At 50.0% G+C, this 52,745-nt stretch carries 63 protein-coding genes and 5 tRNA genes (1 of these 68 running past the window's edge); 47 read left to right on the top strand and 21 right to left on the bottom strand.

What is annotated here, in order from left to right; all coding sequences use genetic code 11:
* Positions 1-175 precede the first annotated feature (175 nt).
* On the bottom strand, positions 176-1,375 hold the full coding sequence (gene fabV, locus IEV89_RS08345; RefSeq protein ID WP_188472380.1) for an enoyl-ACP reductase FabV: 1,200 nt from the start codon (positions 1,373-1,375) through the stop codon (positions 176-178).
* A 56-nt stretch (positions 1,376-1,431) separates the two neighbouring features.
* A complete protein-coding gene (locus IEV89_RS08340) occupies positions 1,432-1,635 on the bottom strand; it encodes a hypothetical protein (RefSeq protein WP_188472378.1) in 204 nt (67 codons plus the stop codon).
* 213 nt (positions 1,636-1,848) lie between these two features.
* On the opposite strand from IEV89_RS08340, the gene iraP reads away from it, so the two are divergent.
* Positions 1,849-2,136, top strand: a complete 288-nt coding sequence (iraP, locus tag IEV89_RS08335; protein ID WP_188472376.1) for an anti-adapter protein IraP — start codon at positions 1,849-1,851, stop codon at positions 2,134-2,136.
* 178 nt (positions 2,137-2,314) lie between these two features.
* Positions 2,315-3,979: a 2-isopropylmalate synthase gene (leuA, locus tag IEV89_RS08330; RefSeq protein WP_188472374.1), complete on the top strand. Its 1,665-nt coding sequence runs from the start codon at positions 2,315-2,317 to the stop codon at positions 3,977-3,979.
* On the opposite strand, the gene IEV89_RS08325 is transcribed toward leuA, so the two are convergent.
* From IEV89_RS08325 to IEV89_RS08315, 3 genes are all read right to left on the bottom strand, one after another.
* Entirely contained in the window at positions 3,964-4,752 is a 789-nt protein-coding gene (locus IEV89_RS08325) for an AraC family transcriptional regulator (protein WP_188472372.1), read from the bottom strand. The two genes, leuA and IEV89_RS08325, sit on opposite strands and share 16 nt — an antisense overlap.
* Positions 4,753-4,872: 120 nt before the next feature.
* Positions 4,873-5,043 carry a hypothetical protein gene (locus IEV89_RS08320; protein ID WP_188472370.1) on the bottom strand — a complete coding sequence of 57 codons (171 nt, stop codon included), beginning with the start codon at positions 5,041-5,043 and terminating at the stop codon, positions 4,873-4,875.
* 179 nt (positions 5,044-5,222) lie between these two features.
* A complete protein-coding gene (locus tag IEV89_RS08315) occupies positions 5,223-5,447 on the bottom strand; it encodes a DUF2594 family protein (RefSeq protein WP_188472367.1) in 225 nt (74 codons plus the stop codon).
* A gap of 742 nt (positions 5,448-6,189) precedes the next feature.
* Between IEV89_RS08315 and uvrY the strand changes: the two genes are divergently transcribed.
* The 6 genes from uvrY to IEV89_RS08285 all read left to right on the top strand — a co-directional run bounded on the left by uvrY (position 6,190) and on the right by IEV89_RS08285 (position 9,729).
* The gene (uvrY, locus tag IEV89_RS08310) at positions 6,190-6,846 is read left to right on the top strand and encodes a UvrY/SirA/GacA family response regulator transcription factor (RefSeq protein ID WP_188472365.1); all 657 of its coding nucleotides are present in this window, start codon (positions 6,190-6,192) and stop codon (positions 6,844-6,846) included.
* Positions 6,818-8,674, top strand: a complete 1,857-nt coding sequence (uvrC, locus tag IEV89_RS08305; RefSeq protein WP_188472363.1) for an excinuclease ABC subunit UvrC — start codon at positions 6,818-6,820, stop codon at positions 8,672-8,674. Before uvrY ends, uvrC begins: the two co-directional genes overlap by 29 nt.
* A gap of 56 nt (positions 8,675-8,730) precedes the next feature.
* A complete protein-coding gene (gene pgsA, locus IEV89_RS08300) occupies positions 8,731-9,279 on the top strand; it encodes a CDP-diacylglycerol--glycerol-3-phosphate 3-phosphatidyltransferase (protein ID WP_188472361.1) in 549 nt (182 codons plus the stop codon).
* A 145-nt stretch (positions 9,280-9,424) separates the two neighbouring features.
* A tRNA-Gly gene (locus IEV89_RS08295) sits at positions 9,425-9,500 on the top strand.
* 58 nt (positions 9,501-9,558) lie between these two features.
* Positions 9,559-9,632, top strand: a tRNA-Cys gene (locus IEV89_RS08290).
* An 11-nt stretch (positions 9,633-9,643) separates the two neighbouring features.
* Positions 9,644-9,729, top strand: a tRNA-Leu gene (locus tag IEV89_RS08285).
* A 125-nt stretch (positions 9,730-9,854) separates the two neighbouring features.
* Here IEV89_RS08285 and IEV89_RS08280 read toward each other — a convergent pair.
* The 4 genes from IEV89_RS08280 to IEV89_RS08265 all read right to left on the bottom strand — a co-directional run bounded on the left by IEV89_RS08280 (position 9,855) and on the right by IEV89_RS08265 (position 12,732).
* Complete coding sequence (locus IEV89_RS08280) at positions 9,855-10,880, bottom strand: phage integrase (protein WP_188472359.1); 1,026 nt, start codon at positions 10,878-10,880, stop codon at positions 9,855-9,857.
* Positions 10,881-10,889: 9 nt separating this feature from the next.
* Positions 10,890-11,618 (bottom strand): hypothetical protein, encoded by a 729-nt coding sequence (locus tag IEV89_RS08275; RefSeq protein ID WP_188472352.1) that lies wholly within the window; start codon positions 11,616-11,618, stop codon positions 10,890-10,892.
* 94 nt (positions 11,619-11,712) lie between these two features.
* Positions 11,713-12,330 (bottom strand): hypothetical protein, encoded by a 618-nt coding sequence (locus IEV89_RS08270; RefSeq protein ID WP_188472350.1) that lies wholly within the window; start codon positions 12,328-12,330, stop codon positions 11,713-11,715.
* A gap of 18 nt (positions 12,331-12,348) precedes the next feature.
* Positions 12,349-12,732: a helix-turn-helix domain-containing protein gene (locus IEV89_RS08265; protein ID WP_188472348.1), complete on the bottom strand. Its 384-nt coding sequence runs from the start codon at positions 12,730-12,732 to the stop codon at positions 12,349-12,351.
* Between the two features lie 146 nt (positions 12,733-12,878).
* Here IEV89_RS08265 and IEV89_RS21900 point away from each other — a divergent pair, with 146 nt between their 5' ends.
* The 10 genes from IEV89_RS21900 to IEV89_RS08215 all read left to right on the top strand — a co-directional run bounded on the left by IEV89_RS21900 (position 12,879) and on the right by IEV89_RS08215 (position 19,392).
* Complete coding sequence (locus IEV89_RS21900) at positions 12,879-13,001, top strand: hypothetical protein (RefSeq protein WP_268235656.1); 123 nt, start codon at positions 12,879-12,881, stop codon at positions 12,999-13,001.
* A 13-nt stretch (positions 13,002-13,014) separates the two neighbouring features.
* The gene (locus IEV89_RS08255; protein WP_188472344.1) at positions 13,015-13,218 is read left to right on the top strand and encodes a DNA-binding protein; all 204 of its coding nucleotides are present in this window, start codon (positions 13,015-13,017) and stop codon (positions 13,216-13,218) included.
* A gap of 10 nt (positions 13,219-13,228) precedes the next feature.
* A complete protein-coding gene (locus tag IEV89_RS08250) occupies positions 13,229-13,420 on the top strand; it encodes a DUF4761 family protein (RefSeq protein ID WP_188472342.1) in 192 nt (63 codons plus the stop codon).
* A 188-nt stretch (positions 13,421-13,608) separates the two neighbouring features.
* Positions 13,609-13,836 carry a phage filamentation protein Fil family protein gene (locus tag IEV89_RS08245; RefSeq protein WP_188472340.1) on the top strand — a complete coding sequence of 76 codons (228 nt, stop codon included), beginning with the start codon at positions 13,609-13,611 and terminating at the stop codon, positions 13,834-13,836.
* Between the two features lie 101 nt (positions 13,837-13,937).
* Complete coding sequence (locus IEV89_RS08240; protein WP_188472338.1) at positions 13,938-14,507, top strand: 3'-5' exonuclease; 570 nt, start codon at positions 13,938-13,940, stop codon at positions 14,505-14,507.
* Entirely contained in the window at positions 14,504-15,424 is a 921-nt protein-coding gene (locus IEV89_RS08235; protein WP_188472336.1) for a DNA adenine methylase, read from the top strand. Before IEV89_RS08240 ends, IEV89_RS08235 begins: the two co-directional genes overlap by 4 nt.
* A complete protein-coding gene (locus IEV89_RS08230) occupies positions 15,421-17,943 on the top strand; it encodes a replication endonuclease (RefSeq protein WP_188472334.1) in 2,523 nt (840 codons plus the stop codon). Before IEV89_RS08235 ends, IEV89_RS08230 begins: the two co-directional genes overlap by 4 nt.
* 91 nt (positions 17,944-18,034) lie before the next feature.
* Positions 18,035-18,724, top strand: coding sequence for a DNA adenine methylase (locus IEV89_RS08225; protein WP_188472332.1), 690 nt, complete (start codon positions 18,035-18,037; stop codon positions 18,722-18,724).
* Between the two features lie 66 nt (positions 18,725-18,790).
* Positions 18,791-19,012, top strand: coding sequence for a type II toxin-antitoxin system Phd/YefM family antitoxin (locus IEV89_RS08220; protein ID WP_188472330.1), 222 nt, complete (start codon positions 18,791-18,793; stop codon positions 19,010-19,012).
* Complete coding sequence (locus IEV89_RS08215) at positions 19,009-19,392, top strand: type II toxin-antitoxin system death-on-curing family toxin (protein ID WP_188472328.1); 384 nt, start codon at positions 19,009-19,011, stop codon at positions 19,390-19,392. The genes IEV89_RS08220 and IEV89_RS08215 overlap by 4 nt, the downstream gene beginning before the upstream one ends.
* Positions 19,393-19,789: 397 nt before the next feature.
* Here IEV89_RS08215 and IEV89_RS08210 read toward each other — a convergent pair whose 3' ends face one another.
* Positions 19,790-20,842, bottom strand: coding sequence for a phage portal protein (locus tag IEV89_RS08210; RefSeq protein WP_188472326.1), 1,053 nt, complete (start codon positions 20,840-20,842; stop codon positions 19,790-19,792).
* Positions 20,843-20,844: 2 nt separating this feature from the next.
* Positions 20,845-22,560, bottom strand: coding sequence for a terminase large subunit domain-containing protein (locus IEV89_RS08205; protein ID WP_188472324.1), 1,716 nt, complete (start codon positions 22,558-22,560; stop codon positions 20,845-20,847).
* Between the two features lie 146 nt (positions 22,561-22,706).
* Between IEV89_RS08205 and IEV89_RS08200 the strand changes: the two genes are divergently transcribed.
* The 16 genes from IEV89_RS08200 (at position 22,707) to IEV89_RS08125 (ending at position 33,053) form a co-directional block, all read left to right on the top strand.
* Positions 22,707-23,546 carry a GPO family capsid scaffolding protein gene (locus tag IEV89_RS08200; RefSeq protein WP_188472322.1) on the top strand — a complete coding sequence of 280 codons (840 nt, stop codon included), beginning with the start codon at positions 22,707-22,709 and terminating at the stop codon, positions 23,544-23,546.
* A 38-nt stretch (positions 23,547-23,584) separates the two neighbouring features.
* Positions 23,585-24,631, top strand: coding sequence for a phage major capsid protein, P2 family (locus IEV89_RS08195; RefSeq protein WP_188472320.1), 1,047 nt, complete (start codon positions 23,585-23,587; stop codon positions 24,629-24,631).
* A gap of 44 nt (positions 24,632-24,675) precedes the next feature.
* Positions 24,676-25,521 (top strand): phage terminase small subunit, encoded by an 846-nt coding sequence (gene gpM / locus IEV89_RS08190; protein ID WP_188472318.1) that lies wholly within the window; start codon positions 24,676-24,678, stop codon positions 25,519-25,521.
* A 99-nt stretch (positions 25,522-25,620) separates the two neighbouring features.
* Positions 25,621-26,109 carry a head completion/stabilization protein gene (locus IEV89_RS08185; protein ID WP_188472316.1) on the top strand — a complete coding sequence of 163 codons (489 nt, stop codon included), beginning with the start codon at positions 25,621-25,623 and terminating at the stop codon, positions 26,107-26,109.
* Positions 26,109-26,312 (top strand): tail protein X, encoded by a 204-nt coding sequence (locus tag IEV89_RS08180; protein ID WP_188472314.1) that lies wholly within the window; start codon positions 26,109-26,111, stop codon positions 26,310-26,312. Before IEV89_RS08185 ends, IEV89_RS08180 begins: the two co-directional genes overlap by 1 nt.
* 9 nt (positions 26,313-26,321) lie before the next feature.
* On the top strand, positions 26,322-26,657 hold the full coding sequence (locus tag IEV89_RS08175; protein WP_188472312.1) for a phage holin, lambda family: 336 nt from the start codon (positions 26,322-26,324) through the stop codon (positions 26,655-26,657).
* Positions 26,641-27,081, top strand: coding sequence for a lysozyme (locus IEV89_RS08170; protein WP_188472309.1), 441 nt, complete (start codon positions 26,641-26,643; stop codon positions 27,079-27,081). The genes IEV89_RS08175 and IEV89_RS08170 overlap by 17 nt, the downstream gene beginning before the upstream one ends.
* A complete protein-coding gene (locus IEV89_RS08165; protein WP_188472307.1) occupies positions 27,078-27,620 on the top strand; it encodes a DUF2514 family protein in 543 nt (180 codons plus the stop codon). The genes IEV89_RS08170 and IEV89_RS08165 overlap by 4 nt, the downstream gene beginning before the upstream one ends.
* A gap of 2 nt (positions 27,621-27,622) precedes the next feature.
* Complete coding sequence (locus IEV89_RS08160; RefSeq protein WP_188472305.1) at positions 27,623-28,090, top strand: phage tail protein; 468 nt, start codon at positions 27,623-27,625, stop codon at positions 28,088-28,090.
* Entirely contained in the window at positions 28,091-28,723 is a 633-nt protein-coding gene (locus IEV89_RS08155) for a phage virion morphogenesis protein (RefSeq protein ID WP_188472303.1), read from the top strand. It begins immediately after the preceding gene.
* A gap of 179 nt (positions 28,724-28,902) precedes the next feature.
* On the top strand, positions 28,903-29,532 hold the full coding sequence (locus IEV89_RS08150) for a phage baseplate assembly protein V (RefSeq protein ID WP_188472301.1): 630 nt from the start codon (positions 28,903-28,905) through the stop codon (positions 29,530-29,532).
* Positions 29,529-29,894: a GPW/gp25 family protein gene (locus IEV89_RS08145; protein WP_188472299.1), complete on the top strand. Its 366-nt coding sequence runs from the start codon at positions 29,529-29,531 to the stop codon at positions 29,892-29,894. Before IEV89_RS08150 ends, IEV89_RS08145 begins: the two co-directional genes overlap by 4 nt.
* A complete protein-coding gene (locus IEV89_RS08140; RefSeq protein WP_188472297.1) occupies positions 29,891-30,802 on the top strand; it encodes a baseplate assembly protein in 912 nt (303 codons plus the stop codon). The genes IEV89_RS08145 and IEV89_RS08140 overlap by 4 nt, the downstream gene beginning before the upstream one ends.
* Entirely contained in the window at positions 30,795-31,412 is a 618-nt protein-coding gene (locus IEV89_RS08135) for a phage tail protein I (RefSeq protein WP_188472295.1), read from the top strand. The genes IEV89_RS08140 and IEV89_RS08135 overlap by 8 nt, the downstream gene beginning before the upstream one ends.
* On the top strand, positions 31,402-32,454 hold the full coding sequence (locus tag IEV89_RS08130) for a phage tail-collar fiber domain-containing protein (protein WP_188472293.1): 1,053 nt from the start codon (positions 31,402-31,404) through the stop codon (positions 32,452-32,454). The genes IEV89_RS08135 and IEV89_RS08130 overlap by 11 nt, the downstream gene beginning before the upstream one ends.
* A complete protein-coding gene (locus IEV89_RS08125; RefSeq protein WP_188472290.1) occupies positions 32,454-33,053 on the top strand; it encodes a tail fiber assembly protein in 600 nt (199 codons plus the stop codon). The genes IEV89_RS08130 and IEV89_RS08125 overlap by 1 nt, the downstream gene beginning before the upstream one ends.
* Before the next feature lie 117 nt (positions 33,054-33,170).
* Here the strand turns inward: IEV89_RS08125 and IEV89_RS08120 are convergent, their stop codons facing one another.
* The 6 genes from IEV89_RS08120 to IEV89_RS08095 are packed head-to-tail and all read right to left on the bottom strand — an operon-like array spanning position 33,171 to position 38,765.
* Positions 33,171-33,620 (bottom strand): phage tail protein, encoded by a 450-nt coding sequence (locus tag IEV89_RS08120; RefSeq protein WP_188472288.1) that lies wholly within the window; start codon positions 33,618-33,620, stop codon positions 33,171-33,173.
* An 11-nt stretch (positions 33,621-33,631) separates the two neighbouring features.
* Entirely contained in the window at positions 33,632-36,562 is a 2,931-nt protein-coding gene (locus IEV89_RS08115) for a phage tail tape measure protein (RefSeq protein ID WP_188472286.1), read from the bottom strand.
* Positions 36,563-36,637 carry a GpE family phage tail protein gene (locus IEV89_RS21695; protein WP_338419292.1) on the bottom strand — a complete coding sequence of 25 codons (75 nt, stop codon included), beginning with the start codon at positions 36,635-36,637 and terminating at the stop codon, positions 36,563-36,565.
* Positions 36,638-36,687: 50 nt separating this feature from the next.
* The gene (locus tag IEV89_RS08105) at positions 36,688-37,026 is read right to left on the bottom strand and encodes a phage tail assembly protein (protein WP_188472284.1); all 339 of its coding nucleotides are present in this window, start codon (positions 37,024-37,026) and stop codon (positions 36,688-36,690) included.
* 14 nt (positions 37,027-37,040) lie between these two features.
* Entirely contained in the window at positions 37,041-37,556 is a 516-nt protein-coding gene (locus IEV89_RS08100) for a phage major tail tube protein (RefSeq protein WP_188472281.1), read from the bottom strand.
* Positions 37,557-37,568: 12 nt separating this feature from the next.
* Entirely contained in the window at positions 37,569-38,765 is a 1,197-nt protein-coding gene (locus IEV89_RS08095) for a phage tail sheath subtilisin-like domain-containing protein (protein ID WP_188472278.1), read from the bottom strand.
* A gap of 160 nt (positions 38,766-38,925) precedes the next feature.
* Here IEV89_RS08095 and IEV89_RS08090 point away from each other — a divergent pair, with 160 nt between their 5' ends.
* The 4 genes from IEV89_RS08090 (at position 38,926) to IEV89_RS08075 (ending at position 41,065) form a co-directional block, all read left to right on the top strand.
* Complete coding sequence (locus IEV89_RS08090) at positions 38,926-40,059, top strand: phage late control D family protein (RefSeq protein ID WP_188472276.1); 1,134 nt, start codon at positions 38,926-38,928, stop codon at positions 40,057-40,059.
* Between the two features lie 47 nt (positions 40,060-40,106).
* Positions 40,107-40,349, top strand: coding sequence for an Ogr/Delta-like zinc finger protein (locus IEV89_RS08085; protein WP_188472273.1), 243 nt, complete (start codon positions 40,107-40,109; stop codon positions 40,347-40,349).
* Between the two features lie 555 nt (positions 40,350-40,904).
* Positions 40,905-40,988 (top strand) — tRNA-OTHER (locus tag IEV89_RS08080).
* A gap of 2 nt (positions 40,989-40,990) precedes the next feature.
* Positions 40,991-41,065 (top strand) — tRNA-Gly (locus IEV89_RS08075).
* Positions 41,066-41,236: 171 nt separating this feature from the next.
* On the opposite strand, the gene proP is transcribed toward IEV89_RS08075, so the two are convergent.
* Both proP and IEV89_RS08065 read right to left on the bottom strand, forming a co-directional pair.
* Positions 41,237-42,739 carry a glycine betaine/L-proline transporter ProP gene (proP, locus tag IEV89_RS08070; RefSeq protein ID WP_188472271.1) on the bottom strand — a complete coding sequence of 501 codons (1,503 nt, stop codon included), beginning with the start codon at positions 42,737-42,739 and terminating at the stop codon, positions 41,237-41,239.
* A 272-nt stretch (positions 42,740-43,011) separates the two neighbouring features.
* Positions 43,012-43,278 (bottom strand): hypothetical protein, encoded by a 267-nt coding sequence (locus tag IEV89_RS08065; RefSeq protein ID WP_188472269.1) that lies wholly within the window; start codon positions 43,276-43,278, stop codon positions 43,012-43,014.
* Between the two features lie 261 nt (positions 43,279-43,539).
* On the opposite strand from IEV89_RS08065, the gene IEV89_RS08060 reads away from it, so the two are divergent.
* From IEV89_RS08060 to IEV89_RS08040, 5 genes are all read left to right on the top strand, one after another.
* Entirely contained in the window at positions 43,540-44,214 is a 675-nt protein-coding gene (locus IEV89_RS08060) for a metallophosphoesterase (RefSeq protein ID WP_229746410.1), read from the top strand.
* A 119-nt stretch (positions 44,215-44,333) separates the two neighbouring features.
* Complete coding sequence (deoR, locus tag IEV89_RS08055) at positions 44,334-45,098, top strand: DNA-binding transcriptional repressor DeoR (RefSeq protein ID WP_188472266.1); 765 nt, start codon at positions 44,334-44,336, stop codon at positions 45,096-45,098.
* Between the two features lie 197 nt (positions 45,099-45,295).
* Complete coding sequence (locus IEV89_RS08050; protein WP_188472264.1) at positions 45,296-45,802, top strand: YlaC family protein; 507 nt, start codon at positions 45,296-45,298, stop codon at positions 45,800-45,802.
* 129 nt (positions 45,803-45,931) lie between these two features.
* Entirely contained in the window at positions 45,932-46,243 is a 312-nt protein-coding gene (locus tag IEV89_RS08045) for a hypothetical protein (protein ID WP_188472263.1), read from the top strand.
* 53 nt (positions 46,244-46,296) lie between these two features.
* Positions 46,297-46,560: a hypothetical protein gene (locus tag IEV89_RS08040; RefSeq protein WP_229746409.1), complete on the top strand. Its 264-nt coding sequence runs from the start codon at positions 46,297-46,299 to the stop codon at positions 46,558-46,560.
* 53 nt (positions 46,561-46,613) lie between these two features.
* Here IEV89_RS08040 and IEV89_RS08035 read toward each other — a convergent pair whose 3' ends face one another.
* The gene (locus IEV89_RS08035; RefSeq protein ID WP_188472260.1) at positions 46,614-46,826 is read right to left on the bottom strand and encodes a YccJ family protein; all 213 of its coding nucleotides are present in this window, start codon (positions 46,824-46,826) and stop codon (positions 46,614-46,616) included.
* A 227-nt stretch (positions 46,827-47,053) separates the two neighbouring features.
* On the opposite strand from IEV89_RS08035, the gene IEV89_RS21895 reads away from it, so the two are divergent.
* A complete protein-coding gene (locus tag IEV89_RS21895) occupies positions 47,054-47,185 on the top strand; it encodes a hypothetical protein (protein WP_268235655.1) in 132 nt (43 codons plus the stop codon).
* Positions 47,186-47,445: 260 nt separating this feature from the next.
* Complete coding sequence (locus IEV89_RS08030) at positions 47,446-47,793, top strand: DUF2502 domain-containing protein (RefSeq protein WP_188472258.1); 348 nt, start codon at positions 47,446-47,448, stop codon at positions 47,791-47,793.
* Between the two features lie 560 nt (positions 47,794-48,353).
* Here IEV89_RS08030 and mdoC read toward each other — a convergent pair.
* Positions 48,354-49,517, bottom strand: coding sequence for a glucans biosynthesis protein MdoC (mdoC, locus tag IEV89_RS08025; RefSeq protein WP_188472256.1), 1,164 nt, complete (start codon positions 49,515-49,517; stop codon positions 48,354-48,356).
* A 339-nt stretch (positions 49,518-49,856) separates the two neighbouring features.
* On the opposite strand from mdoC, the gene IEV89_RS08020 reads away from it, so the two are divergent.
* Both IEV89_RS08020 and mdoH read left to right on the top strand, forming a co-directional pair.
* The gene (locus IEV89_RS08020) at positions 49,857-51,392 is read left to right on the top strand and encodes a glucan biosynthesis protein G (protein WP_188472447.1); all 1,536 of its coding nucleotides are present in this window, start codon (positions 49,857-49,859) and stop codon (positions 51,390-51,392) included.
* Positions 51,385-52,745, top strand: partial view of a glucans biosynthesis glucosyltransferase MdoH gene (gene mdoH / locus IEV89_RS08015; protein WP_188472254.1) — the 5' portion only. It continues 1,234 nt past the right edge of the window; the window shows 1,361 of its 2,595 coding nt (coding positions 1-1,361); the start codon lies at positions 51,385-51,387; the stop codon falls past the right edge of the window. The genes IEV89_RS08020 and mdoH overlap by 8 nt, the downstream gene beginning before the upstream one ends.

Here is a 52,745-nt window from a genome sequence, read left to right as displayed (position 1 = left end):
ATGGAACGAATGCTTGCCGAGATCAATACCGATGAGCGTAACGTTTTGCATGATGATCCCCTTCAGAAAGAAAAACACCCTGCCAGCGTACCGCTCACAGGGTGGGGGTGACCATCTTATTAAGCCTGCAATTATGCAGGCTTTTTAGATTTACAAATTTGTCGCTAATGCATGCTTAGACTAATTCGATAACATCAAAATCAACTTCAGCGCTGACGTCGGCGTCGTAATCTACGCCGTTCAGGCCGAAGCCGAATAGGCGCAGGAACTCTTGTTTGTAGCTTTTGTAATCGGTCAATTCATAGATGTTGTCATCATTGATTTGTGCCCAAATTTCGCCACAAGTCTCTTGCACGTTTTCACGCAATTCCCAGTCGTCCAGACGCAGACGGTTTTTGTCGTCGGTTTCCGGCGTTTGACCGTTATACAGTTTGGTTGAAAACAGGCGCTGAACTTGTTCGATACATCCTTCGTGAATGCCTTGCTCTTTCATGATTTTGAACACGATAGAGATATAAAGCGGCATCACAGGGATAGCAGCAGAAGCCTGAGTGACCACAGATTTCAATACCGCTACGTTAGCTGAACCGCCTTTAACTTTCAGTTTGCTGTCGATAGCCTGTGCAGCACGATCCAGATCTTCTTTCGCTTTACCCAGCGTACCGTGCCAGTAAATCGGCCAGGTCAGTTCAGTACCTATATAGGAATAGGCGACAGATTTCGCGTTATCGGCCAGCACACCCGCATCAGCGAGGGCATCCATCCACAGTTCCCAATCTTGCCCGCCCATCACTTTGATGGTGTCAGCGATTTCTTGATCATTGGCCGGTTCAACCACGGCAGAAACCAGTTTGTCTTTGTTGGTATCCAGCGCGGTGGACTGGTACGGTTCGCCGATAGGCTTCAATGCAGAGCGTACGACTTCTCCGGTGTCCGGCATTTTACGGACCGGCGATGCCAGCGAGTAAACCACCAGATCAATTTTGCCCAGATCCTGTTTGATCAGGTTGATAACGGTGTCACGGCACTCGTTGGAGAACGCATCGCCGTTAACGCTTTTGGAATAAAGGCCTTCTTCTTTGGCGGCTTTATCGAAAGCGGCGGCGTTGTACCAGCCAGCGGAACCGGTTTTGGTTTCACTACCGGGTTTTTCGAAAAATACACCGATGGTGGCAGCATCTGCACCAAACGCTGCATTAATTCTTGAGGCAAGCCCATAACCCGTAGAGGCACCGATGACCAGGACGCGTTTTGGCCCGTCTTTTAGTTTGCCCTGCGCTTTCACGTAGGCAATTTGCTCACGTACGTTGGCTTCACAGCCTACTGGGTGAGTGGTCGTACAGATAAAACCGCGAATTTTAGGTTTGATTATCATGAATGGCTTATCTTGGTTGCTTATATAAGGACGCTAATATTACTTAATATTGGCACTTATTTCTCGTAGAAATTTTTAATCTCCAGCGGAGTGTCTACACTTGCCCAGCGGATTTCACTTTCTCGATGCAGGCTGATGGTGCCATCGCCCCACGAAATGTAATAGGATACCTCGCCTGACTGGGGTTCAAAGATATTGCTGATGACACCCTTTATCTCGCCCGATTGATGCTTCACAATACTTCCTTTCTGGAAAATCATGGTTTCTCCCCCTGACGGTACTACGCTGTTTGCCGCCAGTATATCTTCAACTTAGCATAGGTTGAGGAAGCAGGGAGCGCCGTTCTATTTTTCGTCAGGATCAGACAGTAAAAGAAAGGCTGAGATTATATCCTCGAGGTGTGACAGCCTCGGCTACCGCGTCAAAATATTCAGTGCTATTTTCGATTTTGCAGAGTTAACAGGGGTGTGTAAATGAAGAATCTGATGATCGATGTGCTGATCAAATTATCAAAAGTTGAAGTGGAATCCAAAGAGCTGGTTGCTCAGGTTGAAGCCCAATCTCTATTGATTGCTGCGCTTTTGCTTACGCTGGGTAATGAGGCGACGGACGATCTGTCGACTAACATTCATAGCGCTGTGGCCGCCGCTACCCAGTCGTCAACGGAGATTTTGCAATCTGACGCGGATATGATTCTGGCGCATTTTGACCGCTTGCTGAAAGTCACTAAGTTTGTGGCTGATCACGCAGAAGAAGAGTGACCACGCGGGCTATGGGTCATCTATAGCCCGGCAACTTATTATTTTTAATAACCTTTTCATGCTAGCTGTCCGTTGCGCACGGGTTGATGTCAGTTAGCAAGGCGCGAGGGGTTTTCGAATACGCCATACTCTTTTCAGGCTGCGGCATGACGTTAGCAGCATTGAATGGAGAATTACCATGTTAGCTGACCCTTCGCAGAAATATCGTCCGTTTCCTCCCGTTAACTTACCTGATCGTCAGTGGCCTGGGAATGTACTAAACAAGGTGCCTCAGTGGTGTTCAAGTGACCTTCGTGATGGCAATCAGGCGTTGGCCGAGCCAATGGATAATGAACGTAAGCGTCTTTTTTTTGATCTGCTCATTCGCTGCGGTTTTAAACAAATCGAAGTGGCTTTTCCTTCTGCTTCACAAACAGATTTTGATTTTGTACGCGGGTTAATTACCGAGAAAGTCATTCCTGATGATGTCCACATTCAGGTTTTAACGCCTTCGCGGCCTGACCTCATTGAGCGTACATTTGAGTCGCTGAAGGATATTCCTCGCGCTATTGTGCATTTATATAATGCCACCGCGCCGATTTTTCGCGATGTGGTGTTTCATCAGGACCGCGCTGCCACGCGAGAACTGGCCGTGCGGGGCGCGAAACAGATTCGCGAATTGTGCGAACAGAACCCGCAAACGCAGTGGACCTTCGAATACTCTCCGGAAACCTTCTGTTTTACTGAACTCGATTTTGCACTGGAGATTTGTGAAGCGGTAACGGAGATCTGGCAACCGGATGCACAGCGCCCGATGATCATCAACTTACCCGCTACCGTTGAAGTCAGTACTCCCAATATTTATGCTGATCAGATTGAGTGGTTCTGCCGTCATTTCAGTCGCAGGAATCAGGTTTCTATCAGTGTTCACCCACACAATGATCGGGGAACCGGTGTTGCCTGCGCTGAATTGGCCATGCTGGCCGGAGCCGATCGCGTGGAAGGCTGTTTGTTTGGAAATGGCGAGCGTACTGGCAATGTGGATCTGGTGACACTGGCGCTAAATTTATACACCCAAGGCGTTGCGCCTGGGCTGGATTTCAGCAATTTACAAGGCATTGTTGAAGTGGTTGAGCAGTGTAACCAGCTTCCTGTGCATCCGCGTCATCCGTATGCCGGAGATCTGGTGTTCACGGCATTTTCAGGATCGCATCAGGATGCGATCAAAAAAGGTTTTGCTGCACAAAACAACCGTGGTGACACTTACTGGCAGGTACCCTATTTACCGCTCGATCCGGCCGATGTTGGCTGCAGCTATGAGGCGGTGATCCGCGTTAACAGCCAGTCGGGCAAAAGTGGCGCTGCCTGGTTGCTCGAGCAAAATCACGGTCTGAAGCTACCACGTGGCTTGCAGATTGAGTTCAGTAAAGCCGTACAACGTGAGACCGATACCACGGGTAAAGAGATGAGCACCAGTGATGTGTGGCGTCTATTCCGCCAGCGTTATGGGCTGGTTGATCAACCTCAGTTGAAGTTGCTGAGCTACGATATTCGAAGCGATGAACACAATATCTGCCATTTCAGTGCTCGGATTACCCACGAAGGGTATGAACACATTTTATCCGGAACGGGGAATGGTCTGCTATCCGGTGCGGTTGACGCCTTTAGCCGCACTTTTGATGTGCAGTTTGAGATTGGTGATTATCATGAACATACGCTGGGGCACCAGAGCCATAGTCGTGCTGTGGCCTATGTAAGTTGCCAGCGTAAGGGAGAAAAGCACTACGGTGTTGGTATCGACAGTGATGTTTCCAGCGCATCATTACAGGCTCTCTTTAATGCAGCTGCTCAGTTTTTGGGGTGAAATGCCGGGAGAGGAAGCTCAAGTGAAAAGTAGTCACTGGGTGACACGCCGAGCGCGCGTTTAAACATCGCACTAAAGGCACTGGGGCTGTCATAGCCCAGTGCCAGTGCAACATCTAACACTGATGTTCCTGCTGCCAGCGCTTGCAATCCCGCCAGTAATTTTGCCCGCCTAACCCAATCACTAAAACGCAGACCCGTTTCGCGCTGAAAACGCCGTGATAAAGTTCGGCCGCTGATACCCAGCTTTGAAGCCACGTCTTCAAGTTCCCAATGGGAAGATAGTGCGTTGCGGATCTGCTGGCAGATCTCTAGCAACTGACTCTCTTTAGGTTCTGGCAGATGCAGCGGCAGCTCCGGTAACAGGCGCAGTTCATCGAGCAGTAACTCCATGATGCGTTCATCGCGCCCGCCGCTGGAATAGTCAGGGGGAATACTCAGGGAAACGAAAATGAGCTCACACAAGAGTGCCGAAATCTGTACAACCTGGCATTGCGCAGATAAGTCGGCGCGGGCAAGAGGGTCAACAAAGAGTGTTCTGGCCCGAACTTCACCTATAAAACGCAGGCTGTGCTCGATCCCGGCGGGAAGCCATACGCCTCGGCCCGGAGGCACCATCCATACACCTAACTGGGTTCTGACTTCAACCACTCCGCTCAGGGTATGAATCAACTGCGAACAGACGTGACTGTGCAGAGGTTCATATTCACCATGCTGATACTGAATGGCAAGGGTGGTCACCGACTGAAAAGGAGCAAGAGGAGAAACATGCATCGGGCGAGATTTTCCGGACTGAAGTTTGCCAACAAAGGATAATGCTAAAAAAGGCCGCCGTTTCCAGACAGCCCTTAGTTAAGCTGGGACAGACAAAGAGTTAACCAGTGACGGACGGCATTATCTCGGACGGTTATTTTTCGCGTCTTCCACAGCCTGTTTCGCTTCATCTGCCTTTTGCTGCAACTCTTCTTCGGTCATCAGTTCGGCAACCTCGTGCAGTTTGGCCAAACCATCACTGATATGCACTGCATCAGCTTTAGTTTTGTTGTCGCTATTTTTCTCACTCATGGTTTTTCCTGTTTAAGACATTTTACCGGAGCAAAAGTCTTGTGGAGAAAGTTGAAGTTTAACTTTAGCAGAAATTGGACGGCAAATCAGGAAGGCGATGGGGGTTGAGCGCGGGGGGGTGCGGAAAATATGCCAGGCGCGCACTGCGCGCGAGTCTGGCATGCAGAGATTAAAATGACTTATTGACGGTAGGCGAATTTGATCTGTTGTAGAGAGTTTCTGAATATGTCGGCTTGTTTTTCGTCTTCCATCTGAGCCGCAAATTTTTCCATATTCAGCATGACTTTGCCAGCATCTGCCTGACCGATGGCTTTTAGCATCAAAGTCAAGGTGGCTTTCAGGCACGCTACTTCCGTTGCCAGCGTTTCGACATTGGCTTCAGTGGTAAAATCGCAGTTACTCATTCGGACTCCAAAGCTGTTCTCAGCTCATTCAATAAAAGATTTTCTGGCATTTTTCATCAGCCAGAAAGAAAGTGGCAGTATTCTAACACAATCATTCCGCACTTCGTGTAGCACTGCGTTTCAGGCGGTTACTCTAAAATGAGGGCTTAACTTGTGCTGCCAATCTACAGGAAACTAAACGTGCTGTTGGTATTGAAAGTTCTTCAAGTTTCAGGAGAGTTTTATTCATTCGAAACCCTCGTGTTTTTTATGTAGGCTAATAATATATTTATATTTTAGATGTATCCTGGCGACAAATTGCGCTGTTTATTTAAGTGCCATTAACCCGTAGCATTAGACATCGACCAGAGCAGGGCAGCTTGATTTATAACCACTTAATGAAATCATTGATAATACATTTATCTATGATTTATCAATGGTTTTTAAGTGCCCTTTACCTTTATGGCATTTGAATTTTACATGCACTACCACATTTTTTTTACAGACATTACGTGGTCAATTTCTTGTGTATGGAGTAAACTGCTGCAGTTAATTAGATTAACGTTTTTACTTGGTTTTTATTAATTTCCGCTGTCAATGTCTGACAGCCAGGTCCTCAGCGCCATAATCGACCTGCGAATGCTACACTCTCTTCGTTGTAAAGCTGTCCAAAGTTCTTTATTCACGTTTGTTACGTAATATCGTCTGCCGACAAGCCATGAAAACATGACGGTGTGTTGCCCTTACTTTTGGAGAATACTCTTTGATTAGCGTTCTTCTTGTTGATGACCACGAACTGGTGCGCGCAGGGATCCGACGCATTTTAGAAGATATCAAGGGCATCAAAGTTGTGGGTGAAGCCCAGTGCGGCGAAGACGCCGTTAAATGGTGTCGCAGCAACGATGTAGATATTGTCTTGATGGATATGAATATGCCGGGGATCGGTGGCTTAGAAGCGACTAAAAAGATTGTCCGTTTCTCACCTGGCATCAAAATTATCATATTGACTATCTATACCGAAAATCCATTGCCAGCCAAAGTGATGCAGGCGGGAGCTTATGGATACCTGAGTAAAGGTGCGGCGCCACAGGAAGTCGTGAATGCGATACGCCTGGTGGACTCAGGCCAGCGCTATATTGCCTCAGATATTGCTCAGCAGATGGCTCTGAGTCAGATTGAGCCACAGTCAGAAACGCCGTTTGACAGCCTTTCTGAACGCGAACTGCAAATCATGCTAATGATCACCAAAGGTCAGAAGGTTAACGAAATCTCGGAACAACTTAACTTGAGCCCGAAGACGGTTAACAGTTATCGTTACAGGATGTTTAGTAAATTAAATATCAATGGCGATGTAGAATTGACGCACCTTGCTATCCGGCACGGTCTGTTCAATGCGGAGACTTTGTCTGGCAGTGAGTGATGAACGTTTTGATCCCAAAACTTTTTTAAATACGGTCACCAGCCAACCGGGTGTGTACAGAATGTACGACGCCAGTGGCACCGTTATTTATGTCGGTAAAGCAAAAGACCTGAAAAAACGTCTTTCCAGCTATTTTCGCCTGCAGGTTTCGAGCCGTAAAACAGAAACTCTGGTCAAAAACATTGCGCAAATCGATGTAACTGTCACCCATACTGAAACTGAAGCGCTACTGCTTGAGCATAATTACATCAAGCTTTACCAACCGCGCTACAACGTGTTATTGCGCGATGATAAATCTTATCCGCTGATCTTTTTGAGTGCTGACAATCATCCGCGGATTTCAATTCACCGCGGTGCCAAGCACGCTAAAGGTGAATATTTCGGCCCGTTTCCGAATTCCTACGCTGTGCGTGAATCTCTCGCGTTGTTACAAAAACTCTTCCCGATCCGTCAATGCGAAAACAGTGTCTACCGCAACCGATCACGTCCCTGTTTACAATATCAAATTGGCCGCTGTTTGGGTCCCTGCGTCAAAGGATTGGTCAGTGAAGAAGAGTACAAAGCGCAAGTTGATTACGTCCGCTTGTTTCTTTCAGGCAAGGACCAACAAGTTCTGAATAATCTGGTTGAACGCATGGAAGAAGCCAGTAAAACGCTGCGGTTCGAAGATGCGGGCCGCATCCGTGACCAGATTCAGGCCGTAAGACGCGTGACAGAGCGGCAATTTGTTTCAGGCAACAGTGAAGACCTGGATGTTATCGGCGTCTCTTTTGAATCTGGTATGGCTTGCCTCCACGTGCTTTTTATTCGCCAGGGAAAAGTACTGGGCAGTCGGAGTTATTTCCCAAAAGTTCCAGGCGGTACAGAGCTGAGCGAAGTGGTGCAAACCTTTGTTGGACAATTTTATTTACAAGGCAGCCAATCCCGGACATTGCCTGGAGAAATACTGCTCGATTTTAGTTTGACGGAAAAGGATCTGCTGGCGGATTCGCTGAGTGAGATGGCAGGGCGCAGAGTCCAAATTCAGAGTAAGCCTCGGGGCGATAGGGCACGCTATCTGAAATTGGCACGTACCAATGCCTCGGTGGCTCTGACGACCAAACTGGCACAGCAGTCGACTATCCATCAGCGAATGAGTGAGTTGGCAAAAACGCTCAAACTTTCGGAAATTAACCGTATGGAATGTTTTGATATCAGCCATACTATGGGTGAACAAACCGTCGCTTCCTGCGTGGTTTTCGATGCCAATGGACCGCTGCGTTCAGAATACCGACGCTACAATATTACCGGTATCACGCCCGGTGATGATTATGCTGCGATGGCACAAGTTTTGAGCCGGCGTTATGGTAAAACCATCGAAGAGAAAAAAATCCCTGATGTCATTTTTATCGATGGAGGGAAAGGGCAACTGGGTATGGCGATTGACGTTTTCTCTTCGCTGCATGTAACGTGGGACAAGTCAAAGCCACTGCTGATTGGTATAGCGAAGGGCGCGGACCGTAAAGCGGGTCTGGAGACGCTGTTTTTTGTCCCGGAAGGCGAGGGAATTTCATTGCCTTCGGATTCGCCCGCTCTGCATCTTATCCAGCATATCCGTGATGATTCGCATAATCATGCTATTACCGGGCACCGGCAAAAACGCGCCAAAGTGCGTAATACCAGTGCATTGGAAGAGATCGAAGGTGTCGGTCCCAAGCGCCGGCAAGTTTTACTGAAGTATATGGGCGGGATTCAGCCGTTGCTGAATGCCAGTATCGAGGAGATTGCACAAGTGCCAGGTATTTCTAACGCGTTGGCAGAAAAGATCCATAATGCGTTGAAACACTAAGAGCGATGTAGCAACATACTCATAATAACCACACAAGACAGACATTTACCTACGCCATGCAATTTAATATACCGACGTGCCTAACCCTGTTTCGCGTTGTACTTATCCCGTTTTTCGTGCTGGCATTCTACTTGCCTTACGCATGGGCTCCGACGGCATGTGCCCTGATTTTCGTTTTTGCGGCGATCACAGATTGGTTTGATGGCTATCTGGCACGCCGCTGGAAGCAGACCACGCGTTTTGGTGCGTTCCTTGACCCAGTAGCAGATAAAGTGATGGTCGCCATAGCCTTAGTGCTGGTTGCAGAGCATTTCCACGCTTGGTGGATAACCTTGCCTGCGGCAACCATGATTGCTCGTGAGATCATCATCTCTGCATTACGTGAGTGGATGGCTGAAATAGGTAAACGCAGCAGTGTTGCTGTCTCCTGGATTGGAAAAGTAAAAACGACTGCGCAGATGTTGTCGCTGGTCGCACTGTTGTGGCGTCCTGATGCGATGGTTATTTGGGCTGGAGTGGGTGCACTGTACATTGCTGCCGTGCTGACTTTCTGGTCAATGTTCCAATATTTGAATGCCGCACGCCATGATTTGCTGGAACCCTGATCAAACTGAGTTAAAAAGCGTCAAACGAGCGTGTGTAGTAGATAATTTTATTGACTCATTGCGTCAGGTAAGTAGAATGCAACGCATCAGAAGGCAGCCAACGCTTGCCAGAAGATAGTTAAAAAAATCAGTAAGTTCTGATTAAGCGGGAATAGCTCAGTTGGTAGAGCACGACCTTGCCAAGGTCGGGGTCGCGAGTTCGAGTCTCGTTTCCCGCTCCAAATTTATTAAGCAGGTCGTGATATCGGCTTAAGTACAAGATAAGTAGTAAGAATTAAAGGCGCGTTAACAAAGCGGTTATGTAGCGGATTGCAAATCCGCCTAGTCCGGTTCGACTCCGGAACGCGCCTCCAATTTTCCCGGAGCCCGGGTGGTGGAATCGGTAGACACAAGGGATTTAAAATCCCTCGGCCTTAGGCTGTACGAGTTCAAGTCTCGTCCCGGGTACCATGGGAAAATTCATTTAAGATTCAAAGCAATAAAAAAGTAATGTCGTATATTATCGCCACCCTCGGGTGGTTTTTTTATGCCTGCAATTAGAGTAAGTGGCGATGGAATGGCGATGAGTTGGCGACTCAGCTTTTAGTTTGGGGGGGATCTTCAACCGTCAGACTATCAAACGGATTCAGCGTAACAGCTGCATCAAGGTGGTCGGGCGCAAAGTGCGCGTACCGCATTGTCATCATGATCGTGCTGTGGCCTAGAATCTGTTGTAGTACCAGGATATTTCCACCCCCCATCATAAAATGACTGGCAAAGGTGTGGCGCAGAACGTGAGTGCGCTGGCCTTTAGGTAACTCAATATTTGCCCTTTTCAATGCTGCATCGAAAGACTCATAAGCAGGGGAGAACAGTGCTCCGCGCTTTTTGGGTAAGAGTTTCTGTAATCTTTCGGAAATTGGGATCGTGCGGTTTTTTTTACTTTTTGTCTGGGTAAACGTTAAACGGCCGGGCAGAATTTGGGACTGCTTTAAATCCTGCGCTTCACTCCACCGTGCGCCGGTTGCTAGGCAGATTCTTGCGATGATGCCGAGATCTTTATTGGCTGAATGGTCACAAGCTTCAAGCAATTTTTCTATCTCTTCCTGGTACAGAAATGCCAGCTCCTGATCTCCTTCCTTGAATTGCCTAATACCTGATAAAGGATTATCACCTTTCCACTCACCAAGCCTTTTCATTTCGGCGAATACAGCATGAAGATAGGACTGCTCCCGATTGACGGTAGCTTCCTTTAGCTTCTTTTTCCCCTTCGGATTCCATTCCCCGCTTAAACGCCTTTCCCTATAAACCGCAAATGTATTCTTATCCAAATGAGCGGCTAATGGATCACCTAGACGCTCACAGATGGCATCAAGTTTGGCTTTGCGCTCTTCGCCTGACGTGAGCGTTTTGCCATGCATGTCATACCAACGTCCAACCAATTCCGAAAGGGTCACAGCGTTATCATTAATGACCTGGCTGGAGGCATTATTCATAAGGCGGCGTTCATGTGAAAGCGCTTCGCCTTTGGTTGCGAATTGTTTGCGGATGCGCTTGCCAGTTGCCCCGTAGGGATAGCATTCACTTAGCCACTTGTTTGATGGAAGTTTACGAACTGTCATGCAAAGGCCTTATTTTTTAATAAGTTCAGAAAAAAATTCATCATGACTAGATGTCTTCATATTCCAATAACAGCATGATGCAAAGCTATCGACCCACTGATAGCCATCTGTTTTAACCAAATTATCAAATGTAGATACACCGGAATATTTTTTAGCTAAGGTAAGCGCCTTGGCTCTGGTCGAAGTTACCTTAAGCGTGTATTCATTCATAAACCTTTGCTTTTTGTTTTTAGCATCAATTAGCAAAGGCATTACAACAACCGAAATAGAATCATTGCTTGTATGAATGAATGTTCTATAAACACCATATACAGCGGCTCTCTGTAGACCTTCAATCATGTATTCAGGTTGTTGTAAATCCTCCACTGTAATGCGTGGGGAAAGCTGGATTGTTAAAGGAGCTGTAGATAAAATTTTAAATGCTCCGTTCTCAGGTGGGTAATCGTTGAAATCAGCCATCATGGTTGTAATGTCGGAAAACCTCTTGATGTTTTTGGTTTCATTATTGCTTGATAGCACTGGTTTTTTATCATTATCTACATTATGCGTGCCTAACTCCTCTGCAAATGGTTGAGCGGGATATAGATACGCCTTAACTCCTCCTGTTAACATCAACACTAGGATAAAAAAGAGTGATGATTTCTTCCTGTTTGGCATTCCTACCCAAGTTGGTTTTAACAGGCCAATCCAAAACGCAATTGCTGCGATAGATGAAATAATGACAAAAAGGTTTTCCATTCCAAGATTCCTATGATGAGCGGGGTTTCATTGTAAGGTTGTAACGGTTCTGCCAGATCCGAAGAAATAGCAGAAACATATCTATAGGGATTTATCAGAAGATGACTGCCCCTATCACTATTCCAAATATAAATATTGGCCCAATTATCGTGGGGTACGAGCGAATTAACTCTGACCAGACGAGGCGTGATGATGGCGGCGGTATGATTTTTTCACTCTCAGTAAGATCGTTACACAGCCAGCCTAATGCTTGTTGAAGTTGTGATTTAGCAAGATCGGCAAGATGGCGCGTACCAAATGAAATATCGCAATATTCATACAACCGTTGGCGCACTTTGTTTTCGGATGTTTTTTTTAGAAGCTGGTGCATTAGTGATTTGCAATCATTGCCATCACGTAGCCGATCCAGCATGGATTGCAAATAGTTAAGAGCATTGGGATATTGATCTACGGTAATTTCGTCAATGTTTTTGACACTGACTTCAGCATGAACTTTCTGCCAGACAACAAACCCTTCTTCGTTGCTAGCTTCGGCAATTTCTTTAACCAATTTGTTAAGCTGTTTTCTTTGGGCCGGGACAAGGGGGCGGATTTCGGTTTTTGGTAGATCAGGGAGCAATATGCTGATCACATCACGTCCAGCCTGAACATTGTTTTCATGAAAATCTCTACTGGCAGCCCGATTTTCTTTACCCCTTACGTTATTACTCATAACTACTCCCTGTTAATTCTATTTCTTGTTCTCGTTAAAATCTCTGCCGGCTGCACGGTTGCCCTGACCTGAAACATTTACTGGGGCTGATGCAGAAGTGCCCGCAGTTAGGGCCGCAAGAGCAGCAGCTTTAACTGCTAGAGGAGCGGCGCGATAATGCCCGATCAGTTCTTGCTCATCTGCGCTCATTGTTTCAGCCGAACGAATTCCTGTAACTACGTACAGTACATCAAGCCCAAATTTAGAAAGTGTTGCTAAGTAAGCAGCATCAGGGCTGTTGTCACCTTTTTCGTACTTGAGCTGGGTCTGTTTTCTGATGCCTGCAATTTCACCTATCGCTGCTTGGCTTAACCCTAGGCGCTCACGTTCTTCACGAAGTCGCTCTCCGATACGTATTTTCATTTTTTTTCTCTTGACTGGTACTAAATTTCGTACCACAATGTTTTTCACAGACTCATAGCAGATCACAATATACCACTATGAAACAAGCAGATCACACTCAAAGGTCACGTTTGCCTAAGGGGTTGGCTACCGCAGGCCCAATTCCGATGCGATTGACCATCGCTGAACGTACATCATTGGAAGAGTTGGCCGCCAAAGAATGTCGTTCAATCTCAAGCATGGCGCGTTTGGTGTACTTGCGTGGAATGGAAGCAGCCAGCGCCGAATGATCGAGGTGTTTTAATGGAAAGCATCACCATCAATATGAATGTGCTGGCTCCTTATCTTTCTCTTAAGGAATACGCCAAAGTAACGGGGATCCCCTTTGATACCTGCCGGGGCATGGTAAGAGATGGGCGGATCATTATTCGGCCTAAAGAACTCTCGGGCGGCAAGATTGAAGTAAACATGATTGCCATGCTTAAAGATGCTATAGCAAATAGCTGATAAGGATAAAATGAGCCAATTAATTCAATTAAGTCGCCATAGTTATGTTTATCGCGGATTCACTATTCATAAATGTCCGCGCAACTCAGCAACAATGAAAGCAGCTTATAACGTTTTGAGCGATGGTAATTACTTTGGGCGTGACTTCGCATTAGCGGAAGCGATGCAAACGATAGATAAGTTAAAAGTTAATGGTGAATAACATGGAAGTTGAGGTGGTTATTGGTCTTTTGATTTTTGCATTCCTGATACTAAATTTAATTCAGTGTTTGATACGGCAGCGTTGTGAGCGAGTAAGAAATAAAAGGCTAAAGGAACGGTCTGAATTTTTAGCCAAGCGCGAGGCCGTAGAGCGCCAAGCCCGCAAACAGTTGTAATAAGGTATTCATCATGAGCAACTACGCCCCATCGTTCGCCAGTATGTTGAAGAAAGGCTGTCAAGTTACGCACCACCGCCATGTTAACGGCTGGATTGAAACTCCTGACGGTCGTTTCTTCAAGCCTGAGCCTACTAAGGTTCAATTCATAAAGGGAATGAGTAAACCCTTTGTTTATACGAAAAAAATAAACAAAGGATTATTTGCTTCATTTATTTCTCTGTTCAACAAGTTGCTTTAATCCTTAGCGCTTCACCACGTTTCATTAATTAACTTTTTCTCACTGTTGCCATTTTATTAAGTGGCGGCGGATTAACTCATCCAAAATTCAGGATTATTTATATGAATCATTTAATGCTAAGTCTGGAAACGTTAAGCCGTAAGGCGAATTCACCCATCGTGGCGATTGGCGCCGTATTTTTTGAACCTTCAACCGGCTGCACCGGAAAGCGATTTTACACGCGCGTAGATATTGATAGTTCTCTGAATTATGGGGCTAAGGTCAGCGGCGGCGAGATTAAGACTTTATTGCGTCTTGATCCTGAATCGCGCGCTGAGTTGGTAGGCACCGGATCACCTTGCCTTTCCGAAGCTCTGTCACAACTCAGTCAGTTTATTTCCGATAATCAATTTCCGGTTGGGTTGGAATATACCAAGGTTTGGGGTGCAGAAGTCGCCGCGCACCTTCGCGTTGCATATGAGCGAACAAGTTTGCCCGTGCCATGGGAGCCTGAGGCCGATTTAGATGTAAAAACCGTCTGCGTGCTGGGTAAATTTATTGGGTTTGATCACGCGCGAGATCTGGCATTCAACGGAAAGCCCGGCTGCGCCGTTGATGATGCGGTGCATAAATCAATTTATGTTTCCCACATCTTCCAGCATCTGATCGCCGATAAGGAACCGATGTTATGAGCCGTCCATTCGTGAAGTGGGTAGGCGGTAAAACTCGCGTTCTGCCCGATCTGTTACCACATCTGCCAAAGGCTGATTGCCTTATTGAGCCTTTTGTTGGCGGTGCCGCTGTGTTCCTCAATACCGATTATCGCCGGTATATTTTAGCGGATATCAACCCTGACCTGATCCGACTGTACCAACACGCAAAAGACAGCGCCGACGAACTGATCGCACTGGCTAGCGTGATGTTTAAAGAAGATAACAACGCCAGCGCCTACCAGGACAACCGTAAAATATTCAATTCTCAGGTCGATGGGCTGGAGAAATCCGCGCTCTTTCTCTACCTGAACCGTCACGGCTATAACGGTGTGTGCAGATATAACCAGAAGGGTGGCTATAACGTACCTTACGGCAAACATAAAACAGCGCCTTATTTTCCAGAAGAAGAGATCCGGCAGTTTGCTGAAAAGGCCAACGATACCAAGGCTATTTTCCTTCACAGCTCTTTCCAGAATACCGTTGCTGTGATGGTTGGAACTGATGCTGTTATCTACTGTGATCCGCCATATCTGCCTGAAAGTGAAACGGCGAACTTTACCCAGTATCACACCCATTCCTTTACCGCTGACCATCATCAACAACTGGTCAAATCCCTGCTGGCAGCAAACCGTAAATATGGCGTTCCGGTAGTGATCTCAAATAGCGACACCGCCGCCACCCGCGAAATATACCGCCCGTTCAATTTCCATGAAATCAACGTTCAGCGCTCCGTAAGCACTGATGCGGGGAACCGCCACAAAGCCAAAGAAGTGATCGGCGTACTCAAGGTTTGTTCTGGCTGTGATCGCGCCGGTGGTGGTTGCTGCCCGGACTGCGGGCCGGTTATGGGAGGTATGACTTATAACGAAATGGTTGAAGGCGGTGTCTGCGAGTGACTCCTGATCTAACCGAATACGCTTATTGGTGGAATGCGCCGCGTCCGGCAATTTCCGCCTATTATGACGCGCCTGCCTCTGACGAAATTACAGCGGATGAAATGCCAGCACATCCGCTGGTTGAAAATCACATCACTCGCCTGATTAAACGCTCAGGAATATGGAAACCCAGCGATAACGTCAGCTTTGCCGAGAAAGTACGAACTTTAGATTTTCGCGAACCTGACAACACCAGTTTGTTACTCCGTCGAGACTACGCATCAGCCATCCGCGAACAGTATTTTGATCATGCCCGGCAGTGGGCCGAGAGTCCTGCTGGCGTCGAGGAACGCCTGTCTGAGCAGCAGTTTTTTATTCGTGAGGCTTATCGACAAAAAATTCATTGGTTGAGACAAAACCGCGAAGAAAGACACATCAACGCCTTTTTCATGGGTACCGTGAAAAAGGCATTGCTGCGTCTGGAGGCCGTGCGTGCGCACCAAACTGCACGTGATGCTAGTTCATCAGAACTGGTGGTGTACTGGCGTACACGTTGGACGCATTTAGCGGAATACAGCAAACGTGAAGTGCTAACCGCCGCGAATCAGATCGCCAGCAGCGTGGCCGAAATGTTTGAAACTGAGTGCAACGCCTTAAAAACCACACCAGCAGAGATGAAAGATGATGATCTTTTCTGGTTATACCGCCATCTGGGAAATGAAGTTTTTGGGTTGCGTGTAACCCCGCCTCTATGGCGTTGCACGCTCGACCGGTTCAGTGTTTTCTCTTCTATTCTGCGCATTACCTCACCGGATTGGTGGGGCCGTAAGCTGTGGCGTATGCGCTGTGAGTGGCGTGAAAACCAATTCCGTGCCATCGGCGTGATCCACAAAAAAAGAATGCCTTACGTGAGCTTTGACGCCCTGAGCCAATGGCAGGAGCAGCGTCGCAAGAATCGCGAGTTTTTCAAAGCACATGAACTGGTTGACGAAGATGGCAACGTGGCATCACTGGAAAATATGGTGAATGCCAGCGTAAGCAATCCGGCGATACGGCGTCATGAATTGATGGCCCGCATGGAAGGCGTGGAGTTTGTCGCTATAGATCGCGGTGATGAAGGGGTATTTCTTACCATCACCTGCCCATCCCGCTACCACAGCAACATCCACAGCGGACACCAGAACCCCAAATGGTCACACGCTTCACCGCGCCAGGCTCAGCGCTATTTATGCAAAGTCTGGGGCCGCGCTACATCTGCATTAAAGCGCCGTGGTCTTCGCCCTTATGGTTTCCGGGTTGCGGAGCCTCATCACGATGCAACGCCGCACTGGCATGCACTGTTATTCATGCCGCCTGATGAGGTCAAAGAGACTATTGAGATCCTAAGAGATTATTTCACCAAAGAAGACCGCGCAGAGCTGGGGCGGAATACCGGCGCACGTTTTAAAGCCAAGAAAATGGACCCGGCAAAAGGTAGTGCTACCGCCTATGTAGCGAAGTACATCAGTAAAAATATTGATGGTTATGCGTTGGCCGGTGAAGTGGATGACGAAACGGGCAAACCTTTAAAGGAAACAGCAAAATACGCGATGGCGTGGGCTTCTCAGCACCGCATTCGCCAGTTCCAGCCATTCGGTCAGCCACCTGTGACGGTGTGGCGTGAGCTGCGAAAACTCAATAATCAGCTTGAAAACATCCAGAAAGAAGCCGGTACATTCAAGCGTGGTGCTCAGATGCTTGCGGATCAGGCCATGGACGCCGTGCTAGCTGCTGCTGATGTGGGCTGCTTCGCCAGCTATATCACCAAACAGGGCGGCGTATTGATACCGCGCGATCGGTACACGGTGAGGATTGCCTACGAAGAAGCCGAAGAACAAAACGACTACGGCGAAAACCCGGAAAAGATTTTTGGTGTGTTCTCTCCGCTTTTGGGAGAGGTTTCCCGCATCTGCACCCGTCTGATCAAGTGGAAGATACGCACTAAACAGGCTACCAAAGGCGACGCGCGCAGCGTGTCAGCCGTGGAGGCTTCTGCATTTCAGGACGGCCCCGCCGTCCCTTGGAGTTCTGTCAATAACTCTACGGGAGAGCAAAAAACAGCCAGAAATGAGGCTGTTAACGCTCACCCCGTTGATGAAATTGACAGCACATTACCGCCAGAAATCCCCGATTTTGACCGGATGGACGACAAAGCGCGGCGCGCACTACTTCGGAGGCTGAGAAATCACCCGCCAGAAGGGCGGAATTATCAAATATCGTCCACAACTCCGCGCGAAAAAACCAAAGGAGAGCAGGCATTTAGCCAGGCAGCGGACGAACTCGTTTCAAATCTCAGTAAATACGCCCACTCAATTGGTTGGGAGTTGCCTCCGCACGTCCTGCGGCGGTTGGCTGCTGGGCATGTTGTAGATATCGGCGGGAAGTTCTACCGGGTTGATCACTGCGGGAACGTCCGGCAGAGCAAACCGGATTACGGGACGCGCGCGCGAAACTTATTGCAACGGTTTAACAACTTGAAGGGCGGTACCGCACAGACATAGGTGCCGCACTGTCAGATTTGGCAATGCTGGCCATACGTATCGAGCACCGTCACTTTTGACAGTGCTGCAGCTGCAATATGAGGTTTTACAGATGAGTTATTTAGGGAGTAAAGGCGGCAGTGGGGTTTATCAAAAAATTATTGCCGAGATGCCGCCGCATGATACATACATTGAAACTCACTTAGGCGGTGGGGCCATCATGCTGCGTAAACCGCCCGCCCGGCATAATATTGGCATTGATATAGATTCGGAAACATTGGCGAGATTCGCGAAAGTAGCCCCGCCTTTTTGCGAGCTGGTTAATGGTGATGCGGTTGATTGCCTTAACCGTTTCGACTTTTCCAGTCTTCCCGTTTATAGCCAGGTGCTTCTGTATGTCGATCCGCCTTATATGCCGGAGACGCGCACCAGCCGCGCCCGCTACCGCCATGAATATACCGTTGCCGATCATGAGCGTCTGTTAGCCTCCCTCATGAGCCTGCCGGAAAACGTCAGCGTGATCCTGTCTGGCTACCCGTCACAGCTTTATGACGAAACATTAGCAGGCTGGCGCAGCCTGGAATTCCAGGCTATGACGCGCGGCGGGGTAAGAACAGAAAAAATCTGGATGAACTACGGCGAAGGGCGGGCATATTCTCATGCGTTTGCTGGCAAAGATTACAATGATCGCAGCCGCATTAAGCGCAAAGTGGAGCGCTGGCGGGCAAAGTATGCGGCGTTACCCTCTGCTGAGCGCTTGGCGATTATGGCGGCGCTCAACGAGGTGGATGCGGGCCAGTAGCGGTGATTAAACTTGATTGTTGTACGTATGTGTTGTACGTTAAATTTGTACATTAAAGGAGGGCATATGCGAACTTACACCACATCTCAGGCGCGGCAGAATATTGCCGAAGTAATGGAGACCGCTACCGCTGGCGAACCGGTAGAAATAACCCGTCGCGATGGGTCAGCCGCTGTACTTATCAGTCGTGATGATTTCAATGCATGGCAAGAGGCAAAGCTTGATACAGAGTTTGCCGAAATTATGGGGCGACATGGGCGCACCATTAAGGCACTGGCTGATAGATGAAATGGATCAGCGCTCAGGAGGTGGTAGCATTTCACGATCGCTTGCTCGCAGTTCTGCCAGGGGTTCCAGGAATGCCGGAGCCAGGTCGGGCTGAGGCCATTATCTATCGCGTACAGAACCAGCTTTACTATGAAGGTGTTGAGGATGTTCACGAGCTTGCGGCGATGTACCTTATCGCCATAGCTCGCGGCCATATCTTCAATGATGGGAATAAACGAACAGCCTTTTTTGTGGCGATGGCGTTTTTAAACCGCAACGGTATTCAGATCCGTGATGAAGGTAACGAACTGGAAGAATTAACGGTTTCCGCTGCCACTGGTGCCATCAGTACCGTAGAGATTTCTGCTGTTCTTCGCCAACTTTCCAATGCTTCCCGCTAACGAAAAAGCCGCCGATGTTGGTGGCTTCTCTCCATTCAAAAATCACCGCACAATTTTGCATTTAAATGCACAATTTTTTTGATGGTACTTTTACCAGCCAAGCCCAGACGCGGCGCGGCCTGCCGTGATCTGCAAGATTGCACAAAAAGACGGGGGATCTGTGTGCGGGCGAGGCGGGGGAACCATCGCGCGCTGAGGGGGTAGGGATGGTGCCTTTGTATATGCCCTTTTTCGCGGCTGTGCGGCTCTGTTTTGATGTGGTCGTGCTGCGGTAGTGCGAGAGGGTGCAAAACGAAAGCCCCTGTCAGCGTGGCGCTGAGGGGCTTATATGACGTTTGGGTTTTGGTGGGGTTGCGATCATCCTGCGAGAGGGCGAAGCATCAATATTTTTGAATGGTTAGGCGGCTGGCGTGGCCGGTGTTGCGAGTGCGTAAGGGTTGAACCGGATAACCTCAATCCCCAGCCAGTCATTCAGCTCTTTCAAACTTTCCTGTATCGGCGTCAGCTCATTGATGGAGAACACGCGGGCAGCTTTCTCTACGTCACCGAAGCCCCCGGCGTTGCCTGGCATCACGCCCATGAGCTGAGGCGGAACGCGATGGGCGGCAAGCATGTCATCCCGCGTTGCATCTTTGATACCGGTAAACTCATCTTTGGCAGCTATCTGGCTGAATGGCATAATTTGCAAGCCGTCTTTCTTCCCGCCCGCTGCGTAAACAAACAGGTTTTTGAATGCGCCCCCGCCGCGCGCGTCCTTCAATGATTTCTTTAGGCTCTCAACGTCTTTGTTATTGGCGATCGGGTCGGTCAGGTAAACGATAACCCCGGCATGACTGCCGTTGATGTAGTAGTTACGGCGGAATATGGTGGCTTCATTGTTGAGCATGGCACTTTGGAGCGAGGCCATATACTCCGGCGCACCGTAGATCTCCTGGTGAATACTGGGGTTTTTTATCTGGCAAATACTGCCAGGCTTGAAGGGGTGATCTGCATCGCGTCGGGTGATAAACCAGTATTGATCCTTCCTCAAATCGCTGCCGCGTCGGGTGTATTTGGCTTGCGCATGTTTCAGGGCAATTGGTTCGCCCAGCATGTTACGGCGCACCTCCATGTAGTTGTTACCAAACACCAGGTAATCCAGCACCCACGCGCTCATCTCTTGCCTGCTCAGCAGCGGGTGAGGGATATAACAGGACGCGATCACGTTGCGTTTAAATATCAGCGGTGACTGGTGGTAGGCCGTTGAGTCAAACATTTTTGCCACACCGTAGGGGCTGATTGGCGGCTCAAACCACACCCCGTTATCTGCGCACTCCATGAGGTCCATAAACATGTTGCGATCGGTAACGGCTATTGGGTCGCCAAAGCTGAAAGATTCAACAGCGCTGGTTTCTACGGCAGCAGGCTGCTGCTGTTCTCTTGCCTGGTATTGTTGCTTTTTGCGGCTCACGTTTAAAACTCCTCTACAAAACTGTCATTTTCGCCGCCGCTTTCGCTGCCGATCGGCTCGTTATACAACCCCATCATTGTTGCCCAGGCGAGATCTCCATGATTGCTGCCGCGTTTTCTGTCGGATATATAGGTCATTACGCCGCCTTTCTGCACTTTACGCACGGTCATAAACGACTGGACGAGATCTAACATTCCCGCGTCAATTTCAAGGCGGCCAGCACGAATAAGCATTAACGCTTTCATGACCATGGCGCGTTTAAGGGGTGCCGAAAACTGGTATTTAACGGCCAGAGGGAAGAACTTCACCACCAGTTGCCAGACAGCATCACCAATGCCGGTGCCATCTATCGCAATGTGTTGAACGTTGTAGCGCTCAGTCAGCTCTTTAATGACTTTTGCTTGTTCTTCAAATTCCATTCCGCGAAGCTGAATGCGTTCAATTACGCGAAATTTTGCGCCCGGAACGGCTGGCGGAACTAACACACTCAGTCCGGCTGAGTCACCGTTACCACTGCTACCGTTGGGATCGCAACCAATCCAGACGCCTCGATCGCCTATGGGTTTGGCTTCAAAGGGTTTCCAGTCGGGCCAGACGTCATCATTAAAGCCATCAACGCAGCAGCCGATCATGGCGTTGTAGTTAAAGGCGCGCTCACCGACAGTAACGAAACGGCAGCGGTAAAGATTGTCGTAATCCTCAGGGGAGTTTTCTGCCTTGATAGTTTCGATTTTCACCAGGTTGAAACCGGATTTTACGGCGTCCTCAATGGTGACAATCTGCCGCCAGATCCCATCACCGCCCAGCCTGCCGTTTTTCAGCACCTTGTGGCTGATGTCTATTTCTACCCGCTCAGCTCTGGGTCTTGTCTTATTGAACAGATCGCCTGTCCAGAACTGATAGGCTTCGTGTTCTTCACTGGATGGCGTGGAAAAATAAGTTCTGCGCAGTCCTTCGTGGGTTGCCATGCCTGCCGCGACTTTGCGCAGGTTGAGGAAGTTGCCGATCCAGAATGCTTCATCAAGATACAGATCGCCGGTATAGCTCTGCGCTGTTGCCGCAGATGTACCGAGAAAATAGAACGTTGCGCCGTTGCTCAGGGTGATGGCGTCGCCGCCTTTTAGCTCAACCCCAACCTGTGCCGCCAGTAACTGGATGAACTTTTTGAACTGGAATGCCTGGGCGCGGCTGGCTGATAAAAATATCTGGTTGTTGCCGGTTTCCAGCGCCCTTAGCAGCGCCTCGCGGGCAAAGTACCATGTGGCACCAATCTGGCGAGATTTGAGGATAAAGCGGTTGCGACGCTCGCGCTGTTTGTACCAGCGTTTTTGATGCTCGTAGAGCGAATCCAGTACCAGAGCGCGAAGCTGCCCGATCTGCTCCTCCGCAAAATGATTTTTCTGTTTCTTCTCGCGCCCTTTCTCTTCGCTGCGGTGCTCTTCGCGTTCCATCCGCACCAGTTGGCGGGTCAACAGATCGATGGTTTTGAAGTCGTGCGGGGTCAGGTCTGGCTTTTCTGTCAGGCGTAATAGCCGCACCTGCATCCGGTCTTGTACGCGCTCCAGTGCCGTGGACTCGTCCCACTTATCGCGGCGACGCCATGAATACAGCGTGTTGGAACTCACGCCGATCGATTTTGCGATCTGCGTGATGCTGTATGCCTGCCAGTACATGACCTTAGCGGCAATCCGTGGTTCATCGGGGGAAGTCTGTTTCATCGTCGCAGAGTACCGCGCCCGCGCGCGCGTCGCTCTGGGTTGTCATTGTCGGATGGCGGCAACAACGGCAACGCTTTGCGCCTTTCGGCCGTGACGGGAATGATAGGGGCACTGGTTAATATCATTCACTCATTCGGGATTTCGACATGCCAAAGTCAAGACCATTTCGTGTTGCTGTCGAGGGTGCCACCTGCGATGGCCGGACGCTCGAGCGTCAGCATATTGTGCAGATGGCACAACGTTTTAACCCCACCGTATACGGTGCCCGCGTCAATCTTGAACACCTGCGGGGCTACTCACCAAATAGCGATTTTCGCGCGTATGGCGATGTTATTTCCGTTAAGGCGGAAGAGATCACCGAAGAGCCGCTAAAGGGAAAAATGGGCTTATATGTGCAGGTTGATGCCACTGATGATCTGGTTGCGATGAAAAAGAACCGCCAGAAAATTTATCACAGCATAGAGGTGCATCCGTCTTTTGCCGATACCGGAGAAGCCTATTTGATGGGACTGGCCTGCACCGATAGCCCTGCCAGTTTGGGCACCGAAATGATGCAGTTCTGTGCTAACAATCCCGTTAATCCGCTGTCATCCCGCAAGCATGATCCTGCCTGTTTCTTCACTGCGTCCGTTGAATCCACGATGGAGTTTGAAGACGAACAGCCCCCGCAGGATGAGGGCAAAAACTTCTTTGCCCGCATTAAGTCACTGCTGGGCGGCACGCAGCAACAATTCAGCCAGCAGAACGGTGAAAACCGTGAAGCTATCGAGGCGATTGCTGAAAGTCAGGGCAAGCTGCTGGACAGCACAACACAGCTTTCAACGGCGGTAAAAGCTAAAGCTGACGCCACCGAGCTGCAAAGCCTGCGTAATGATTTCAAAGCGCTGGAAGAAAAACTGAAAGGCCAGGACGCAGAGCAATACAACCAGCGCCCGCCTGCCACTGGTGGCGATGGTCAATCAACTCAACATCTGGCTGATTGCTGATAAAGCTCAGTGCGTCAGGTTCAGTAAAGGAAAATAAAATGCGTAATACAACCCGTGATTTGTTTGATAAGTACATTCAGCGACAGGCTGAACTCAACCATATCAGCGCTTCCCACATTACTAAAGCGTACAGCATTGATCCGAGCGTTGAGCAGACGCTAGAAGACAAAATCCAACAGTCTTCTGAGATGCTCAAGTTAATCAATATTTATGGCGTTAACGACCAGTCGGGCGAAAAAATTGGTTTGGGCGTCAGCGGCCCGGTTTCCAGTACCAACAATTCGACTACCGATCGCCGTCAGCCGACTAATTTGGCGGCGCTTGATTCGAATAAATACACCTGTAATAAGGTGAACGCCGACACCTTCACGCCTTATACGCAGCTTGATGCCTGGGCGAAGTTCCAAGACTTTCAGCAGCGCCTGAGTAATCAGATCATCAAACGTATTGCACTTGATCGCATCATGATCGGTTTCAACGGTACCAGTTACGCGGAGAAATCAGACCGTGCCGCTAACCCGTTATTGCAGGATTGCGGTACCGGCTGGCTCCAACAGTACCGGGCTAATGCTGCTCAGCGCGTCATGAAAAATATCACCGTGACCAGCCGCGACGATACCAACCAGGTGATTGCGAAGGGTGATTACGGCAACTACGACTCCATTGTGTTTGATGCAGTCAGTTCACTCATGGATGAGTGGTACAAAGATTCACCGGATTTGGTGGTGATCACCGGGCGTAATCTGACGGTAAGCCGCTCTTTCCCGATCATCAACGCCGTAAGCACCAATAACCCAAACTCTGAGGCATTGGCCGGGCAGTTGATTGCATCGCGTAAAACGATCGGCAATCTGCCGTCATTCATCGCGCCATTCTTCCCTGACGGCAGCATGTTTATTACCTCCTGGGAAAACCTCTCAATCTACTGGCAGGAAGGTGGGCACCGTCGCCGCATCGTTGAGGAGCCGGAATATAACCGCGTCTCAACGTACAGCTCTTCTAATGACGCTTATGTCATTGAAGATTACGGCTTCGGATGTCTGATCGAGGGCATCACCGCCGCCGAGCCAGCACCAGCACCATAAGACGCCGCAGGCCAGCAGTTAGCTGGCCTGTTCAGGGGGCATAAATGTTAACACCAGCACAAAAGCACTTTGATCGGGTGATGGCCGAGCGTCGCAGTAGTGGCAGGCCGTCAACAGCCGAAAAGACTGCTTACGAGCAAGTACTTTTTCGTCTGCGCATGGATAAAGCCGACCTTAGCCGCATCCAGTCAAATGCCGGTAAAGCGAAGCTAAAAAGCGAACGCCTGCCAGATTACCAGCCGTGGATTGATGGCACGTTACAGGCAGATACAGGCCAGGCGGATGAAGTGATCACCACCGTCATGATCTGGGCAGCGGATGCCGGTGATATCGCGCAGGCGCTGCGGTTAGGCCAATACGTGTTACGCCATAAAATCCCTATGCCAGACCAGTACCGCCGTACCACTGCCACGGTGCTGGTTGAAGAGATTTGCGATCCCATCCTTGCCGCCTTCAAAGCGAACCCGGCAAAGGCAACGGTGAGCATGGATAACCTCAACGCGCTGAACGGTATCACTACTCATGAAGATATGCCCGATCAGGTCAGGGCAAAGCTGTTTAAAGCCATGGGGTACACCGTGCGCATTGATCAGGGTGTGGAATCCCAGCAACTCGCCCGCACTCATTTGCAGGAGGCTATCAAGCTCAATGCAAAAATTGGCGTGGCGCGTGATATCGAATTACTGGATCGCAATATCAAAAAGTTGACCACGGCCATCGACGGTGAAGGTGAGGGCGAGATGCCACCGGCCCCGCAGGAAGTGGTATCGGAGGCTGTGAAAGCCACGCCGGAGAAAACCCTCCGCGCCGCAGCCGCAAAAAACCCGAAGAACAACCCGGCAAAACCGGCAGTAAAGAACAAGGCGACGCGTAACCGCGCGAAGCCATAACGAACGTGCCCCCGCGCACCAGGCGGCATGGAGTGACGTTGTAGGGCTTTGCCTTCGCTACGTCATTCCGTCCACCGCCTGACTTTTGGAGATGCCTGTATGAGCCTGGTCGCCACCGAACCGGTAAGACCGCCATCAGATCCCGCGCCTGACGATGGCGGCGCGAAAGTTGAAAGCCTGCCATTCTGGCCGGTGATTGTGCTGGCAGACCTGCGGCGGGCCATGCGGCTTGACGGGCAGGTTACTACCGACAGGCTTATGTCCCGCACCATTGAGGCCGTGGCCCATGTTAACGATCAGCTTTTTTTGTGGCATCAGGTTCAGGTCGATGCCGGTTATCAGGCTCTGGCGGAAATTCCTGCCGATCCTGTGAATGGCGAGTCAGTGAGGGTTTGGCGCTATAAAAATGCCGTCTGGTCACTGACCAAAGCCCTGCTGATCGAGGGATACCGCGATATTGATACCACCAGTAAAGGCGATGACCACGCGCAGGCGCTTAGCACCCAGATAGATACGCTCTGGCGTGATGTGCGCTGGTCAGTTCGCGATATTCAGAATGAAGATCGCGGCCTTGCGGAGCTGTGCTAATGAACGTGCAGGCGCAGCAGGATGACACCGTTGATGAACTCTGTTGGCGTTATTACGGCAGAACGACGGGAGTGACAGAAGCCGTGCATGAGGCTAATCCGGGGTTGTGTGAAAGCGGCCCCCTGCTGAGCGCCGGGCAATCCGTGTATCTCCCGGAATTACCACCGCCAACCCAGCGGGAAACCGTGCAGCTTTGGGATTGAGAGGCTGCCATGAGCGACATACCTACGGGGATGCTGGAACAAACAATGAAATGGATTGCTACTTATCTGCCGACGCTCTACGCGGCAGGTGCAGCGCTAAGTATATCGGCGCTTATGAGTCTGTATGACGGTCAATCACTGCTGAAAACCGCCACCGGCTCCCTGGTCTGCGGGATCGTTACGCTGACGGTTTCCGGATCGCTTGAGTATCTGGGCTTGCCATCGAATGCCGTTACCTTTATTGGGGCGTCAATCGGCTTTATGGGGGCTGACAAGGTGCGTAACAAAGTGACCGGCTTTATTGAAGCCCGTATTGGAGGGATGAAAAGTGGAAATGAGGAATAACGGCCTGACTCTGCTTAAAAGTTTTGAGGGCTGCGAACTTACCGCCTATCAGGATTCGGTGGGCGTTTGGACCATTGGTTATGGCTGGACGCAACCCGTTAACGGTAAGCCGATTGGCAAGGGGATGACTATCACCCATGAAGCCGCTGACAGTCTGTTACGCAGCGGTGTGGTGCAGTATGAAAAGGGCGTCACAGGGATGGTTAAAGTTACCGTTAATCAAAACCAGTTTGATGCCTTGGTTGATTTTGCCTACAACCTGGGCCTGAAGTCGTTGGAAGGCTCCACGTTGCTGAAAAAGTTGAATGCCGGTGATTATATGGGTGCTGCCGATGAATTTCCGAAGTGGAACAAAGCAGGCGGCAAGGTTCTCAACGGCCTGGTGAAACGTCGTGCCGCTGAACGGTCGCTGTTTCTGTCATGAGCTGGTTGTTGTCTTACTGGAAACCAGCGCTGATTGTACTGTTTTGCTTTCTGGCTGTCTGGTGGTTCAGTCATCAGCGCTATACCGCTGGATACAGTAAGGCGAATTTAGAGTGGGCGCTGAAATGGCAAGAGCGTGATGCCGATGATGCTACCGCGCTGGCGAAGCGGCAGGCGGAAGCCAGAGCCGAAGAGCAGCGCCGACAAGGTGAAATAGATGCGATTGAGAAAAAGGCCGAGGGGCAGATTGCTCAGGCCGCTGCTGATGCTGATCATGCCCGCGCTGTTTCTGACGGGCTGCATGACGAAGCCGCAAAACTCGCCGCCAGACTGGCAGCAAGTGAACGCGCCCACCGTGCCGCAACTGCCAGTGAAAGCACGACAGGCACCACCGGCAGCGAGCTGCTTGCCGAGCTGTTCCGCCGCGCTGACCAGCGAGCGGGAGAACTGGCAGCAATTGCTGATCAGGCAAGGATCCGAGGGCTGACCTGTGAAGCGGCTTATGGTGCGCTTACAAGTGCCAAAGTAGTGGAGAAATAGCAATGTTAAAACCTGACCTGCTGCGCCAACACATCAGCCAGGCTGTGCCGTGGATGCGTGATAACCCTGACAATCTGGCGGTATACGTTCAGAAGGGGCGTATGGTCAGTACCGGTCAGCGTTCTGCCTCGTTTGAATACGAATACACCATTGAAGTGCTGGCGATGGATTACCCTGAGCCACTGGATACTCTCAGCTTGCCCATTCTGGCATGGGCGCGCCTGTATCAGCCTGAACTGTTACTCAACCCTGACCGCGCCCGCGACGGCATCACTTTTGAAGCGGATATCCTGAGCAATTCCACCATGGATGTGCTCATTAAAATTCAGGCCAGTGAATCGGTGGTTGTCAAGATTGAAGAGGGTAAACCGGTCATATTCCACCGCGCTGATCCTATGCCGGGGCCTGAGCTGGGTGCCTGGTCGCTGGTCTTTAATGATCAGGTAAGCGGCAAGACGTGGACGGATTAAATGAACGTTGATCCGCTGTTTTATGCCCTTGATGATTATCTGGCTACCGTGGCTGCGCAGATTGCACCGGGTCAGCGCCGTAAGCTCACGCGTGAAGTGGCTATTGGTCTGCGTAAGCGTCAGCAGCAGCGCATTAACAGCCAGAAGAACCCCAGCGGCGAGAGCTATACGCCGCGCCGCCGTAAGATCCTGCGCACTCAGGGGGGTATTAAATTCCTGTGGAAAGATGAAACGCGCGAGTTGAGCAACTGGCGAACCACCGGGCGGGGAGAGCAGCGTGCAATCACTGGCTACGATGTTGAGAAAGGGGCTTTGCGCACGTTCTATAAGCGCGATATTCAGCGCTATATTGAGATCCATCTTAACCAGACTAAGCGCACCACCACCCGTAAAGAAAAGATGTTCCGCCGTCTACGTACTGCGCGCTTTCTCAAAGCTTACGGCACCGCCAGTGCCGCCGTTGTGGGCTATACCGGCCATACGGCGGAGATCGCCAATGTTCACCAGTATGGTGAGGTTGATACTGTGGCACCGGGTGCCCGCGCACGTTATCCTGTGCGTGAGCTGTTGGGATTCACTGAAAGCGATCTCGACTGGCTGGCTGATAGTATCGTCAATTTCCTGCAACCCTGAACCTTCCATGCAGCACTGTTAAACATGACAGTGCTCGATATTCTTACCCGCCTCTGTCTTAGCTGGCAGTGTGTTCTGGTATCACCATCAATTGTTACCCACCCCTGACAATTGCCGCACATTGCGCGCGCGTGTGCGGATCGTGAAACTGGCTGTAAATTTAATAACGCAGCCAGCTTATGAACCTGAACGAACTCTATCGCTTGATCTGCAACCTTGTCCGTATCGGGACGGTGACAGAAGTTGATCATGAAAAATATGTTGCGCGAGTCGCGACGGGCGAAAATAAAACCGACTGGATCCGCTGGGCAACCCCGCGCGCAGGTGGGGCGGTTACGTGGTGGGCACCGACAGTTAACGAGCAGGTTATTGTGTTTGCACCGGGTGGCGATTTAGAAACCGCAGTTATCTGGGGTAGTTTGTACAGTGATGGCGCCAAGCCACCAGACAGTGGCGAAACATCCAGCGTTACAAAACATCCTGACGGCGCTCAAGTCTCTTACGATCCGGCCACCGGTGCATTGATTGCCAGTGGCGTGAAGAGCGCAATCGTTGAGGCATCTGACTCTATTGCGGCGACTGCGCTCAAAATTACCTGCACCGCAACAGCCTCAATCACCCTTGATACCCCGGAAGTTATCTGCACTAACAAGCTGTCCTGCGCCACGTTTGAGATGAAGCAGGGCGGCAAGATGACCGGTAACGTTGAGCACAGCGGCGGCAGTATCACATCAAACGGCATTGTGCTGCACACCCATAAACACAGCGGCGTAGAAAGTGGCGGAAGCCAGACGGACGGCCCGCAATGACCAGCGCAAGATATAGCGGGATGAATGCCAGTACCGGCGAAGCGCTCACCGATAACGAGCATATTTCTCAATCCATCAGTGACATTCTGTTAACGCCGGTTGGCTCGCGCGTTATGCGCCGGGCTTACGGTTCACAGCTTAATAATCTGATTGATCAGCCAGGAAATGCTGTAACACGTCTTCGCATCATGTCCGCGATATACAGCGCGCTCTTTCTCTGGGAGCCGCGTATCTCGCTGACCAATATTGTGCTGACGGAAACCGGTGTTGGGCAGATGGTTGCCACCATCAAAGCCAGTCGCACCGATAGCCAGTCTCCCTTTACCGCGGATGTGACGATCGGCAGGCAGGTGCAGGCATGAGCGGAACAATTGACCTTTCCCAATTGCCGCCACCAGTAGTGGTTGAGCCGCTGGACTTTGAAACGCTGTTCAATGAGCGCAAGGCGGCGTTTATCGCCCTTTACCCGGAGGATGAGCAGGAAACTATCAGCCGTACTTTGTCGCTGGAGTCAGAGCCGATCACCATACTTCTGGAAGAAAACTGTTACCGCGAATTATTGCTACGCCAGCGCGTGAATGAGGCTGCGCGGGCGGTAATGGTGGCTTATTCCGTGGGCAGTGATTTGGATCAACTGGCGGCAAACTTCAACGTGGAGCGCCTGATCATCACGCCGGAGGATGACAGCGTTGTTCCTCCTATTCCCGCCGTGATGGAGTCTGATGCCGATCTGCGCGTTCGCACCCCGCAGGCGTTTGAGGGGCTGAGCGTCGCCGGACCAACGGCGGCATATGAATTTTTCGGCCTGTCTGCTGATGGGCGCGTTGCCGATATTTCTGCCGTCAGCCCAACGCCTGCCTGCGTCACTGTCTCCGTACTTTCCCGCGAGGGGGATGGAACGGCCAGCCAGGAGCTGATCGGTATCGTTGCTAGCGCCCTGAATGGCGAAGAGGTGCGCCCGGTTGCCGACCGCGTGACCGTACAGGCAGCGCAGATCGTGCCCTATGAGATTGATGCCACGTTGTATATCTATCCGGGGCCGGAATCTGAGCCGGTGCGGCAGGCTTCTGAGCAGAAATTAAAGGCTTACATTGTCGATCAGCGCCGTCTGGGGCGTGATATCCGACTGTCTGCCATTTATGCCGCGTTACATGTCGAAGGGGTGCAACGGGTTGAGCTGGCTCAGCCCACTGCGGATATGGTCATTGATGATACTCAGGCGTCCTACTGTACCGGCTACACCATAACGGTGGGGGGGTACGATGAGTAAAACCCTTCTGTCGCCCAGCGCTTCCCGCCTTGAACGTATCGCCGCGCGTGTCTGCGCAACGCTTGGAGACGTGCGGGTACCGCTGCGCCAACTTTGGGATCCGTATACCTGCCCGGTTGACTTGTTGCCCTATCTTGCGTGGGCGTTTTCCGTTGATAGGTGGGATGAGAACTGGCCCCAGGCGACGAAGCGTAAAGCGATTGCTGATGCGTTTTACCTGCACCGTTACAAAGGCACCACCGGAGCCATGCGGCGCGTAGTAGAGCCGTTCGGCTACTTCATTCGGGTTAACGAGTGGTGGAGCATCGACACCGCCCCCGGCACGTTTACGCTGGATATTGGCGTTGAAGACGAAGGGATCAGCGAAGAAACCTACCAGGAACTTGAGCGGCTGATTGCTGACGTTAAACCGTGTAGCCGCCACATGCTGGGCATGAGCCTGCATTTACAGACTGCCGGCCCTTTTTATGTGGGCGCGTCCGCCTATCTGGGTGACACGCTGACCGTGTACCCCTATTTCCCCGAAACCATATCGGTTGGCGGTGCGGAATATGCGGGTAGTGCAATTCATTTGATAGATACCGTGGAGATCACAACCAGTGGCAACTAAATATTATGCTCTGCTGACCAATATCGGGGCCGCGAAGTTGGCGAACGCCACGGCGCTGGGGCAGCAAGTCGAGATCACTCAGATGGCGGTAGGGGATGGCAACGGTGCGCTGCCTACACCTAACCCGGCACAAACCACGCTTGTGCATGAGCTGCGCCGTGCGCCGCTTAATACGCTGAGTATTGACCCCGTTAACACCAACCAAATTATTGCCGAGCAGGTGATCCCCGAAGACGTGGGCGGGTGGTGGATCCGTGAGATTGGTCTGTATGACAGTGCGGGCGATTTGATTGCTATTGCCAACTGTGCCGAAACCTATAAGCCGTTGTTGCAGGAAGGTAGCGGACGGGTGCAGGTGATCCGCGTCATCCTAATCGTCAGCAGTACTCAGGCGGTGACGCTTAAGATTGATCCGTCTGTGGTGCTGGCAACCCGTCAGTATGTCGATGATCAGATCATTCAGGTTAAAGCCTACGTTGATCAGCAACTGGCGGCGCATATTGCTGCGAGTGACCCGCATCAGCAATATCTGCTTGAGGCGGATGTTGTGAGATTTGCGCCCGTAGGTATCCCTCTGCCTTACCCAGCCGCAACACCGCCAGCAGGGTGGTTGAAGTGTAACGGGGCAGCATTTGATAAGGTAGCTTATCCAGCGTTAGCGGTGGTCTTTCCCTCCGGTAAACTGCCGGATTTGCGAGGTGAGTTTATTCGTGGTTGGGATGATAGTAGAGGGGTTGATGGGAGCCGCGTTCTGCTTAGCACTCAAAGCGATGCGATAAGAAATATAACCGGCGTTCAGTCCTTGGCAGTGCCTTACAACGGCGCGTCAACAGGTGCGTTTTACAATAACGGTAAGAATGCTAATGAAGGTGTTTATGATGATGGAAAACCCATCACGGATGCTCCAGGTCCTGTTAATGGAAGTTCCGGCCCAGGTTCTACAGGCGAAAAGATTTACTTCGATGCATCAAGAGTTGTTCCAACTGCATTAGAAAACAGGCCGCGTAACGTCACATTTAACTACATTGTGAGGGCAGCATAATGGCGAAGGCAAAATTAAACAGTGAGCTTATTGCCACGGCGGCAGGTGATATCACCGTATTTAATTACGATAGTGAAAATTGCGAGTATCTGTCTTCGTCTGTGGAGTTTCTTGCTGTGGGTATTGGTCTTCCGGCTAACTCCAGTATTGAGGAACCAGGAGCGGGTAAGGAAGGTTACGCAATTTGCCGAACGGCGGATTTAAAGGCGTGGGAATATATAATTGATCATCGTGGTGAAACAGTTTACAGCACTGAAACAGGCGAAGCGGTTACCATCACGGTACCGGGCGATTACCCGGAAGGCACCACCACGCTGGCCCCATCCACGCCATACGATACGTGGAATGGTAGCGACTGGATGACGGATACTGAGGCGCAGCACACGGCAGACGTGGAAGCGGCAGAACAGCAGAAAGCGGCGCTACTGGCTGAGGCTCAGGCAACAATCAGCCTTTGGCAAACTGAGTTACAGTTAGGCATCATCAGCGAAGACGATAAAGCCAGCCTGATAGCCTGGATGAACTACATCAAGGCGGTGCAGGCGGTAGATACTTCAACCGCCCCAGATATCAACTGGCCGGTGAAGCTGGGGGCGTAAAACCGATATCGAGCACCGTCATAAATGACCATGCTGCAGCACGGTTAAAAATGGCAGTGCTCGATGATTTGGGTACCACACTGCCAGAAATGATCGTGTTGGCCAGAGCAATTAAAACTAGAAATTTACCCCCGCTTTCACCATTCCCAGCACATCATCATTGGTAATTTCTGCCAGTTTTTCCCGTATATCCTCGCTGACCTTTTTCAGGCTGAGGGTAAAATCAATTTTCCGCGCCTTGCCATCCTGAAAGAACTCAGATCGATTCTGAGTTAATCCGTCAATTACATACATCCCATAAATCCGGCCAGTGCCTTCAATCAGGGGCCAGGCTCTGCCGGTATAGGCCATCGTCTCCAGCGTGATGAGTGAAACATCGCCGCCGCTGATTTCGGGGTACAAGGTGCCGGAGAGCGTGATCGGCTCTTCGTCCGGCCCGATGTACTGATAGCGCGGGGATTTCCCCACGCGATCATTTTTGACGTGTCGCCATGTATTAGCCTGGTTCGACGTCTGGTAAGGCGTGGTTTGCAGGGCAAACGGAAACATGCCCAATATCATCATCATGGTTTAACCCCTTATCCGTGATCGGTCAGTTGCGAGCGTTTGCGCCGAGCGGCCTGCTGCTGGGCAACGGTGAACTCTTCGCGGATACGCTGAATAAGTTTTTGCTCATCCATTTTACCCGCGTCGTTGATATTGATTTGAAAGTTAAACACGTCGCCGCCAGGCATCAGCGCCGCCACGGATGCCGCAGTCGGAACCGCAGAGACTGGCGAACGGGCGGCAGACTGTTGAACGCTGTACGGCATCACCGAAGAAACCAGCGCACCGGCCTGCTGCTGCATCCATGCCGTGAGAGATGGCGCCTGCCGCTGAGCCTGTTGTACCGGTTCGGAATAACCACCACGGATCGGAATGTAGGGCAGTTTATTCTTGAAGACGATTTCGCCGGGGCCGTCCTTCTTCTCTGCCGTGTTGCTGGCGATTTTATCCAGACTGCCGCTAATTTTCGGCGCCAGGTTCGCTGGGCCTTTCAGATTATTAGCAATCGCCTGCTGTTGCTGGCTCTGTTCCGTTTTGCGCTTCTGTTCCTTCTTCTCTTCTTCTTTTTTTGACTGCGCGGTGACCGCTTTCAGATCCCCCGCAAGCGTGTCCGCCAGGCCGGTGAGTTTCTTCTGGGTATTCAACTTCTCAACGGCTTCTTTGGCCCGCTCTGCCTGGTCAGGGATCAGACCCAGTTTTTCCAGTACCAGATCCAACCCTTTCCAGAGCTGTTCAACCGGCCATAAAACCAGTGAGATAGCCCCGCCCACGATGTTGCCAAAGGATTCACCGGCATTGGTGCAGGATTTGAGCGCCTCAGTGGAAAATTGGATCGGCTCAAACAGTTTTGTAAACCAGCCCCATACGGTGCTTAGTGCTGAGCCTATAGCGTCGAACATCGGTACCAGCGGCGAGAATACCGAAGAGACGATTGAAAAAATTGGCTGTAGTCCCTGCATTAGGCCGGTGAAGAAGCCGCCGAAAAATGCCTTGATGGGTTGCCAGAACTGAATGATCCCAATGGCGACGGCGGCAAAGAGGGCAATAAGACCCCAGACCGGGGCAGAGATGCCAGCCAGCAGCGTGATCAGTGGGCCAAAGACGGCGCGTCCGACAGTTAACAACGCCTGCATGGGTGAACCAACTAACCATGTGAATGCGCTACCCAGCCGGGTAATGCCGCTTATCACTGATGCAATGCCACCGCCTCCCGTCAACATGGTAAAGCTAAGCCGCACAAGCGCCATCGGGCCGAGAATGGCACCGAGTGCCAACGTTAACGACCCCACAACCACCAGTATTGCGCCAATCGCGGTGACGGTTTTCATGATGGCGGCAACCAGTGCGGGGTTGGCCTCAATCCAGCCTCGGAATGAAACAAGTACTTTGCTGACTGAACCCATGATTTCCATCATCGGTTCACGCATTGATTTCCCTAATGCCGAGAAATTATTTGAAAGTATTGCTTTAGTTATAAACCAGCGAGAGATAAGAGAATCAAGGTCTATATCTGATTCCCGCTTCATTGAACCTTTCGAGGCTGTTCCGTGGGTTAATTCGAGCTGTTTGCGCAGTTCTGGTAGGTTGTTGGCGACCTTGGAAACCGCCATTGCATACTCGTCCCCAAAGAGCTGAGTAAGTACGTTCAGTTGTTTATCCGGCTCCAGTTTTTTGGTGGCTTCCATTACCGCCATAATGGTCCCCATGGCGTCTTTTGCCATGTTCTTCTGTACCTTCCCAGCGTTCAGCCCCAGCGCGTCCAACCCTTCCATAAACCGATCGGGCTGTACCATCGCGTTACCCAGCTCCCGCACCATTGCTTTGACAGCGGTACCTGCTGTTTCTGATTGCTCACCAAGCGTTAAAAACGTAGAGCCTAAAGCGGCGGCATTCTGATAGCCGAGCTGATCGGCAGCACCACCCACGCGCTGCAACACGTCGATAATGTCAGATCCTTTTGAGGTGGCGTTGTCGTCTAAATAGTTGATGACGTCGCCCAGCTTACCGATATCCTGAATTGGTATTTTGTACAGCCCAGCGATTTTACCCAGACTTTCCGATAGCTGATCGGCGGGAAGCTCAAACGCTTTTGAGGCCATGGCCGCAGTATTGGCAAAGGTAAGTAAATCCTGTTTTTGCTTCTGCCATGGATCATCACTGTTCGCCACGCCCATACGTGCGCCACCCTCGACCAGCGCGGCATAGTCAACAGCGCCATTTGGCATAGGTAGCTTTTCGGCTGCATCCTTAATGGCTTTTTCCATTTCATCGTACTGTGCTGTACGATTGCCACCACCGTCTCGCAGGCCGTTAACCTGTTTGGATACGCCCTTCATGGCGTCTTCGAGGCTGCTGTAACTTTTGATGGCGGTGGCAACAGGGGCCAGAACAGCCGCACCAGCGGCGGCGGTCTTCATGCCTCCGCCCATCATTTTGTTGCCCGTTTCCTGTGCCCGCGAGTAACGAGCTTGCGCCTGCGTAACGGTGGCTAACCGGCGCTGCTGCTCTGCCAACTGGCGGTTGTACAGTTCGGTGCGTTGCCGGATTTGATCGGTTGCTCGGCTACTGCTGTTAATCGCGATACCTTCACGATAAAACGCCGCCCGGAGCTGATTAAGTTGGTTTTGTTCACCTTGCTGCTGTTGGGTTAACTGCCGGATGGCTGCGCGCTGCTGGTTGAGAGCCGTGACTTGTTCAGCGCTACGCTGGCGTAACGGCCCAAATTCTGCCGCCATTTCGCGTGCTTTTGCTTTGGCTTCTGCCAGTGAATTGGTGGTTTTTTTATTTGCGGCGGTGATCCGGTCAAAGCTTGATGCCGAGCGCTCAAGCCCTTTAATACTGGATTTAGTCTGATTGATCTGAGAAGCCAACGCGGCGGCACTTTGGCGCGCTGCGTTAACTGGGTTTGACATGTTATTAAGGGCGCTGAAAGCTACCTTGATGTTTAAATTGCGGTCTGCCATTTAGTGATCTCCGCCACTGCGCGCAGCGGCTTGATCACGCCATAACAGAAGTTCCTCTACCGTCATGGCGTCCATCTCCGCTGGTCGCCAGTGGAAAATGACGGCGATATCCGCCATTAAATTTTCTATGCGTTCGCAGGGGCATTTGATGATTCGCTGCCCGTATCCGTCCCGCTCTGATCCGAAGGAGGCTGCAAAAAATCAACCACCGCATTGGCAAGCTGGCAAAAATCCCACGTATCCATGCGTGCGATTTCGTCAGCGGTTAAAGCCGGAGCAGTGACGCGCGGCAGCAGAACAACCAACGCATCATAGTTTGAAGTTAGGACGTCATAGACTTTCAAACCACGAAGCGAACCGGCCTGCTTTAACACTGGCGTGATCGTGATTTCGGTGATCTCTGTCTTGCCGCGAACGATTGGCGTATTGAGCTGAACGCCTTCTTTTTGGGTTTCTTTGGTCATGGTGTGTTAATTCCTTATAAGCCAATGTTAGCGCGGTGTTTTTCCATCATGTCAGCGCCGCCAACTTTGTAGATCATATTGAGAACATCAACTTCAATAATTTCTTCGCCGTTGATGGTCAGCTTGTAATAGGTGTTTTTCAGGGTGTACTTATGAGAAGTATCATCCCCGGTTTTAGACGTGCCGGGATCCATCTCTGTGAAGCGCCCACGCGTCTGGATTTCAACGGGTACCGCTTCGCCAGTTGAATCATCCTGATAAGAACCGGCATAACGTGTCTGCATACCATCGGCAGTCGCAATACCCCATTTTTTGATCAGTCCGGCATCAATACCACCCAGAGTGATATCCATATCCAGCGCCCCGGCATCAAAGCCGAGATCGACGGCAACAGAACCGGGCATACCACCGGCCTGATAATCCTCTGTCTTTCGGGTTAACTTCGCTGGGGTGATTTCCGGCACCATCCCGAAATAGTTATCCCCGTCAAAGAACATGTTGAAGTATTTGAGTTTTCTAGGCAGAGCCATATACGCCCCCGGTTAGTTATTCACTGCGCTGGAAAACGTAGCGAAGTATTCGTCAGTAAACTCCTGCACCAGGCTGAGATTTTCCAGCGGCGGTACAGGCGTGTAGTTGTATTTGATGGTGAGCTGACCGTTGCGCAGCGTCTCACTGGTGTTTGGTTCAGCGTCATACCAGCAACGTGCGCCCAGCAGCCTGCCCGCCGTGACATAGGACGTCAGCTTGCGGTTGATGCCATCAACGATATCTTTCACCAGTGACGGGGTGAGCGGCTTATCAACATAGGAGAAGTGAGCTTCTGCCACGGTATCCGCCACAATTTGCGCGGTCCGGGTGTAGCTTTCAAAAATGTAGGTTTCTTCGTCGCAGGTTCGCGATCCCCAGATGCGGTAACCGTCCTGCTTAATAAGGGTGGTGACACCTGCCGCGTTCAATTCATCCGCGTCGGTGTCGGTACCTTGCAGAGTGAAATAGATATCGCGGTCCATTCCCAGCACGTTATTCACTGGAACGTTAGAAATGGTTTTGTGCCAACCCTGTGTTGCGTCGATTTTGGCGCGCATACCTACCGCATGAGCGGGCACCGGCACGGTGGCATTTGCTGCCGCGTTGGTGTCGTAGCAGATGAAGTTAGGCCAGATAACCATCATTTCACGCTGGGCAAAATTCTCGCGGTACGTCTTCGCCTCTGCGATGGTGTTACAGCCATTTGCGGACACGTAAGCAAAGGCACGCAGCTTCTCAGCTATAACGCCGAGTTGTGCCGCCACTGGTTGGGTATCAAGGCCAGGAACAGCCAGCACTCGCGGACGCACACCAACGCGCATTTCAGCCGATAAAAGCGCATACATGCCGGTAAACAAACCGGTAGTTGGGTCAGTACCGCCGATAACGAGCTGATCCTGTGTTGGAGAGGTTTTCCCCTCGACCGGTGGGATTTTTGACGCATCAGCGACGCGGATCACGATGGTCTGCGGGCTGGTCTGGTCTGAAATAGCTTTCAGTGTGGTAAACAGAGTACCGGTTTTGCCTGCCTTGCCCAACATGTTAGCCACGCGGGTAATGAGTACAGGGGTATCCAGCGGAAACGCGTCTTTGTCGGCATCATCAGCGATACAGACAACGCCGATCACCGCTGAATCAATATCGGTGATCATCGTGCTCAGATCGGTGGTTTCTGTGACGGTTACGCCATGATGGTAATTTGTGGCCATGTAGTTGCCTCGCCAGTCAATGATTGCCACTTATCATTGCGACAATTGCCAGCCTGTGCGAGGCGTTAACATTGTCAGCAGACCGCAACAACAGCCCCGCGTTGTCTGTTCGCGCGCGCGTGGCGACGATGGTACCTTCAAGAATGAGGGAACCAATAAGATGTTGGATGATGATGCGCGATATTCTCCCCGCCCGGTGTTCAGTATCCAGATTGAAGGCAAGCAGCTCACTGCGCTGGATGACCGTTTGATCTCGTTGTCACTCACGGATAACCGGGGCTTTGAGGCAGATACATTTGATCTGACGTTGGACGACGCAGACGGACAGATCGTTATGCCGTCGCGCGGCGCTAAGATATCCGTTTCGCTGGGCTGGGATAATGATCCACTGGTCTTTAAAGGGCTGTATACCGTTGATGAGATTGCCCACAGTGGCCCGCCTGACAAACTCACGATAAGCGCCCGCAGTGCAGACTTTCGCGACACGTTCAACGTAAAGCGTGAATACTCTTGGCACGATATAACCGTTGGGGATGTGGTTGCCAGCATTGCCAGCCGTTATGATCTCCGCGCTGGGGTGAGTGAGGAACTGGCGAAGCTTGAGATCGATCACGCCGATCAGACCAGTGAATCAGATATCAGCTTCCTTACCCGAATGGCGGAGATGCTGGGTGCGGTTGCCACCGTCAAAAATGGCATGTTGCTGTTTATCACGCCGGGGCAGGGGTTAACCCAGAGCGGCAAACCATTACCGGCGATCAGCATTGTGCGCGCCAGCGGCGATAAGCACAGTTTTAGCATTGCAGATCGTGACGCCTATACCGGCGTTACTGCATATTGGCTTGATCTGAATTTCGGCAAAAAGCCCGCCACTACGGTGAAGAAAACCACCCGGCGCAGGCGCAGAACAGCGCCAGCGAAGCCAAAGAAAATAAAAGAACCGGCATCTAGCAGCAAAGAAGGTGACTATATGGCCGGTGCCGAAGGTAACGTGTTTGTTATCCGCAAAACTTTCAAAACTGAGAAAGCGGCGAAGCGTGCGGCGGCTGCGAAGTGGAGCCAGTTACAGCGGGGAGCAGCATCATTCTCCATCACGCTGGCGCGGGGGCGGGCGGATTTGTACCCGGAGCAACCGGCAAGTGTATCGGGTTTTAAGTCCACGATTGATAACGGTTACTGGACGATCACCCGTTGTGTGCATGACATTGGCGGCGGTGGCTACACCACGTCGCTGGAACTGGAAGTGAAGATCGATGAGTGGACAGCAGAGGCGGATGACGATTTAACCGGTTAAGCGTTATACTTGACGTGATATTAACCAGTCCAGAAGGAGGCCCGCGTATGGCAATGCGCTGTCCTCGCTGCCGTGCAGTCGCAAAAACTCGAACCAGTGTAGAGTTGAGCTTACTTGTGCGTCGTAGCTATCACCAGTGTCAAAACATGTTATGCGGCTACTGCTTTACGTCCATGACAGAGATTGACGGAGCTTTAAACCAGACCCAGACCGCCCCCGGCGCGTTGGTTCCGCAAGATGTTTTTCCGCGAAGTCATCACGGGGAGGATCAGCTACAACTAACCCTTTAAATAGTGGCGATGAAAACACACCATAAGCTCAGACACGCAGATATAAGCAAGCAACAAAGCCTTATTACTCATAACTTTATGATTTATAAGGCTCATTGATAGTTTTTAAAATCCCTCGGCCTTAGGCTGTACGAGTTCAAGTCTCGTCCCGGGTACCATGGGAAAATTCATTTAAGATTCAAAGCAATAAAAAAGTAATATCGTATATTATAGCCACCCTTGGGTGGTTTTTTTTATGCCTTTCATAATATAACGCTTCACCAGCCGAATACCCTCGAGATAGAAACTTTTCCTTTTTTGCGCACGCCCGCCTCCTAACATGTGACTTACCACAGCTGAGAAGCAAGCCGACTGACTTAGACCCTATCAGAATCTGGTTGCGGCGGGATTTTGTCGTTGTTGAGGCACTTAACAATATGTGTGAGATTGTTATTAGCATGTAAAGTTAGGCCATGGCGATAGTAAGGCGGGAATTTGCAGAGTAGTCTTTACGTGGCGCAGAGTGAGCAACTCATAATTATTCGCTTGCTGGTTCAAGTTCAGTACTACTTCATACCGCCACTAGCTCAGTTGGATAGAGCCGATAACCTTAGGACTAAGCGTTGTAGGAGCGAGGTTCGATGCCTCGGTGGCGGGCCAATGCGGTCATCGTATAATGGTTATTACCTCAGCCTTCCAAGCTGATGATGCGGGTTCGATCCCCGCTGACCGCTCCAAACATTGTTTTTCACTCTACGACGATGGGTTAATCGAAATGCCAGCCAGCATCGATTCGACCTTCGGGGACTATTTTGTTCCGGCATTGACTGATTAAAATGATGCTAAAAATAAAGCCGGGCAGTTTTCACTGACCGGCTTTGGTATGTTAGCCCTTAACTGCGCTGGAATTAGTCAATTTCAGGGTGCTGGGCAATCAGGTTCTTTCTCTTGGTTTCCAACTCGGCGATCTGAGCATCTACATCTTCGATCTTGTGTTCGATATTGTCGTGATGCTCCTGCAAAATCTCTTTGGCTTCTGCGCGGTCAGAGGCGGCTGGTGTCGCACCTTTCAATGGTTTATTGGCGGTTTCTTTCATAAATACACCGGTAATCAGACCAATAACGGAGACCACCATCAGATAGTAAGCTGGTATATACAGATTCTGAGTTGACTCAACCAACCAGGCGGCAAAGGTCGGAGTAATACCTGCCACCATAATGGAAATATTGAAGGCAATGGCCAGCGCACTGTAGCGAATATTCGTCGGGAACATTGCAGGTAATGTTGACGCCATTACACCGGTGAAACAGTTAAGCAGTACTGCCAGAATCAATAACCCACAGAAAATCAGCCCAATCACGCCGCTGTTAATCAGAATAAAGCTTGGGATGGCCAGTACGAAGAGGCCAATACTACCGGCGATGATAAACGGCTTACGGCCTATTTTATCACTCATCATTCCTATAAATGGCTGAACGAACAGCATACCCACCATAATAGCAATGATGATTAACACGCCGTGGTCTTCGGAGTAATGCAGGCTATGCGAGAGGTAGCTTGGCATATACGTCAGTAACATGTAGTAAGTCACGTTAGTCGCGATGACAATACCCACGCACACAATCATGCTTTTCCACTGTTTAGTCAGGATCTCACGGAAAGAGACCTTGGGTGGTTCGGCAATATTATTGCGTGAGTCACTGTCGATTTTATCCACGTGCTGCTGAAACGTTGGGGTCTCTTCAAGGGCATGGCGCAAATAAATACCGATTAACCCCAATGGTGCAGCGACGAAGAATGGAATACGCCATCCCCAGTCAAGAAAGTTTTCTTCACCAACGATACTTGAGATCAAAATAACGATACCCGCACCTAAGACGAAACCTGCAATGGAGCCGAAATCAAGCCAACTGCCAAGGAATCCACGCTTTCTGTCTGGGGAGTATTCTGCGACAAAAATAGCCGCACCTGTATATTCGCCGCCCACGGAAAAACCCTGAGCGAGTTTTGCGAGCAACAGCAGTATGGGTGCCCATATGCCTATTGTGGCGTAGCCAGGAATTAAGCCGATACAGAAGGTACTGACCGACATAATAATAATGGTGACGGATAGCACTTTCTGCCGTCCAAATTTGTCCCCTAATACGCCGAAGAACAGGCCACCCAAAGGTCTCACGAGGAAAGGCACTGAGAAGGTACCCAACGCAGCGATCATCTGAAGACCTGGATCTGCACCGGGGAAAAATACCTGACCCAATGCGAAAGCGACGAAACCGTATACACCAAAGTCGAACCACTCCATCGCGTTACCTAGTGCAGCGGCAGTGATGGCTTTCTTAAGTTTGGTATCATCAATGATAGTAATATCACTGATGTGCATAGGCTTAACGCGTTTTTTTCTTAATCTCATTTTTACGTCCTTTGTTCAAATAGCTCCACCGCGTAAAGCGTGAGATATTGATTAGCTAAAGTGCTGTTTAGAAATTTCAAATCATTATAGGACGGTTTTAATAATAGGTGCAAAGCGAGGGTATTTATTGAACGATAGAAAAATATAAAAGAGCAGGTGTTAACCGGCTCTTTTAGAGTGCGTTGTTTTTACGAATGAATGAGTGAAAAAGTACACGAAGATTTAAACGAAACAGGGGAATATTAAAACAGCCCCGAAGGGCGTTTTTAGGGTCAAATCTCACCCGATGTATCAGCGTTGCTCAGTGCCCTGATGGACAAAGGCAAATGATAGTTTGGCTGGCTGGTAAAGAAAGCCTTCAAAGCTACGCGCTTCTTGCGATCTATCGAGATCTCTTCCATTGTTTTACGGAAGATACTGTAGCGGCCACAAGAGGTGCAGGTCACGGTGACTATTTTCGCCGACATGTTAACCGACGTCTTATTGGTGCTTTGGCACAACGGGCACTCATCACGAGCGCTTACTACTGTGGAACTCATAAAACCTCCGGTTTTATTCCGAGCGGCCCGTAGTATAGCGCGAAAAGGCGTCAATTACTTAGCGATAATTTTTTTATTAGTGGATTTTAAGCCCAACAAGGTGTAGGCACTTTCTAAAAGCAGGCTAGGAACCGCGACTTAGCGGCTTCCGAGGTTTTCTATGACGAAGAGATTTTTTACAAGCTGATGCTTTTGTTAGGGGGGTGAGCGACTCATGACTTATGTCGACATTAACCCGACTTAAAATATGACCATAAACTGATGGATGACCTGACACGCATGAACCCAATTATCTACCAACGTATTGAAGGTGCTGACTATCGCCACATTTATGTGGTGGGCGATTTGCACGGCTGCCTCTCTATGCTGGAGGAACAGCTTGCACGAGTGCGCTTTGATGCGGCCAGTGATCTACTGTTATCGGTGGGTGATCTTGCGGACCGTGGTCCTGACTGCATCGGCTGTCTGGCATTAATCGAGGAGCCATGGTTTATCAGTGTGCGTGGTAACCATGAACAAATGGCATTTGATGCACTGAATGAGACCAATATTGAACGCTGGTTACGTAATGGTGGTGAATGGTTTTATGCGCTGGAAGGTGAACGCGAAACTGAGGCCAGGCGGTTGATCGACAAAGCGGGCCAATTGCCGCATGTGATTGAAATCAGCACCCCAAAAGGCATTGTTGTAGTAGCTCATGCTGATTACACTTCTGATCGCTATGAATTTGGCAAACCCCTGGATGGTTACCCGATCATCTGGAACAGGGAGCGGATCAACTACGCACTGGCAGGACGTTATAGTCAAATCGATGGTGCGCAGGCATTTTATTTCGGGCATACGCCAGTTGAGCATCCGATGGTTTTTGCTAATCAGCATTACATTGATACCGGTGCCGTGTTTGGCGGTTATCTGACTTTAAAGCAAATTCAATAAAAACCTCTATAGGGTATTTCATCCGCCTAAAAGCCTGCGCCGCTCGCTCACTGGTTTGCTGGCTCGACAATGCACAGGTATAGTGGCCGATAGCCTTTGAGACTGATAAAGACATTATTATGGAAAATAAGCGCGAAGATCGGATACAGCGTCTGTTAATGGCGTTGAAAAAGTCCGATAAAATCCATTTAAAAGAAGCCGCGCTGTTGCTCGATGTGTCCGAAATGACTATCCGGCGCGATTTAAATGCGGCGCCTTCAGCGGTGATCCTGCTCGGTGGATATATTGTGATTGATCCTAAAAGCAGCCCAGCAACACACTATTTTGTCAGTGAACAAAAAATGCGCCAGGTGGACGAGAAGCGACGTCTTGCTAAACGGGCCGCCAGCCTGGTGGAAGATAATGACGCGGTGTTTTTTGATTGCGGCACGACAACCTCCTACATTATTGAAAGCATTCCTGAAGCGCGGATTTTTACGGCTATTTGTTATTCGCTGAACACCTTTTTGGCTTTACAGAAGAAGCCTCACTGTGAGGTGATTTTATGCGGAGGAGCGTTTAAATCCAGTAACAGCATTTTCACGCCGATCGGCCGCAGCAGTGAGCTTGACTATATTCGGCCTAATAAAGCCTTTATCTCAGCCGCAGGCGTGAGCATTCAGTACGGGGTGAGCTGTTTTAACTTCGATGAGTTGCTGATGAAACATCAGGCGATGGAAAGAACGGAACAAAATATTCTGGTGGCAGATAGCAGTAAATTCGAACAGGTGCGACCGGCCGCGATCGCACCCCTGGCACGTTTTAATACATTGGTAACTGACGTCCAGCCCACTCAGGCATATGTCGATTTTTGCCGGCAGTTGGATATCAACCTGCTGACTTGAGAAACGCCGATAATTAACGTCATCATATTCTCCTGAGTCAATACCAGCACATGGAATCCTCGACAGAGAAAAAAGCCGGTTTGGCTATAACAGTTTCCACTTTAACTGCGGTCAACTGCTCTACACTCTATAACAGTGGTCATGATAAAATCTTGCTATTCGATTCAGAATAATCGTACCTGTCATGAGGGGTTGAGATGGACGTAGTCAAGAACATATTAAATAGCGAAATTGAGCAGATTAATCGTCTTGAAGGCCGTGACGGTAAGCCGCGCATTAACAGCGAGTTTTTTGTGAACCATCCCTGGCTATGTCTCGCTATGCTGGCGGGCTATATCTTGGTCGCTATTGTCATGTATGTCTCGCCCTACATGGGCGTGTGGTGGTTTGCCGGGTTCACTGCTTTTCTGCTGTTTATGTCAGTCATGTTGCTGCTGGAAATCAAACCGACTTACCGCTACCAGGACATTGGTGTGTTGGACCTGCGCGTTTGCTATAACGGTGAATGGTACTTTAGTCGCGAAATTTCTGATGGGGCGATAGTTCAGTTATTGAGTTCAGATGACGTCAGTCCGCGGGTTAAAAACCGCATCCAGGCGATTGTGCGTAATAAAGGCTCAATTGATTTCTACGACGTTTACGATATTGCTCGTCAGGATAAGCAGTTGAACCCTACGCAGGACAGCGTGCAGGTCGCGCACTGATACTCCGCTTGAGTTTCTTCCCAGACAATGACGTGACTACTGCGCTTCTGATAAACTGAGATTGGAATATTCTGTTGGTGAATAGGATAATGCCACCGGAAGAAACATCAGCTCAGAACGGGAGCCGCAGTGGAACGTATCAAACTCACTATTCATTATCTCTACAAACTTCCTTCTGACTCAACGAACGGTTCTGCCTGTGAAAAGCAGGATGCAACGGCCACGGCCCGTATTTACGCGGGTGATACCTTATTGCTGACTGAAACCATGCAAGGTCAAGCAAACCATTTTGAGCGTTTTATCTCGTTTGAACATCTGCATGACCTTTGCCCTGAGGACCAAGCGCTGCGGGTTGAATGGGAGTGCGATGGCTGTGCTGAAATGTCAGTATCGCGTGTCGAAATGTGCCCTTGCTGTGGTTCAGAAGGGCTGCACGGGTGAGTTATGGCGCGATGACGGCTAGAATAAGCAAGAGATCGACAATTAAGAGGCGAATGATGACGTTTATCAACAATGAGTTTGAATACCGTAACTGGATCATGGAGGAGATTTTTCAGGTCAGTGCGGTGGGCGAAACCAGCGAATTCGTCGATCAAGAAATTGACGATTTTATCTTTGATGCACGACCACTTTCCTATCCTTGTGTTGCGGTGATGATCCAGACACCTGGGCAGCCTGGCGTTTGCGAACCGCGCTTTGTCTACAAGGAGCAGGTGTTTGAGTGGGCGAATCAGATGGGATTTGGCTTTGACAGCTGATTCCGCCCGGTTTTAACCCTGAGCTTTCAGCCCAGGGTTTGATGTGTCAGTGCTTAGACATTTTTACGATCTATCTTCTCTTCCCCCCAAAACAGATGATCTTCCTGGGTTTTAGCAAAAGCCAGTGGGAGAACTTCATCATTGCCTTCCTCCCAAATCTGTTGCGCCAGCACTTCATCATTCCCGGCTAGTTCAAAAATAGCTTCCGCAATTTCATGCGACGTTTCACGTGTATCGGCCCAAGCCTGTATGTTTGACGTTGTCATCCCATTCTCCTTTTGTTCAACTATTCAGAATATTGATCTTTTTAACTATGGCCGCCGACCGCAGGTGGCGCAAATCTAACTGGCGTAAAAGTGTGCAATATGATGTTTTATTTAGCCGAACCCACTATATGTAGTGACAAAATGTGCCGGGCAAAGGATTAAAAAGAGCAGCGGTAAGAACACTGGTTTATAATATTGTCAGCATTTGATAATTTAAGGTGAAGAGAATGAGTGACGATATTTTTGATTTTGATATAGATGCAGCACTGGAAAAAGCGGAAGAGAAAGCTGCTGAAAAAGCCTCTGCCGAGCCTGACGTCGTTCAGGATGAAAGTGATTGCGAAGGCTGCAAAATCTAATTTGCCCTAAAGCCCGTGACAATGCATTGCACGCTTTAAAAAATAAACCGCTCCGGCGGTTTTTTTACGTCTGTAATTTACGCTATAACTGCAAATTGTCCTTTGTTGTTATAGCGTTGCTCGATTCAACAACGTATGTCTATTTCGACGCATTTGTAAGGAGATCGTGAGGTCTGAGTAAATGGGATAAATTCCTATAGAACAGTAAGATACCCGGCAGTACCTTTGCATCACCTGATAAGCAGGTCGTGAGGTATCTGATGAAAAAAATAATCTTAGTTCTCGCTGTTATGCTGAGTTTACCCGCCGTAGCTCAGGCAGATGTCGAGATAGGGGTTAACGTCCCCGGTCTGTCAATGCATCTCGGTGATCGCGATCCTCGTGGGTATTATTGGGACGGTGGTGGCTGGCGTGCACCAGGCTGGTGGGATCAGCATTACCGTGATGAAGGTCGTGGACATTGGGTGTATTACGAACCCGAACCGCCGCCGCCGCGACACTGGCATCATGACCATTATTGGCGTGAAGGGCCTCCTCCTCCCCCTCCGCGCTGGCATGAAGGGCCGCCTCCAGGATGGCGCGAAGGGCCACCTCCGGGACGTTGGTAATGCCGTTGAGAATTTGAGAACAGGGTAGGCGCTGACAATGCTCACGGCATTCTTAACGTCTATTCTGTTCTTCTTAATTATTTATCAGAGCAATTGAGCAATTGAGCAATTGGATGAGAGAACAGGGTGTTTGACAATGCTCGGAGTCAGGTTTATTGACAAGCTCACGCTCTAAAAACATTAATAAATATGACTTTTTAGTAATTTAAGCGCCTTTTACAGGCGCTTTTTCTTTATTAAAGTTTAAGACCGTTACGCTTTATGGCTGCTCTCGTTGCCTATTTCGCCAAGCCAGGGTGTTTTGCCGTGCAGACAGTACTTCACATACCTTAAGGCCATTGGCTTCCATAGGTGCTGCTGGCACTAAAATCGAGACTGTATAGTGCCCAGTAGGCTGTTGGGGCGATCGACAGGGTACAGAGATTGGCCCGTGGCCGCGCTAACGTCAGCGCAGCCGTTTACATTAGAATTGCTGTTCGTATTGATAAGCGTGTTGAAGGGGAAAGCGACCAGAAAGAATTCGTGGTCGCTTTTTTAGTAAAAACTGCGTTAAGCGGGTGCTATGAGTGCTGACTCTGCGTTTTTACACCCGCTTCTTGGGGTTTACCCGAGAACAGGAAACGCAGAACCGGGATGCGTTTGTGGATCTCGTATAATATGAAGGCAATCCCAAATACGAAGATCAGGCCAACCAGAAAACCGATCCAGTCATTGTGGATGTGTGGGGTAATAAAAGCCCCATAAATCAGGGTCAACGGATGGTGAACCAGATAGATAAAGAGAGACGAATTCACCAGGTAGGTTATCCCCGGGGACTGAAAGTCCAGGACATAGTGGCTGAAAGAGAAGACGACGTTGACCATCAAAATCCCCAGCAGCGAGGTGATGATCGCATCAAGTTCCATCGAGTAAAGTTGTGGCGTATTGATATGCTGATTGATCATGTACGCGAGAAAAAGGAACAAGCAAGTGATGCCAGCCCAGACCGAAGGTTTGATGAAAAGCTCTTTTAACCAGGAAAATTTGTAGGCAAACGCGCCAATCACAAAAAAGGGCAGATAGAACAGTGTCTGCATAATGACAAAATTAAATGCACCATTGGATAACAGTTCTGGCGCAAAAATATAAATCGCGCGATTAAAAGCGGCATACATTAAGCCGATAAATAAAAATATAATTGAGAGTTTTCCTAAGGAATTAGTTCGATTTTTAATGAGGTTAATGCGATTAATCTTAATTTCTTTAATGAATTTGAATAAATAAAAACAAATACTGGTCAGGATCACTAAGGTCAACAGGAACCATAAGTGAGAAACCATTTCCCATACGGTAATATTTATTTTTTGATAAAGACTGAGAGTATCCCAGTTGGAAAATTTGTCGGTAAACTTCATCAAGAAGTAGAGCTGTGGCAACGTAATCAGCGGGAAGGCTGCAGCCAAAGGGATTGCGACGCGCTCAAGGCGCACTTTCAGCCACTTCTGCGGGTCATAACGTTCGTACAGCATGTAGGAGAAGTAGCCGGATATCACGAAGAACACCTGCATACGAAAAGCATGGATTATGTCATTGAAAATCGTCAGACCATGTGAAGGCACGGCGCTATTTACCGCCCAGACATGGCTGGAGTAAATCAATGATATATGGAATGGAATCCCGAGCAGCATCAAATAGGCTCGGATGGAGTCCAAAAAGAACTCACGTTGAATTTTTTGTGGTTTCATTACGTATCCGTTGTATGAAGCTTATCTTGATTTTAGTGCCTAAATTGCGAACAAGGTAATAATGTGTAGTAAGAAAGAATGTTGATTGCTTACGTTAACTTAATTTATCTGCTGTAAAACTACCATCCATGGGGTCAGTTATAGGACAAGTTTCCATAGCCGGAGTTTCAGCGAATTGATATCCTTGTATCGTTGTGTGCTTAAACGGTTCATCAACGCGATGAACCATCAGTTTCTCATGTTGTCGGAAACCTGACTGTTCCTTTAAAATATAATGATGAGTTTAGTGCACGTAAAGGAGTGGATGTGTCAGGTAAAAATTTTTCCAAAGGGCCACGTATGACTAAAGTCCGTTTGCTGAGTGCCGCAGTGTTGATGTCTTTGATCTCTTCATCTGCCTGGGCTTTTTCTATTGATGATGTCGCCAAACAAGCTAAGGCGTTAGCCGATAAAGGCTATGAAGCGCCGAAAAGTAACCTTCCATCCCAGCTTCGCGATCTTAAATTCGCGGACTACCAACAAATTCAATTCAATCATGATAAAGCGTACTGGAAAAACCTGAATACGCCTTTCAAGCTTGAGTTCTATCATCAGGGCATGTACTTCGACACGCCGGTGAAAATCAATGAAGTGACGGCCAATACCGTTAAAGAAATCAAGTACAGCCCGGACTATTTTAATTTTGGCAGCGTGAAGCACGATGCCGACACGGTCAAAAACCTTGGTTTCGCCGGTTTCAAAGTTCTTTATCCGATCAATAAAGCAGATAAAGATGATGAAATTATGAGCGTGCTGGGTGCCAGCTACTTCCGAGTGATTGGTAAAGGCCAGGTTTATGGTCTGTCTGCTCGCGGTCTTGCTATCGACACCGCGCTTGCTTCTGGCGAGGAATTTCCACGTTTCCGCGAATTCTGGATTGAACGCCCGAATCCGGATGAAAAGCATCTGGTGATTTATGCATTACTTGATTCGCCACGTGCGACAGGGGCTTATCGCCTAGATGTTTATCCTGGTAAAGACGCGACTGTCGACGTGCAGTCTAAAGTCTATTTGCGCGACAAAGTGGGTAAATTGGGTATTGCCCCGCTGACCAGCATGTACTTGTTTGGTGCTAACCAGCCGTCTCCGGTAATGAATTATCGTCCGGCGCTGCATGATTCTAATGGCCTATCTATACAGGCTGGCAACGGTGAGTGGATCTGGCGTCCGCTGAATAACCCTAAACATCTGGCTGTCAGCCAGTTCACCATGGAAAATCCGAAAGGCTTTGGTCTGCTGCAACGAGGCCGTGAGTTCTCCAATTTCGAGGATCTCGACGACCGCTATGACCTGCGTCCAAGTGGTTGGGTCGAAACCAAAGGCGACTGGGGCAAAGGCAAAATTGAGCTGGTAGAAATTCCTACCGCTGATGAAACCAACGATAACATCGTCGCTTTCTGGACGCCTGACCAGTTGCCAGAAATCGGCAAGTCTCTTGACCTGAATTACCGCCTGCACTTCACCCGTGACGAAGAAAAACTGCATTCTCCTGATTTGGCATGGGTGCAGCGCACCATGCGCTCCACCGGTGATGTGAAACAGTCAAATCTAACGCGTGAAACGGATGGTAGCGTGGCATTCCTGGTCGATTTTGTCGGTCCGAATCTGAAAGCGCTGAAAAGTGACACGCCAGTGGCATCTCAGGTCAGCATCGGCGATAACGGCGAGCTGGTTGAAAACAATGTCCGCTATAATCCAGTAACCAAAGGCTGGCGTCTGACGCTGCGCCTGAAAGTGAAGGATCCTAAGAAGCCGATCGAAATGCGTGCTTCTCTGGTGAATGGTGAAAAAACACTGAGTGAAACCTGGAGCTATCAGCTGCCTGCAAATGAATAAGTCAACGCATTCTACTCAAGATTACGTGAAGGCTTTGCCGCTTACTGAAGAACAGAAAGCGGCTCTCACTCAGCAGCTCTCTTCTGCTGAAAGTGAGGCCTTTGCTACCGTGCACCGCCGTTTAGGTGGTGCCTCAACACAAAGCAGCGATATCTCTGATTTCGATGCACCACTGGTTTCAGTACAAGCTCGCGTAGCCGCCAGTTGGCCCGATGCGATGGAAAATGGCAACTTGTCCGATGTGGATAATGAAGGCCGTACCATCGTCAGCGCTATGCCGCCGGTTAAGCGCTCCAGTATGTTCCCTGATGTATGGCGTACCAACCCGGTAGGCCGTTTTTGGGATTCCATGATGGGGCACGGCGCGGTTGCGCGTCGCTATACCTCATCAGAGATGCCTGAGTCAGAGAAAAGATGGCGTCATGCCGGTTCGATGCGCCGTTATACCCTGCTGATCCTGATGTTGGTGCAAACGGCTATCGCCACCTGGTATATGAAAACCATCCTGCCCTATCAGGGATGGGCGCTGATCGATCCTGCCGATATGCTCAGTCAGGATTGGTTACAGTCAGTGCTGCAACTGCTACCGTATGTTTTACAGACCGGTATCCTGGTGCTATTTGCTATTCTGTTCTGTTGGGTTTCCGCCGGGTTCTGGACGGCACTGATGGGTTTTTTACAGTTGCTCATCGGGCGAGATAAATACAGTATCACGGCCTCAACCACGGGGCTGGAACCGCTAAACCCAAAGAACCGTACTGCGCTTATCATGCCAATTTGTAATGAAGATGTGGAACGCGTATTCGCGGGTCTGCGTGCGACTTATGAATCCGTTAAAGCCACCGGTGATCTCGAACAGTTTGATATTTACGTTCTAAGCGACAGCTACGATCCTGACATCTGCGTTGCAGAACAAAAAGCCTGGATGGAAGTTTGCCGTGACGTTGAAGGGCATGGGCGTATCTTCTACCGCCGCCGCCGCCGCCGTGTGAAACGTAAAAGTGGCAACATTGATGACTGGTGTCGTCGCTGGGGTGGGGAATACGCCTATATGGTGATTCTGGATGCCGACAGCGTCATGAGTGGTGAATGCCTCACGGGTCTGTCACGTTTGATGGATGCCAACCCGAATGCCGGTATTATTCAGTCTGCGCCAAAAGCGTCAGGCATGGATACGCTATATGCGCGTTGCCAACAGTTTGCTACCCGCGTTTACGGCCCGTTGTTTACCGCTGGCCTGCACTTCTGGCAACTGGGTGAGTCACACTATTGGGGCCATAACGCCATCATTCGCGTTAAACCGTTCATCGAGCATTGTGCGCTGGCACCATTGCCCGGCGAAGGCTCATTCGC

It is taken from the genome of Hafnia psychrotolerans (assembly GCF_014639435.1).
Taxonomy (GTDB): Bacteria; Pseudomonadota; Gammaproteobacteria; order Enterobacterales; family Enterobacteriaceae; genus Ewingella; species Ewingella psychrotolerans.
The sequence above is the reverse complement of the archived record's forward strand: the minus strand, read 5'-3'. Positions and strand labels throughout refer to the sequence as shown.

Excerpts from the sequence above, each read along its gene's own strand:
- fabV (WP_188472380.1), bottom strand. The coding sequence starts at position 1,375 with ATGATAATCAAACCTAAAATTCGCGGTTTTATCTGTACGACCACTCAC.
- IEV89_RS08340 (WP_188472378.1), bottom strand. The coding sequence starts at position 1,635 with ATGATTTTCCAGAAAGGAAGTATTGTGAAGCATCAATCGGGCGAGATA.
- iraP (WP_188472376.1), top strand. The coding sequence starts at position 1,849 with ATGAAGAATCTGATGATCGATGTGCTGATCAAATTATCAAAAGTTGAA.
- leuA (WP_188472374.1), top strand. The coding sequence starts at position 2,315 with ATGTTAGCTGACCCTTCGCAGAAATATCGTCCGTTTCCTCCCGTTAAC.
- IEV89_RS08325 (WP_188472372.1), bottom strand. The coding sequence starts at position 4,752 with ATGCATGTTTCTCCTCTTGCTCCTTTTCAGTCGGTGACCACCCTTGCC.
- IEV89_RS08320 (WP_188472370.1), bottom strand. The coding sequence starts at position 5,043 with ATGAGTGAGAAAAATAGCGACAACAAAACTAAAGCTGATGCAGTGCAT.
- IEV89_RS08315 (WP_188472367.1), bottom strand. The coding sequence starts at position 5,447 with ATGAGTAACTGCGATTTTACCACTGAAGCCAATGTCGAAACGCTGGCA.
- uvrC (WP_188472363.1), top strand. The coding sequence starts at position 6,818 with ATGCGGAGACTTTGTCTGGCAGTGAGTGATGAACGTTTTGATCCCAAA.
- pgsA (WP_188472361.1), top strand. The coding sequence starts at position 8,731 with ATGCAATTTAATATACCGACGTGCCTAACCCTGTTTCGCGTTGTACTT.
- IEV89_RS08280 (WP_188472359.1), bottom strand. The coding sequence starts at position 10,880 with ATGACAGTTCGTAAACTTCCATCAAACAAGTGGCTAAGTGAATGCTAT.
- IEV89_RS08275 (WP_188472352.1), bottom strand. The coding sequence starts at position 11,618 with ATGGAAAACCTTTTTGTCATTATTTCATCTATCGCAGCAATTGCGTTT.
- IEV89_RS08270 (WP_188472350.1), bottom strand. The coding sequence starts at position 12,330 with ATGAGTAATAACGTAAGGGGTAAAGAAAATCGGGCTGCCAGTAGAGAT.
- IEV89_RS08265 (WP_188472348.1), bottom strand. The coding sequence starts at position 12,732 with ATGAAAATACGTATCGGAGAGCGACTTCGTGAAGAACGTGAGCGCCTA.
- IEV89_RS21900 (WP_268235656.1), top strand. The coding sequence starts at position 12,879 with ATGCGATTGACCATCGCTGAACGTACATCATTGGAAGAGTTGGCCGCC.
- IEV89_RS08255 (WP_188472344.1), top strand. The coding sequence starts at position 13,015 with ATGGAAAGCATCACCATCAATATGAATGTGCTGGCTCCTTATCTTTCT.
- IEV89_RS08250 (WP_188472342.1), top strand. The coding sequence starts at position 13,229 with ATGAGCCAATTAATTCAATTAAGTCGCCATAGTTATGTTTATCGCGGA.
- IEV89_RS08245 (WP_188472340.1), top strand. The coding sequence starts at position 13,609 with ATGAGCAACTACGCCCCATCGTTCGCCAGTATGTTGAAGAAAGGCTGT.
- IEV89_RS08240 (WP_188472338.1), top strand. The coding sequence starts at position 13,938 with ATGAATCATTTAATGCTAAGTCTGGAAACGTTAAGCCGTAAGGCGAAT.
- IEV89_RS08235 (WP_188472336.1), top strand. The coding sequence starts at position 14,504 with ATGAGCCGTCCATTCGTGAAGTGGGTAGGCGGTAAAACTCGCGTTCTG.
- IEV89_RS08225 (WP_188472332.1), top strand. The coding sequence starts at position 18,035 with ATGAGTTATTTAGGGAGTAAAGGCGGCAGTGGGGTTTATCAAAAAATT.
- IEV89_RS08220 (WP_188472330.1), top strand. The coding sequence starts at position 18,791 with ATGCGAACTTACACCACATCTCAGGCGCGGCAGAATATTGCCGAAGTA.
- IEV89_RS08215 (WP_188472328.1), top strand. The coding sequence starts at position 19,009 with ATGAAATGGATCAGCGCTCAGGAGGTGGTAGCATTTCACGATCGCTTG.
- IEV89_RS08205 (WP_188472324.1), bottom strand. The coding sequence starts at position 22,560 with ATGAAACAGACTTCCCCCGATGAACCACGGATTGCCGCTAAGGTCATG.
- IEV89_RS08200 (WP_188472322.1), top strand. The coding sequence starts at position 22,707 with ATGCCAAAGTCAAGACCATTTCGTGTTGCTGTCGAGGGTGCCACCTGC.
- IEV89_RS08195 (WP_188472320.1), top strand. The coding sequence starts at position 23,585 with ATGCGTAATACAACCCGTGATTTGTTTGATAAGTACATTCAGCGACAG.
- gpM (WP_188472318.1), top strand. The coding sequence starts at position 24,676 with ATGTTAACACCAGCACAAAAGCACTTTGATCGGGTGATGGCCGAGCGT.
- IEV89_RS08185 (WP_188472316.1), top strand. The coding sequence starts at position 25,621 with ATGAGCCTGGTCGCCACCGAACCGGTAAGACCGCCATCAGATCCCGCG.
- IEV89_RS08180 (WP_188472314.1), top strand. The coding sequence starts at position 26,109 with ATGAACGTGCAGGCGCAGCAGGATGACACCGTTGATGAACTCTGTTGG.
- IEV89_RS08175 (WP_188472312.1), top strand. The coding sequence starts at position 26,322 with ATGAGCGACATACCTACGGGGATGCTGGAACAAACAATGAAATGGATT.
- IEV89_RS08165 (WP_188472307.1), top strand. The coding sequence starts at position 27,078 with ATGAGCTGGTTGTTGTCTTACTGGAAACCAGCGCTGATTGTACTGTTT.
- IEV89_RS08160 (WP_188472305.1), top strand. The coding sequence starts at position 27,623 with ATGTTAAAACCTGACCTGCTGCGCCAACACATCAGCCAGGCTGTGCCG.
- IEV89_RS08155 (WP_188472303.1), top strand. The coding sequence starts at position 28,091 with ATGAACGTTGATCCGCTGTTTTATGCCCTTGATGATTATCTGGCTACC.
- IEV89_RS08150 (WP_188472301.1), top strand. The coding sequence starts at position 28,903 with ATGAACCTGAACGAACTCTATCGCTTGATCTGCAACCTTGTCCGTATC.
- IEV89_RS08145 (WP_188472299.1), top strand. The coding sequence starts at position 29,529 with ATGACCAGCGCAAGATATAGCGGGATGAATGCCAGTACCGGCGAAGCG.
- IEV89_RS08140 (WP_188472297.1), top strand. The coding sequence starts at position 29,891 with ATGAGCGGAACAATTGACCTTTCCCAATTGCCGCCACCAGTAGTGGTT.
- IEV89_RS08135 (WP_188472295.1), top strand. The coding sequence starts at position 30,795 with ATGAGTAAAACCCTTCTGTCGCCCAGCGCTTCCCGCCTTGAACGTATC.
- IEV89_RS08125 (WP_188472290.1), top strand. The coding sequence starts at position 32,454 with ATGGCGAAGGCAAAATTAAACAGTGAGCTTATTGCCACGGCGGCAGGT.
- IEV89_RS08120 (WP_188472288.1), bottom strand. The coding sequence starts at position 33,620 with ATGATGATGATATTGGGCATGTTTCCGTTTGCCCTGCAAACCACGCCT.
- IEV89_RS08115 (WP_188472286.1), bottom strand. The coding sequence starts at position 36,562 with ATGGCAGACCGCAATTTAAACATCAAGGTAGCTTTCAGCGCCCTTAAT.
- IEV89_RS08105 (WP_188472284.1), bottom strand. The coding sequence starts at position 37,026 with ATGACCAAAGAAACCCAAAAAGAAGGCGTTCAGCTCAATACGCCAATC.
- IEV89_RS08100 (WP_188472281.1), bottom strand. The coding sequence starts at position 37,556 with ATGGCTCTGCCTAGAAAACTCAAATACTTCAACATGTTCTTTGACGGG.
- IEV89_RS08095 (WP_188472278.1), bottom strand. The coding sequence starts at position 38,765 with ATGGCCACAAATTACCATCATGGCGTAACCGTCACAGAAACCACCGAT.
- IEV89_RS08090 (WP_188472276.1), top strand. The coding sequence starts at position 38,926 with ATGTTGGATGATGATGCGCGATATTCTCCCCGCCCGGTGTTCAGTATC.
- IEV89_RS08085 (WP_188472273.1), top strand. The coding sequence starts at position 40,107 with ATGGCAATGCGCTGTCCTCGCTGCCGTGCAGTCGCAAAAACTCGAACC.
- proP (WP_188472271.1), bottom strand. The coding sequence starts at position 42,739 with ATGAGATTAAGAAAAAAACGCGTTAAGCCTATGCACATCAGTGATATT.
- IEV89_RS08065 (WP_188472269.1), bottom strand. The coding sequence starts at position 43,278 with ATGAGTTCCACAGTAGTAAGCGCTCGTGATGAGTGCCCGTTGTGCCAA.
- IEV89_RS08060 (WP_229746410.1), top strand. The coding sequence starts at position 43,540 with ATGGATGACCTGACACGCATGAACCCAATTATCTACCAACGTATTGAA.
- deoR (WP_188472266.1), top strand. The coding sequence starts at position 44,334 with ATGGAAAATAAGCGCGAAGATCGGATACAGCGTCTGTTAATGGCGTTG.
- IEV89_RS08050 (WP_188472264.1), top strand. The coding sequence starts at position 45,296 with ATGGACGTAGTCAAGAACATATTAAATAGCGAAATTGAGCAGATTAAT.
- IEV89_RS08040 (WP_229746409.1), top strand. The coding sequence starts at position 46,297 with ATGATGACGTTTATCAACAATGAGTTTGAATACCGTAACTGGATCATG.
- IEV89_RS08035 (WP_188472260.1), bottom strand. The coding sequence starts at position 46,826 with ATGACAACGTCAAACATACAGGCTTGGGCCGATACACGTGAAACGTCG.
- IEV89_RS21895 (WP_268235655.1), top strand. The coding sequence starts at position 47,054 with ATGAGTGACGATATTTTTGATTTTGATATAGATGCAGCACTGGAAAAA.
- IEV89_RS08030 (WP_188472258.1), top strand. The coding sequence starts at position 47,446 with ATGAAAAAAATAATCTTAGTTCTCGCTGTTATGCTGAGTTTACCCGCC.
- mdoC (WP_188472256.1), bottom strand. The coding sequence starts at position 49,517 with ATGAAACCACAAAAAATTCAACGTGAGTTCTTTTTGGACTCCATCCGA.
- IEV89_RS08020 (WP_188472447.1), top strand. The coding sequence starts at position 49,857 with ATGACTAAAGTCCGTTTGCTGAGTGCCGCAGTGTTGATGTCTTTGATC.